General features: G+C 36.4%; 45 protein-coding genes and 1 tRNA gene. 28 read left to right on the plus strand and 18 right to left on the minus strand.

The genetic code is table 11. From position 1 onward, the window contains the following. Positions 1-512: 512 nt before the first annotated feature. From G5B32_RS10665 to G5B32_RS10685, 5 genes are all read left to right on the plus strand, one after another. Positions 513-1,208 carry a DUF4198 domain-containing protein gene (locus G5B32_RS10665; protein WP_165291528.1) on the plus strand — a complete coding sequence of 232 codons (696 nt, stop codon included), beginning with the start codon at positions 513-515 and terminating at the stop codon, positions 1,206-1,208. A 20-nt stretch (positions 1,209-1,228) separates the two neighbouring features. Beyond that, complete coding sequence (locus G5B32_RS10670) at positions 1,229-3,634, plus strand: TonB-dependent siderophore receptor (protein ID WP_165291529.1); 2,406 nt, start codon at positions 1,229-1,231, stop codon at positions 3,632-3,634. Between the two features lie 339 nt (positions 3,635-3,973). Continuing rightward, entirely contained in the window at positions 3,974-4,252 is a 279-nt protein-coding gene (locus G5B32_RS10675) for a hypothetical protein (protein WP_165291530.1), read from the plus strand. A 13-nt stretch (positions 4,253-4,265) separates the two neighbouring features. Further along, a complete protein-coding gene (locus G5B32_RS10680) occupies positions 4,266-5,903 on the plus strand; it encodes a PepSY-associated TM helix domain-containing protein (protein WP_165291531.1) in 1,638 nt (545 codons plus the stop codon). A 109-nt stretch (positions 5,904-6,012) separates the two neighbouring features. Continuing rightward, the gene (locus G5B32_RS10685; RefSeq protein ID WP_165291532.1) at positions 6,013-6,255 is read left to right on the plus strand and encodes a hypothetical protein; all 243 of its coding nucleotides are present in this window, start codon (positions 6,013-6,015) and stop codon (positions 6,253-6,255) included. Positions 6,256-6,383: 128 nt separating this feature from the next. Here the strand turns inward: G5B32_RS10685 and G5B32_RS10690 are convergent, their stop codons facing one another. The 4 genes from G5B32_RS10690 to truA all read right to left on the minus strand — a co-directional run bounded on the left by G5B32_RS10690 (position 6,384) and on the right by truA (position 10,486). Beyond that, on the minus strand, positions 6,384-6,827 hold the full coding sequence (locus G5B32_RS10690; protein ID WP_165291533.1) for a hypothetical protein: 444 nt from the start codon (positions 6,825-6,827) through the stop codon (positions 6,384-6,386). Positions 6,828-6,833: 6 nt separating this feature from the next. Next, positions 6,834-7,877: an endonuclease/exonuclease/phosphatase family protein gene (locus tag G5B32_RS10695; protein WP_165291534.1), complete on the minus strand. Its 1,044-nt coding sequence runs from the start codon at positions 7,875-7,877 to the stop codon at positions 6,834-6,836. Positions 7,878-7,954: 77 nt separating this feature from the next. Further along, positions 7,955-9,652 (minus strand): ABC transporter ATP-binding protein, encoded by a 1,698-nt coding sequence (locus tag G5B32_RS10700; protein WP_394354878.1) that lies wholly within the window; start codon positions 9,650-9,652, stop codon positions 7,955-7,957. Positions 9,653-9,721: 69 nt separating this feature from the next. After that, positions 9,722-10,486, minus strand: a complete 765-nt coding sequence (gene truA, locus G5B32_RS10705) for a tRNA pseudouridine(38-40) synthase TruA (RefSeq protein WP_165291536.1) — start codon at positions 10,484-10,486, stop codon at positions 9,722-9,724. A 104-nt stretch (positions 10,487-10,590) separates the two neighbouring features. Here truA and G5B32_RS10710 point away from each other — a divergent pair, with 104 nt between their 5' ends. Both G5B32_RS10710 and G5B32_RS10715 read left to right on the plus strand, forming a co-directional pair. Further along, positions 10,591-11,064 (plus strand): DUF4293 domain-containing protein, encoded by a 474-nt coding sequence (locus tag G5B32_RS10710; RefSeq protein ID WP_165291537.1) that lies wholly within the window; start codon positions 10,591-10,593, stop codon positions 11,062-11,064. A gap of 6 nt (positions 11,065-11,070) precedes the next feature. Continuing rightward, positions 11,071-11,532 carry a hypothetical protein gene (locus G5B32_RS10715; RefSeq protein ID WP_165291538.1) on the plus strand — a complete coding sequence of 154 codons (462 nt, stop codon included), beginning with the start codon at positions 11,071-11,073 and terminating at the stop codon, positions 11,530-11,532. Between the two features lie 35 nt (positions 11,533-11,567). Here the strand turns inward: G5B32_RS10715 and G5B32_RS10720 are convergent, their stop codons facing one another. Further along, positions 11,568-12,107, minus strand: coding sequence for a DUF2892 domain-containing protein (locus G5B32_RS10720; RefSeq protein WP_165291539.1), 540 nt, complete (start codon positions 12,105-12,107; stop codon positions 11,568-11,570). A 100-nt stretch (positions 12,108-12,207) separates the two neighbouring features. On the opposite strand from G5B32_RS10720, the gene ung reads away from it, so the two are divergent. Continuing rightward, the gene (ung, locus tag G5B32_RS10725; protein ID WP_165291540.1) at positions 12,208-12,879 is read left to right on the plus strand and encodes a uracil-DNA glycosylase; all 672 of its coding nucleotides are present in this window, start codon (positions 12,208-12,210) and stop codon (positions 12,877-12,879) included. A gap of 101 nt (positions 12,880-12,980) precedes the next feature. On the opposite strand, the gene G5B32_RS10730 is transcribed toward ung, so the two are convergent. Both G5B32_RS10730 and G5B32_RS10735 read right to left on the minus strand, forming a co-directional pair. Continuing rightward, positions 12,981-14,054, minus strand: coding sequence for a DUF6695 family protein (locus G5B32_RS10730; RefSeq protein WP_165291541.1), 1,074 nt, complete (start codon positions 14,052-14,054; stop codon positions 12,981-12,983). Next, a complete protein-coding gene (locus G5B32_RS10735) occupies positions 14,055-14,525 on the minus strand; it encodes an Lrp/AsnC family transcriptional regulator (protein ID WP_132777368.1) in 471 nt (156 codons plus the stop codon). Between the two features lie 434 nt (positions 14,526-14,959). Between G5B32_RS10735 and sufB the strand changes: the two genes are divergently transcribed. The 3 genes from sufB (at position 14,960) to sufD (ending at position 18,618) form a co-directional block, all read left to right on the plus strand. Beyond that, entirely contained in the window at positions 14,960-16,411 is a 1,452-nt protein-coding gene (sufB, locus tag G5B32_RS10740) for a Fe-S cluster assembly protein SufB (protein ID WP_165291542.1), read from the plus strand. 85 nt (positions 16,412-16,496) lie between these two features. Then, complete coding sequence (gene sufC, locus G5B32_RS10745; protein ID WP_165291543.1) at positions 16,497-17,255, plus strand: Fe-S cluster assembly ATPase SufC; 759 nt, start codon at positions 16,497-16,499, stop codon at positions 17,253-17,255. 55 nt (positions 17,256-17,310) lie between these two features. Continuing rightward, entirely contained in the window at positions 17,311-18,618 is a 1,308-nt protein-coding gene (sufD, locus tag G5B32_RS10750; RefSeq protein WP_165291544.1) for a Fe-S cluster assembly protein SufD, read from the plus strand. 67 nt (positions 18,619-18,685) lie between these two features. Here sufD and G5B32_RS10755 read toward each other — a convergent pair whose 3' ends face one another. Further along, on the minus strand, positions 18,686-19,654 hold the full coding sequence (locus G5B32_RS10755; RefSeq protein ID WP_165291545.1) for an energy transducer TonB: 969 nt from the start codon (positions 19,652-19,654) through the stop codon (positions 18,686-18,688). Between the two features lie 160 nt (positions 19,655-19,814). Here G5B32_RS10755 and G5B32_RS10760 point away from each other — a divergent pair, with 160 nt between their 5' ends. Beyond that, positions 19,815-21,068 carry an MFS transporter gene (locus tag G5B32_RS10760; protein WP_165291546.1) on the plus strand — a complete coding sequence of 418 codons (1,254 nt, stop codon included), beginning with the start codon at positions 19,815-19,817 and terminating at the stop codon, positions 21,066-21,068. A 32-nt stretch (positions 21,069-21,100) separates the two neighbouring features. Here G5B32_RS10760 and G5B32_RS10765 read toward each other — a convergent pair. Both G5B32_RS10765 and G5B32_RS10770 read right to left on the minus strand, forming a co-directional pair. After that, positions 21,101-21,173 (minus strand) — tRNA-Gly (locus G5B32_RS10765). Positions 21,174-21,272: 99 nt separating this feature from the next. After that, entirely contained in the window at positions 21,273-22,814 is a 1,542-nt protein-coding gene (locus G5B32_RS10770) for an NAD(P)/FAD-dependent oxidoreductase (RefSeq protein ID WP_165291547.1), read from the minus strand. 163 nt (positions 22,815-22,977) lie between these two features. Here G5B32_RS10770 and G5B32_RS10775 point away from each other — a divergent pair, with 163 nt between their 5' ends. The 4 genes from G5B32_RS10775 to G5B32_RS10790 all read left to right on the plus strand — a co-directional run bounded on the left by G5B32_RS10775 (position 22,978) and on the right by G5B32_RS10790 (position 26,153). Next, positions 22,978-23,556 (plus strand): LemA family protein, encoded by a 579-nt coding sequence (locus G5B32_RS10775; RefSeq protein WP_165291548.1) that lies wholly within the window; start codon positions 22,978-22,980, stop codon positions 23,554-23,556. Between the two features lie 89 nt (positions 23,557-23,645). Continuing rightward, complete coding sequence (locus G5B32_RS10780) at positions 23,646-24,080, plus strand: TPM domain-containing protein (RefSeq protein WP_165291549.1); 435 nt, start codon at positions 23,646-23,648, stop codon at positions 24,078-24,080. Between the two features lie 9 nt (positions 24,081-24,089). Then, entirely contained in the window at positions 24,090-24,923 is an 834-nt protein-coding gene (locus G5B32_RS10785; RefSeq protein WP_165291550.1) for a TPM domain-containing protein, read from the plus strand. 108 nt (positions 24,924-25,031) lie between these two features. After that, a complete protein-coding gene (locus G5B32_RS10790; protein WP_165291551.1) occupies positions 25,032-26,153 on the plus strand; it encodes a TlpA disulfide reductase family protein in 1,122 nt (373 codons plus the stop codon). 61 nt (positions 26,154-26,214) lie between these two features. Here G5B32_RS10790 and G5B32_RS10795 read toward each other — a convergent pair whose 3' ends face one another. Next, a complete protein-coding gene (locus tag G5B32_RS10795) occupies positions 26,215-27,399 on the minus strand; it encodes a trans-sulfuration enzyme family protein (RefSeq protein ID WP_165291552.1) in 1,185 nt (394 codons plus the stop codon). Positions 27,400-27,522: 123 nt separating this feature from the next. Here G5B32_RS10795 and G5B32_RS10800 point away from each other — a divergent pair, with 123 nt between their 5' ends. Further along, the gene (locus G5B32_RS10800; RefSeq protein ID WP_165291553.1) at positions 27,523-30,021 is read left to right on the plus strand and encodes a M14 metallopeptidase family protein; all 2,499 of its coding nucleotides are present in this window, start codon (positions 27,523-27,525) and stop codon (positions 30,019-30,021) included. 195 nt (positions 30,022-30,216) lie between these two features. On the opposite strand, the gene mfd is transcribed toward G5B32_RS10800, so the two are convergent. The 3 genes from mfd to G5B32_RS10815 form a co-directional block, all read right to left on the minus strand. Then, positions 30,217-33,552, minus strand: coding sequence for a transcription-repair coupling factor (mfd, locus tag G5B32_RS10805; protein ID WP_165291554.1), 3,336 nt, complete (start codon positions 33,550-33,552; stop codon positions 30,217-30,219). A gap of 496 nt (positions 33,553-34,048) precedes the next feature. Continuing rightward, complete coding sequence (locus G5B32_RS10810) at positions 34,049-34,474, minus strand: nuclear transport factor 2 family protein (RefSeq protein WP_165291555.1); 426 nt, start codon at positions 34,472-34,474, stop codon at positions 34,049-34,051. Between the two features lie 161 nt (positions 34,475-34,635). Next, positions 34,636-35,187: a hypothetical protein gene (locus G5B32_RS10815; protein ID WP_165291556.1), complete on the minus strand. Its 552-nt coding sequence runs from the start codon at positions 35,185-35,187 to the stop codon at positions 34,636-34,638. Between the two features lie 109 nt (positions 35,188-35,296). On the opposite strand from G5B32_RS10815, the gene G5B32_RS10820 reads away from it, so the two are divergent. The 3 genes from G5B32_RS10820 (at position 35,297) to G5B32_RS10830 (ending at position 38,575) form a co-directional block, all read left to right on the plus strand. After that, a complete protein-coding gene (locus G5B32_RS10820; RefSeq protein ID WP_223815353.1) occupies positions 35,297-36,181 on the plus strand; it encodes a helix-turn-helix domain-containing protein in 885 nt (294 codons plus the stop codon). Positions 36,182-36,200: 19 nt separating this feature from the next. Beyond that, complete coding sequence (locus G5B32_RS10825) at positions 36,201-36,614, plus strand: DUF983 domain-containing protein (RefSeq protein WP_165291557.1); 414 nt, start codon at positions 36,201-36,203, stop codon at positions 36,612-36,614. Between the two features lie 98 nt (positions 36,615-36,712). Then, positions 36,713-38,575 carry a M1 family metallopeptidase gene (locus G5B32_RS10830; RefSeq protein ID WP_165291558.1) on the plus strand — a complete coding sequence of 621 codons (1,863 nt, stop codon included), beginning with the start codon at positions 36,713-36,715 and terminating at the stop codon, positions 38,573-38,575. Positions 38,576-38,620: 45 nt separating this feature from the next. Here G5B32_RS10830 and G5B32_RS10835 read toward each other — a convergent pair whose 3' ends face one another. Then, a complete protein-coding gene (locus tag G5B32_RS10835) occupies positions 38,621-38,770 on the minus strand; it encodes a hypothetical protein (RefSeq protein ID WP_165291559.1) in 150 nt (49 codons plus the stop codon). A gap of 796 nt (positions 38,771-39,566) precedes the next feature. Here G5B32_RS10835 and G5B32_RS10840 point away from each other — a divergent pair. The 5 genes from G5B32_RS10840 (at position 39,567) to G5B32_RS10860 (ending at position 45,310) form a co-directional block, all read left to right on the plus strand. After that, positions 39,567-40,547 (plus strand): hypothetical protein, encoded by a 981-nt coding sequence (locus tag G5B32_RS10840; RefSeq protein WP_165291560.1) that lies wholly within the window; start codon positions 39,567-39,569, stop codon positions 40,545-40,547. A 148-nt stretch (positions 40,548-40,695) separates the two neighbouring features. Beyond that, positions 40,696-41,259 (plus strand): AraC family transcriptional regulator, encoded by a 564-nt coding sequence (locus G5B32_RS10845; RefSeq protein WP_165291561.1) that lies wholly within the window; start codon positions 40,696-40,698, stop codon positions 41,257-41,259. A 90-nt stretch (positions 41,260-41,349) separates the two neighbouring features. Next, positions 41,350-43,569, plus strand: coding sequence for a heavy metal translocating P-type ATPase (locus G5B32_RS10850; RefSeq protein WP_165291562.1), 2,220 nt, complete (start codon positions 41,350-41,352; stop codon positions 43,567-43,569). Positions 43,570-43,604: 35 nt separating this feature from the next. Next, the gene (locus G5B32_RS10855) at positions 43,605-43,820 is read left to right on the plus strand and encodes a heavy-metal-associated domain-containing protein (RefSeq protein ID WP_165291563.1); all 216 of its coding nucleotides are present in this window, start codon (positions 43,605-43,607) and stop codon (positions 43,818-43,820) included. Between the two features lie 197 nt (positions 43,821-44,017). Beyond that, complete coding sequence (locus tag G5B32_RS10860) at positions 44,018-45,310, plus strand: DUF389 domain-containing protein (RefSeq protein WP_165291564.1); 1,293 nt, start codon at positions 44,018-44,020, stop codon at positions 45,308-45,310. 43 nt (positions 45,311-45,353) lie between these two features. Here G5B32_RS10860 and nhaA read toward each other — a convergent pair whose 3' ends face one another. The 3 genes from nhaA to G5B32_RS17715 form a co-directional block, all read right to left on the minus strand. Next, positions 45,354-46,514 (minus strand): Na+/H+ antiporter NhaA, encoded by a 1,161-nt coding sequence (nhaA, locus tag G5B32_RS10865; RefSeq protein ID WP_165291565.1) that lies wholly within the window; start codon positions 46,512-46,514, stop codon positions 45,354-45,356. A 328-nt stretch (positions 46,515-46,842) separates the two neighbouring features. After that, complete coding sequence (locus G5B32_RS10870; protein WP_165291566.1) at positions 46,843-47,568, minus strand: peroxiredoxin family protein; 726 nt, start codon at positions 47,566-47,568, stop codon at positions 46,843-46,845. Positions 47,569-47,720: 152 nt separating this feature from the next. Next, entirely contained in the window at positions 47,721-47,879 is a 159-nt protein-coding gene (locus G5B32_RS17715) for a DUF4369 domain-containing protein (RefSeq protein ID WP_165291570.1), read from the minus strand. A gap of 447 nt (positions 47,880-48,326) precedes the next feature. On the opposite strand from G5B32_RS17715, the gene G5B32_RS10880 reads away from it, so the two are divergent. The 3 genes from G5B32_RS10880 to G5B32_RS10890 all read left to right on the plus strand — a co-directional run. After that, positions 48,327-49,337 (plus strand): type IV toxin-antitoxin system AbiEi family antitoxin, encoded by a 1,011-nt coding sequence (locus G5B32_RS10880; protein WP_165291567.1) that lies wholly within the window; start codon positions 48,327-48,329, stop codon positions 49,335-49,337. Position 49,338: 1 nt separating this feature from the next. After that, the gene (locus G5B32_RS10885; protein WP_165291568.1) at positions 49,339-49,521 is read left to right on the plus strand and encodes a hypothetical protein; all 183 of its coding nucleotides are present in this window, start codon (positions 49,339-49,341) and stop codon (positions 49,519-49,521) included. Between the two features lie 90 nt (positions 49,522-49,611). After that, positions 49,612-49,828, plus strand: a 217-nt coding sequence (locus tag G5B32_RS10890) for a hypothetical protein (RefSeq protein WP_206366876.1), incomplete at its 3' end; no start/stop codon positions are given.

The raw sequence follows: 49,828 nt of genomic DNA on the forward strand, positions 1-49,828 counted from the left end.
CGAATAAGCCCTTTTTTTATATGTTAACAAATTTAAATCCTAAAAAATCTTGCAGGATAAAAAATTCCATCTATATTTGTCTTGTTTTTAACCAGTCTAAATAAAGATAAATTAAAAATGAGCGTCATGCATCGGACGGCAATCCGTGCATGACGCAAAATCTAATATCAGCGGCAACTGATATTAGTTGATCTAAAAAGATCACCTCCCGATACAGTGATATGGAAGGGTAGTGCAATTTAGGAAAAAATTGCATTATCAGTTTAATCTGATTGATTATTCCCTCCCTTCCATAATCTGTTGATGGTATTGTTTTAAAATATCTAATCAACATATTATGAAAAAGTATACGTACTTGATTTTTTTCTTTAGCCTTTCGAGGGCTATGAATGGCATTCATCACGATCCGATGTTGGATGTATACCCTTTTTTACTTGTTGATTATAGTTTTTAAGTGATCGATATTTCGATTACGCGTAGAATGCATTACTAAAATTTAAATTATATCAACAATGAAAAGTCTATTTACTTTATTACTTACGTTACTTTCTGTTCAGTTCGCTTCGGCACATGCACTGTGGATTGAAACGAACTCTACAGGCGTTAAGAATGTCAAACAAGAGGTTAAGATCTTTTATGGCGAATATGCGTCTCAAGAAATTGAACCGATTGACAAATGGTATTCCGATGTTAAAGATTTTAAACTAATCCTTACTACACCATCCCACAAGCAGATTGAAGTACAAAAAATGCTTACAGGAGATCATTTTACCGCTGAATTTACGCCGATAGAGAACGGAATTTATGTTTTATCTATCTACCATGCAGGTAAAGATTTAAGCAAAACAAATCTGTATGCCTTCTCTTCATTGGCTTTTATACAAGTGTCTGGAAATACTTTGCCAACTATTATTAATAATTTCTATGTAAAAGTAAATCCCAAGACATATGATGTGGGAAATACAGTAGAAGCGATTGTTATCAAAGCTGGAAAACCTCTAGCGGATGCCGAAGTATTGGTGATGAGTCAAGAAGGCTGGTCTAAATCTTTTAAAACAGACCCACAAGGAAAAATAAGTTTCACAACGTTGTGGAAAGGCAACTACGTCATTGAAGCATCTTTTGGGGAAAATAAAGAAGGAGAATGGAACGGGAAACCATTTACATACGCCTGGGAAGGCACAACAACATTTTTAATTGTCAACTAATTACATTCTAAGATATATTTATGAAAACCCTTAAAATAAGCATAACTGTATTTTGTTTATTCCTAATTTCTCTAGCAAAAGGCCAACAGCAAGAATACATTCTTCAAGGTATCGTTAAAACAGCTGAGGGAGAAAAAGTATCCAACGCGACCATAATTGTTGGTGACACTAAATCTGTTTCGGATCGAGATGGAAATTACCTGATTAAGCTTAAATCTAGTGATAACAATTTGGAGATTAGAGCAATTGGTTTTAAAACTTTTAATCAAAAAATTACTTTAACGAGCCCCCAAACTCATAAAGATTTAACGTTAGAATACCAAAATAATAGTATTGATGAAGTGGCTGTATTTGGTCGATATTATCAAAACTATAAGTTAGACAGCATTTCTGGCTCATTGCGATTGACAACTCCAATATTGGAATTGCCGCAAAATATTCAGGTGATATCATCGGATTTGATGGCTGATCAACAAGTTTTTGATATTGTTGATGGTGTAACTCGAAATATCAGTGGTGCTACACGTCAAGGGCATTGGGACAATCAATATGCGAATTTGCGTATGCGTGGTTCTAAAATTCCTGCTTTTAGAAATGGAATGAACATAGAGGCCTCTTGGGGACCAACAGCTGAAGACGCTTCTGTCATTGAACGTATAGAGTTTGTCAAAGGTCCAGCAGGTTTTATGCTGGCAAACGGTGAGCCTGGAGGATTTTATAATGTAGTCACTAAGAAACCTTCTGGTCATGATAAAGGTTCTGTAACCTTCAATATGGGAAGTTTTAACACGTACCGTGGGGCGGTAGATTTGGACGGTAAATTGTCATCCAATGGAAAAGTTCTGTATAGATTTAATGCTGCTGCACAGCAGAAAGATTTTCATACCAAATATAATTACAGCAAAAGAGTTTCTATAGCACCTGTAATCACATATGCTATCGATTCTGCTACAAATCTGACATTTGAATATACTTATCAAGGATCAACTTATCTTTCCAATGGTAATTATGTTTTTTCACCAAAAGGATATGCTGATCCCGATATTTCCAATGATTTCTTCTATGGGGATCCATCTTTTGAGCCAAGTCATATCAAAGATCATAGTGCTTATGTGTATCTGGATCACAAACTATCCGATAGATGGAAATTACATGGACAATTAGCTTATTTCAATTTTGAAATGATTGCAAATAGTACTTGGCTTAATTATATGAAAGCAAATGGCGATATGCCAAGATATTATAGTATTGCCGATGAAGCTGGAGAGAATAGATTTGGCCAGTTCTCCCTTACAGGAGAAGAATTTACAGGTAATGTAAGACATAGACTTTTAATAGGTGGAGATTTTGGCAATAAGAAGTTTTGGGGAGATTTCCGAACCTTATTAGATTCTATTCCAACACCGTTTCTGAATGTTTATGATCCAAAATATGGTATTGCAGGAGCTGTATTTCCTACAATTGATCGTTCTAAGAGTTTGAGAACAAGAGCAGGAGGTTCTAATTACGTAAGTTCTGTTCAGTATATGTCGTTTTATGCCCATGACGAGCTAGGTTTTTGGGATGACAAGTTTCGCTTATCTCTAGGTTTAAGATTTACGCAGGCTTCGACTACAGGTCGAACGCAAGGGGCGGATATTTCGGACAAAGTTTGGAGTCCAAGAGTCGGAATCAGCTATTCTATATTAAAATCATTTACCGCTTACTCTTTATTTGACCAATCATTTGTGCCTGTTTCTGGAACAGATTGGGAAGGCAATGCTTTTAAACCTATCCGAGGAAATAACTTAGAAGTAGGACTGAAAAAAGAATGGGCAAATGGAAAATGGGTTTCTTCAATTAGTGCTTATAATATTACAAGAGAAAACTCATTAGTAACTGACCCTGATCCAAACCATGTTGTCAACGGTCAAACTTTTCAAGCGCAATTAGGAGAAACAACATCCAAAGGTATTGAAGTCGATATTACGGGAGAGATTGCTAAAGGTTTGAACATTAATGCAAATTATGCTTTGACAGATTCTAAAATTTCAAAGGCATCGGATGCCTCTACTATTGGTAATATTACTCCGAATACAGCCAAGCATACCGCAAATACATGGGTGACATATAGACTTAGTGAAGGATTCTTTAAAGGTGCTGGAGTAATTGCTAGTGTTCAAACCATGTTTGACCGAGCGGTGGGAAGCACAAAAGAAGCTAATTTCAAGAATTATGTGCGTACGGATGGTGGGATTAGTTATCAACGCGGAAAATATAATCTTTCATTGGTTGTCAATAATTTATTAGACAATAGAAAACTACTTACTGCGGGGTCATTTAGTGCGGCGAGTGCAGCTATCAAAGCAAAAGGAGGAGTTGATTACTATTCCTACATCGTCGAAGCAAGAAGAAATATGCGAATTGGTATTATTTACAAGTTTTAATAAGATGTACAGCATATTATTTTCTATACAAATTTTGGCATGTTTTACTTTCTATGCATCTAGCAAGAAAGTGAAGCATGTCTCGAAGAACACTTGCTTAGAAAAAGTTAAAAATCACTCAAAAACAGCTAGGATTATAAGTTGTTTACTTTTGCTAATTACAGGTGTATTATTATTGAGTGATTTAGGATTAGGGTCATCTTTCTTCGCATTTTTCGCATTTCTCATGATAGCCTTTAGTTTACTGATACTCTTGTATCCCTTTGGTATTGTACAGTGGAAATATATACTCGTGGTTTTTGTGATTAGTTTAAGTGTAGAGTTATTTTTTAATTGATTATGCCCGCAAATAAGAAATATTTAAGTTCTCCTTTTCAACGTTTTCTGAAAATTACAGCTGGATTTATTGGAGGATATGTTGTTATGCTGTCTTTTCATGTATTCTTGACAACTTTTTTTAAAAAGGAATATATTATCATTACGGCAGCATTCTCCGGTTATATCTTGTGGGCGATATTATTGCTTTTGGCATTCCTTTGCAAAAGTGGATGGAAGATATGGGGGATCTATTTGCTATTAGCCCTTTTATTCGCTATTCCCTATTTACTAAATCGTTAAAAACCGATCTCCTATGAATATCAGAAATTATAATATATACTTTAACACACATACGATTAGCGGAATAATAATTTGTGTGTTGTTGTATGTAATCTTTTTTGCGGGTTCTTTTTCCTTCTTTAGGGATGAGATTTCGGCTTGGCAAAAGGGCACATCTTACACGGCTTACAAAATCGATGGTAAAAGTTATGATAAATTGCTTGATTCATTATCTCGTGAAATAAATCTTCAAGGAAGAGATATCGCCTTCTATTTATATCAAGGAGGAGCTCGTTCTTATGTGAATGTGAGTGCATCGGTGGATTCTGTGGTGAATAAGCAAAGCTTAGCAAAATCAAAGTCTGCAGAAAATAAAAAGGCAAAAGGTAGAAGAGGAGGAGGCGATACCAAATATTTCAACTATGACTTTGTGACTAAAGAGACTGGTGAGTACTCAAAAAGTTATGATTTAGCAGAATTTTTGTATCGTTTACACTTCTTAGCACAATTGAACGAAGTGCCTATTAGGGTAGGAATAGCTCCATTTGGATATCTTATTTCAGGAATTACAGCTTTCATCTTCTTGTTTGCTTTGATTACAGGGCTGCTATTGCATTGGGATAAGATTGTTTCTAATTTTTTTATTTTCCGACCTTTCAGCAAATGGAAAACTGTATGGACGGATATGCACACGGCATTAGGCGTGATTGGCTTTCCATTTCAATTTCTGTATGCGGTCACTGGAATTTTTCTAATTATCAATGCTGTATTGGCTCTTCCTTTTGGTAAGTTGTTGTACAATGGCGATACAGACAAAATGTACGAAGATCTCGGCTATTCACGAACACTTAAATATGAGTATACGTATTCACCTTTGCAGCATATACAACCTATAAGTGAATATATCGCTATGGCGAATCAAAAATGGCCTGATGCACATATTCATCGTTTGTTTATCAAAAATTATGGCGATGAAAATATGCATATACTAATGGAATTAGACCCTCGCTTTACGAAAAATTTTTCTGGATCGGGTATATTGAATGTGCGCGCAGTGGATGGGGTGGTTGTGCTCTCCAAATCGCCTGATAGTGACCAAACTTATATTGATACAATTAAAAGTCTAATCTATAGGCTGCATTATGGTGATTATGGAGGTTATCCACTTAAAATAGTTTATTTTCTCCTGGGAATAATGGGCTGTTTAGTGATTGCATCTGGTATTTTGATTTGGTTGGTGGCGCGTGACAAGAATAATGTGCTCCCGCGGAAGCGGAAATTTAATAGTTGGATGGCAAATTTCTTTATGGCAATTTGCTTGTCGATGTTTCCCGTGACAGCCTTTACATTCATCGTGGTCAAATGGTCTGGTCAAGCGGATCAAACATTTATATATCATGTTTTTTTCTGGAGTTGGCTTGGGTTAAGCTGGTTCTATACCTTACGTAAAAGTATTAAACGGACTAATCTTGAAACTCTGTTAATTGGTAGTATTTTGTCCCTTACTTTACCTGTTGTGAATGGCTTTGTTAGTAACAATTGGATTTGGAATACGGTCAATAGTCAATATATCGATATTATGATGGTTGATGCTCTCTGGATTTTGATTGGTGTAGTAGGTCTAATAGCTTATACGCGTAGTCGCGTGTTCTTTAGTCAAAAACCGATGTAAATAATTTTTTCTCTCATCTTTTAATTAAAATATTATGTGTCAATCTGTAAATCTTACAACCAAAGGAAACACCGCGATAAGTTACTGTAGTAAGTGCAAATTTCATTATGTGTGGCAGAAATCTTATGTGTTGACTTTTTCAGCAGTACAGTTTCAATTTTTCTTAGAAGAAATTAGAGCAAAAGTTGGAAATGAGGAGTTTTTGTCTTTTCCAGATGATGAAGAACGTATGTTTTTACCTACTCCTGCTCTTGAAATTCTCTTCACGTTTACAAAGGAAGAATGGTATAATTTCACGTCCGCACTAGAAGAAGCAAATTACATGCGTGAGGTATATCAGCTCCTTCATTAAAATATAAAGTCCTAGTCTTCAAGCTGCATTCTCTCTCAAAATTGGGAAGGCTAGGCACAAATTCAAAACTCCTTTTATTATTGTGATAGAGGGAGTTTTTTGGTGTTAAAACCAAGATATGACGGCCTCTATTTTTTCTTCAATTTCTGAATTATTGCGAGTAAAGCTTTGCGGTTTTTGACATCGTGGTAAAATTTGGGTAAACGCTCCAATAATGTAAAACCAGTTCTGTCTTTATGTTCTCTAAGATCCGCTGCAATATATTGTCCCAAATAATTTAAATGATCCGCGTTGAAGGCTATGAACACATCATTTTTAAAAGGATGTTGCAACCAAAGCTGTGCGCCAAAATAACTGTGCGCGGCTATATTCCAATTTCCATTTATTCCAAATACAGTAACCTCTGTTGGAATTTGCTTATTGAATCCACAAATTTCACAAAATAATATTGCCTTTTTCAACTCATAATCAACTTTAGCAATAGCTTTTTTACCACAAGTAGGGCATACGACCAAAACTTCTGTTTGAAAATCCGAAAGTCTTTTGTTTTGATCGTGAAAACGTGTCGACATATCTCACTATTTTATGCTAAATGTAGCTAACAAACCTTTATGATCCGTAGGCCAAACTCCTTTTGGCAACAAAAATTTATCTTCGCTATCTTTCTCTTGTTTCTGCGCGTATCGTACAGTGGATTCTGGACCTACTATTTTGATGTCTTCAAGTTTTAATTTTTTATTAGTTGATTTGAAGTAAATATAGTCGATACGGTCGCGGTCGTCGGCTTCTGGTGCCCATGCCAACTTACTAGTGGGTACATCTGGATTAAAGCTAGGATAGGTAAATCCAGGATGCGAGAGAGGATTCGGATATTGGATACGGAATGCGTCTTTATACCCTGCGGCATACAACATCACCGAACAATCCCATGGCACTACAGCGCCACGACGATCGTATAAATTCTTATTCGCTTCGATCCAATCCAAATGTGAAGGTTCATTAAAATCTCCTCCAATAATGATGCTGTGTTTTGTTGATTCTTTGGCTGCATCAGCGATTAAATCAGCTATAGCTTCATCGCGTTTGCTTTTTCGGTTAGCTGTTAAAATTTCTTGTGCACCGGTGATGGGATTATCCATCTTTTTCCAAGTTACCCCATCGTAGCCACGTGGAAGGTAACACGCATAGTTTGTATAATCCAAATGCACCGAGTAAAAAATGGCAGGGTGATTGTGAATATTGATTTTGGTTTTTAGAACCTGACCTTGTCGATTTTCTTTGTCGTAAAGGGTGTTTTGTTCAAGGATGGGATACTTAGAAATCGTGGCTACGTCAACCGTTGGTTCGTTCGATATGCCATTGTAAGTATGACCCTTTTCTTTTAAATCTTTTAGAAGCGTGCTGACAAAATCCACACCGCCCTTGTTGTTTACTTCACTTAGCAACACAACATCTGCGTCCTTGTCAATTATTTCGTTCACAATTGCATCATAGCCTTTTGGTACGGAGGTACCTTCGTGCCATATATTAAGCTGAAAAACCTTAAAAGATTTTTGCTGTGCAAAGCAGGTGAAATGTACAGCCCATAGAGTGAAAGTTAAAAGCAAGATTCTTGAAAACATATGACCCAAATAAGTTTTAATCCTTAATCGTAGATTAAAAATAGGAAACTTATTTAGGAATTAAGCGCAGAAATAAACTAAATTCCTGCAGAGTCGAACTGCAAATCGTACAGCTTTTTATAGTGGCCATCCATTGCCAACAATTCTTGGTGAGAACCGATTTCTTTAATTTCTCCTTTTTCCAGCACAATGATTTTATCAGCCTTTTGAATAGTAGAAAGTCTATGTGCAATAACAATAGCCGTTCTCCCTTCCATCAAATTGTCTATAGCAGATTGAATCATTAATTCAGTTTCTGTATCTATTGACGAAGTCGCCTCATCTAAAATCAAAATACGTGGATCGTGCACTAGTGCGCGTATAAAAGAAACCAATTGTGCTTGCCCAGCAGAAAGCGTTGCTCCGCGTTCTTGTACTTTGTAATCTAATCCTCCTGGCAAACGCATAATAAAATCATAAGCGCCTACACGTTTTGCTGCGTCTATAATTTCTTCATCGGTAATGTTTGGGTTTTGAAGCGTGATATTATTTTTAACTGTATCAGAGAACAAGAATACATCTTGCAAAACGGTAGAAATATTCTTGCGCAAGAATGTCAACTCATAATCGCGAATATCTACACCGTCCAATAATATTTGGCCTTTTTGGATTTCGTAAAAACGACTTAGAATATTAATGGTAGAAGATTTTCCTGCTCCTGTAGCTCCAACCAAAGCTAATGTTTCGCCGGGTTGTACTTTGAAGCTAACATCTTTCAATACCCATTTTTCCTCATTATAGGCGAACCAAACATTTTTGAATTCGATCTCGCCACGAATAAGCTCAGGTTTATATGTTCCTGTATTCGGTGTAAATTCATCGGTATCCAACACATCAAAAATACGTTCGGCTGACACCATACCCATTTGCAAAGTATTGAATTTGTCAATAAGCTCACGAATAGGTCGGAAAATCATATTGATATACATCAAAAAAGCCACTACCACCCCTGGGGAAATCACATCGGCTAAGACTTGTTTTGAACCATACCACACCAACAGACCAGTCGCGATGGCAATGATAATCTCCAATACAGGAAAGAAGATAGAAAAATACCAATTGGCACGAACATGGGCATTACGATGCTCTTTGTTGATCGCGTCAAATTTTTGCATTTCCTGTTCTTCACGTGCAAAATATTGAATTATGGCCATTCCCGAAATATGTTCCTGCAGAAAGGTATTCAGGTTAGATACCCAAAGGCGAACATCCTGAAAAGCTGATTTCATGGCTTCCTTAAAGATATACGTTGCCCATAACATTAAAGGCATTGGAACAAGAATAATCAATGTTAGTCGCCAATCGGTGTAAAACATGACACCTAAAATCACGACAAGTTGCAGAAGATCTCCGATAATCTGAATTAAACCCTCGGAGAAAATATTGGCTATAGTCTCTAAATCGGATATCGTTCGGGTGATTAAGCGTCCAATAGGAGTGTTGTCAAAATACTTTAGGCGTAAATTGGTAATATGCTCAAAAACTTGAATACGAATGTCACGGATTACAGATTGCCCTAATGTATTGGTCATCAGCGTGTGGAAGTAACGAACGACAGTCTGCGCAATCAGCAAGACCATCATGACGATCAGCATCGTGTTAAGTCCTTCATATTGACCATTCAAGATATAATTATCAAGAGTATATTCAATCAGCATGGGTAATGCTGGCGCGACTGCAGCCAGTAAGATGGTCAGCACCACAGAAATCCAAAAAATGGTTCTGTAAGGGCGCATATACTTGGCTAGACGACCCAATAATTTGCTGTCGTAGGCTTTACCTGATATTTTATCTTGTTTCAAAATTTACTTTTCTTGAATGTATGGATAAATTACTCGTGTTAAATATAGTCCATGAGCAGGAACTGATACCCCTGCTTTCGAACGATTTTTGCTTTCCAATACTTCCTGAATATACGAAATCGGTTTACCTTTTACGCCAATTTCCAATAAGGTACCCACTATTGCTCGAACCATATTGCGTAAGAACCGATCTGCCGTAATGTGAAAAACAAAGTGATCTCCATTTTGTTCCCAACGCGCTTCCTTGATGGTGCAAATGTTTGTAAACACTTGTGTATTGGATTTGCTAAAACATTCAAAATCTTTTGTTCCTAATAAAAATCTTGCCGCTTCATTCATTTTCTCTATATCTGGAATATCACGTAGCAACCAAGATTTATTGATCAAAAAAGGATTCTTCTTGCTATGAATGTGGTATTCATACGAGCGTTCGCTCGCATCAAAACGTGCATGGGAATCTTCGGCAACTTCAATAATGCGCTTAACGGAGATGTCAAAAGGCAATAATGCATTAATAGCTTGCAGTGCTCGGTAAGGATTATCCACTAAAATTGGATTCGCACTATCAAAATGCACATACAATTGTTTGGAATGTACACCGGTATCAGTACGTCCAGCTCCAATTGTTTCTATTTCTTCGCGCAAAAAAGTGTGTAATGCGTGGTTTAATATTTCTTGTACAGAAATAGCGTTGGGCTGAATTTGCCATCCATGGTAGGCTGTTCCGTCATAGGCAATCTCTAAAAAAAATCTTTTTATGTTATTCACACAACAAAGGTAAAAAAAATAGTACCACTGATGTGATAGAACAAAGTCATATTTCTGTGGTTTATACTATATTTGTAGTATTGTCATAAGATTTAAAAACAGATATGATTCAACGCATTCAAACGATTTGGTTGTTGTTAGCAACAGTAGTGATTTTAGGATTATTTATGTTCCCTTACCTAAACTATACGGATTTAGTGGGATTAGGGAAAAAGTTATTTGTGACTGGCGAATATTCTGCCGTAAATAATGAATCGGTAAAACAAAGTAGTTTTATTTTACAAACAATTGCGACCATAGTAGTTGCTTTAGTGCCATTGATTACTATTTTTCAATTCAAAAATAGAAAGCTTCAGATTAAATTAATCTATGTATCTATTGCTTTAATTGCACTTTTAGGGGTTTGGATGTACTTCTCGTCCGTTGCTACTTTGGATTTAATATCTCAAAGTTTCGGTGCGAATAATATAGGTGTAGGATTTTTCTTGTTGCCCGTTTCGATCATCTTTTTAGCTATGGCTATTGGTGGTATTCGCAAGGATGAAAAATTAATCAAGTCTGCAGATAGATTACGTTAATTTCAGATGAAAAGAGTCTTTTTATCATTTTTATTTGTGGTGCTGGCTTGTGATGTTGTCTTTTCTCAGGAGAAGCCAGAAAGAAATTCTGTAGATATCAACGAAATAGAGGTTTGGACAAAGAATGTACAGCTTTCGACTAAAGGTGATACAGCAACAGTGGAGCTGTATCTTCAATCTTACTTGAAGAACCCTCGTGAATTCAAACTAAATACTTTTTCTACTGGTTTGGTAAATGGAAGTGAGAAGCCTCTTTGGTATCATTCCATGCAAATGGGAAAAGTGCGAGTACATATTGATGATCGTCAGAACTACTTGCATTATCTGCTTACTCGAAATGAACCTGTTGTGCTAACCATAAAAACAGGAGGCTGGAAGAAGCAATGGGGAAAACCGAAGCAATTAAAATTGGCGATTGAAGATTTCGAAGAACAAGGAAAAATTTTAGAATATACAATCGATTTATAACAAAAATGCCTCGAGATTATCGAGGCATTTTTGTTTTATCTTGAATAACGGAATTGCTGTTTGTCCATCAATGCCATTTGATCTTTCATCATTTTGATTTGATCCGCTAGCAATTTGTTTTTGTCCGCACGTTTAGCTTCTTGTAAGTATTTCTCAGCTTCACGTTTATTTCGTTTTGCCATCATTACACCTGCTAAGCTCAATTTGGCTAAAGCTACATTATGATCCATATGAAGTCCTAACGAAAGTGCTTTCTTAAAGAATTTCTCCGATTGCAAAGGTGCCCGTTGAGATTCCAAAAGACCTAATAGCAAATGATAATATCCATGTTGAGCAGGAATAAGTTGTTTCTCGTAATTGGTGATTTTGCCTAACCATTTCTCCGCATTAGCAACATCTTGCTTGCGGAAAAACCATTGTGCAAGAAGCATATATTCGTGAAAGAAAACTGTCACCCATGCTAAAATAGTAACCAAAATACCTAAAATACCCCAGCCCCAAAATCCAAACCAAAATAATACTACTGTACCTACTAGAAGTAAACAGCTAATAATAATACGCACTAAATTTGACATCTCTTCTTGTTGTAGTTTCTAAAACGCAAATATCCATTAATTTAAGTAGTTATCCAAACTTGTTGTTATGTTTAGGTGCGAAAAAATGTACTTTTGTTGTATGGAAAAATTGTACGACGAAAGTTGGGCTCCCATTTTAAAGCCTTTAATGCAACAGGATTATATGAAGAAATTATCTGCCTTTGTACAGCAGGAAAGACAACAATATGAGATTTATCCACCTAAAGATTTGGTCTTTAATGCCTTTCGACTTACACCGTTGCAGGATGTGAAAGTTGTGATTTTAGGTCAAGATCCGTATCATAATGTGGGTCAGGCTCATGGGCTTTCGTTCTCGGTTCCATCAGGAATAGCTTTTCCTCCTTCCTTGAAAAATATTTTTGCAGAACTAACAGCTGATATAGATGGCTTTCAGATTCCAAATTCTGGAGATTTAACCAAGTGGGCTAAGCAAGGTGTATTATTGCTCAATGCTACGCTGACCGTGCGTGCTCACCAAGCTGCTTCTCATCAAAAGCAAGGTTGGGAAACTTTTACAGATCAGGTAATTGAAAAAATTTCTTTCGAATTGGAAAATGTCGTTTTCTTGCTGTGGGGATCGTATGCACAGAAGAAATCGGCTCTTGTCGATAACAAAAAACATTTAATCCTAAAAGCAGTGCATCCTTCACCCTTGTCGGTATATCGTGGTTTCTTTGGTTCAAAACATTTTTCTCAGGCGAATGCTTATTTATCTGCAAATTGTAGGCAACCAATAGATTGGAAATTGTAAGGCAATATACAACGCCAATTCGAGTGAATGAACTATAGTCCTAAAAATCTAGAATTTTAATGCTTGGATTTCTTCCTGTAGGTAGAATTGACGGAAAAGTTTTATGCGTAACGCTCTTTTATATTTTCGAAATCGTATTTATCATTTTCCAATCTTTCGATGTGGTTGATACGGATCTTTCTGCCGTTTTGTTCGATATGCGTTACTAATAGATGGCTGTCGTAAGTAATCTTGTAAGGATATTGTAAGTCTACAATTTCAGTCGCTTCTCCACGAACGACATATTCTAATTTTCCAGCGGAGGTAAAACGCTTTACAATAAATTCGTTTATGATTTCGGTTGGCGTAACCGTAAACCAAGCTCCATCACCGACACCACCCAAATACATAGCATCTTTCGGAAGGGTAATAGGCTTTGATCTATAACTCATTCCGCCAATTATCAAATCATTAGGAAACAAAGCCGATTTCCGATGGGAAATATTGTCTCCTAATTGTTTTACCAAAAACCAAAAGGACTGAAATCTATTCATCTTAAAACTCTTAATGCCTTCATCAGGAGTGTAAGAATAAATGATTCGATCTTCAACTGCGTTTATCAAGTTACTAACGGGGCTACTTTTAATGGTCTCAGGAAGATTTAGATAATGCCAAAAATGATATTTAGGCGAAGATTTCATGAGCATTCGTGTAATAAAACGCGAACAATTGTTATTGTTTTTAGCTACTGCTCCATAAGGATAGGTGCCTTGCAACACACATTCATCACCGTAAGCTTTGGCTTTTTCGAAATTTATGCCTTTTACGATAGAATAAAACAATTTGCCATCACCGTACATTGCTGGTTTTAGCTCTTCGAAATGACAAATTATTTCTTCAATATTAGTGATGTTATTATCTTGAATATGAGCAGTCAATGCAATCTCCAATAATGGGTCCGAAAATTTGGAACGAGCTCTTCCATAGCCTCTAGGAGCAATATAACGACCAAAATCGTAAAATAGCATTTCTCCGTTTTGAGAATTTATAATGACGATACCGGTGTGTCCTACTTTGAAATTTAGATTCTTGACCAAGCCTATCTTTTTGAAAAACATCATCCATTTTTCATCGCCGCGAATGGTAGCATCTGGCCACGTCAAGATAATTGCAAAGTCTCGATAATCAGTATTCATCTAATATTCTAACGGTACTATTGGTTCTTTTTTCGAAGTGGACATAATCATCATCGTTTGGAAAGTCTTTACAAAAGGAATTTTTGAAATCTTCTCCATGATTACTGCCTCATACGCTTTGATATCTTTAACGTATACTTTGAGAATAAAGTCACAATTACCAGTCACATGGTGACACTCTGTTACTTCTGGAATCGCTTTTACAGCCTCCACGAATTCTGGAATCGCGTTATGCGTATGGAAGTCCAATGAAATCTGGATGAAGGATTTTATTCCTAAACCTAATTTTTCCTCATCCACAAAAGCATGGTAACTTTTGATAAAACCTGAGTTTTCTAACTTGCGCACACGCTCCAATGTAGGGGCGGGTGAAAGACCGATGTTTGTAGCAAGCTGCAAATTCGTGATACGTCCATTTTCTTGTAATAGGCGCAATATCTTTAAGTCAAGTTTGTCAAGTTGGTAGGACATGGTATATCTTTCTTCGAAATGTAAATATAAAAAATAAAGTACAATAATATATCTTTTTGGGCAACAATAATAACTGTATAATCCGCTGTTTGAAAAATTTTGTTAGGAAAGAGAAGTTTATCTTTTCTTATAGAGAGGAAGAAACCACAAATCTACAATGCTATTGAAAATAAATCTAAACGCCTTTATTATAGTTAAAATTTATTTATAAATCATTTATGTATAGTTTTTGTTGATAGTTAATCATTTTTTTGTCAAAAAAAAGGGGGAAAATCGTCTTGAACACAGAAAGAAGTGACTTTTGTCATAAAATTGCTCAAATTATGCCTTTAGGATGGCAAAAGATACTATATTATTGGTATTTATATCGTAACTTTGTAGTCCCAAAAAGGTCAGCTATAATGGTTTGACTTGTAAAAAGGGAAGCATTAAATATGAGTACCAAAGACGACGAATTACTGAAAGAGCTGGAGCAAGAAGAATATAAATACGGTTTTACGACTGATATTGAGATGGATATTGCTCCCAAAGGATTGAACGAAGACACAATTCGCCTAATATCTGCTAAAAAAAATGAGCCAGAATGGTTGTTGGAATGGAGATTAAAAGCTTTCCGTCACTTCCTTTCTATGGATATGCCGAAATGGCAAAACTTTGATAATCCTGAAGTGGATTTTCAAGATTTATCATACTATGCTGCACCAAAACCTAAAAAGCAATTGGAAAGCATGGATGAAGTAGATCCAGAATTATTGGCAACATTTGAGAAGTTGGGTATTCCATTAGATGAACAAAAAATCTTAGCTGGAGTAGTAGCGGTGGATGCGGTGTTTGACTCAGTGTCTGTAAAAACTACTTTCCGTGAGAAATTAAAAGAGAAAGGTGTTATTTTCTGTTCATTCGGTGAGGCAGTACAAGAGCATCCTGAATTGGTAAGAGAATATTTAGGTTCTGTGGTTCCGCAAACGGATAATATCTATGCGGCATTGAACTCTGCAGTGTTCTCGGATGGTTCATTCGTATATATTCCAAAAGGCGTACACTGTCCTATGGAATTGTCTACATACTTCCGTATCAATGCACAAAATACAGGTCAGTTTGAACGTACATTGATTATCGCAGACGAAGGTTCTTACGTTTCTTACTTAGAGGGATGTACAGCGCCTATGCGTGATGAAAATCAATTGCATGCTGCGGTTGTAGAATTAGTGGCACAAAAAGATGCTGAAATCAAATATTCTACTGTTCAAAACTGGTATCCTGGAGACAAAGATGGTAAAGGTGGTATCTACAACTTCGTAACGAAACGTGGTATCTGTAAAGGTGATAACTCTAAAATCTCTTGGACACAGGTAGAAACTGGTTCAGCGATTACTTGGAAATATCCTGGTGTGATCTTGAAAGGTGACAACTCTGTTGGGGAGTTCTATTCTGTAGCAATGACGCGTAACAAACAGTTGGCGGATACTGGTACGAAAATGGTGCATCTAGGTAAAAACACAAAATCTAAGATTGTTTCCAAAGGTATTTCTGCTGGAAATAGTCACAATAGTTACAGAGGTTTAGTGAAAATTGGCCCTAATGCGGACAACTCACGTAACTTCACACAATGTGACTCTTTACTAATTGGTGACCGTTGTGGAGCTCACACATTCCCATATATAGAGAACAAAAATAAAACAGCAAAATTAGAGCACGAAGCTACTACGTCGAAAATCGGTGAAGATCAAGTATTTTACTTGAATCAACGTGGTATCGATTCAGAAAAAGCTGTAGGGTTAATCGTTAATGGTTACGCGAAAGAGGTGCTTAACCAATTGCCAATGGAATTCGCTGTTGAAGCTCAAAAATTATTGGCAATCTCGTTAGAAGGATCAGTAGGATAGGAGAATTTGAAAATTAGATAATTTGAAAATGTGAGCAGGATAGAATCTCAATACTCACATCTCAATACTCAATACTAAAAAAGAAATGTTATCAATAAAGAATTTGCAAGCGTCTGTTGAAGACAAACAAATATTAAAAGGATTAAACTTAGAGGTTAAAGCGGGTGAAGTGCACGCGATTATGGGACCTAATGGTGCGGGTAAAAGTACCTTAGGTAACGTGTTAGCAGGTCGTGATTCTTACGAAGTGACTGGTGGTGAAGTGACATTGGATGGTGTAGATTTATTGGATTTATCTCCAGAAGATCGTGCACGTGAAGGTTTGTTTTTAGCTTTCCAATACCCAGTAGAAATTCCAGGTGTGTCAAACATCAATTTCTTGAAAACTGCAGTAGGTGATATCCGTGAATATAAAGGTCTTCCTCCATTAGAAGCAAAAGAATTCTTAGCCATGGTAAAAGAGAAACAAAAATTAGTAGAATTCTCTGCTAATTTGGCTAATCGTTCATTAAACGAAGGTTTCTCCGGTGGTGAGAAAAAACGTAACGAAATCTTCCAATTGGCGATGTTGAATCCGAAGTTAGCTATTTTGGATGAGACTGACTCTGGTTTGGATATCGATGCATTGCGTATCGTAGCAAATGGTGTGAACCAATTGCGTTCGAAAGATAATGCTTTTGTAGTAATCACCCACTACCAACGTTTATTGGATTATATCGTTCCTGACTTCGTACACGTATTGCACAATGGTCGTATTGTAAAAACAGGACCAAAAGAATTGGCGCTTGAGTTAGAAGAAAAAGGATACGATTGGTTGAAAGACTTAGATACGCAAAATGCCTAATCTAATCGGTCTTCGATAAAATAATAAGGTCATGAGCGGATTGATAACAAATAACATGAGTACAACAGTAGTAAACTCTTTATTGGAACAGTTAACTTCTACTTTTCAAGAATTAGAAGCTACGAACGAACCTGCTTCATTAAAAGCTATTCGTCAAGAAGCTTTCGTAAAATTTGAAAAAGAAGGTTTTCCAACTGTTAAGAATGAGGAATGGAAATATACAAACATTCATTCTTTAGTCAACAAAACATATTTGTTGAATGAAGATGTGGATGTGGCTAATTTGGATTTAAGCAAAGCGGATATTCCAGAATTGGATGCACACCGTATCGTATTGATTAACGGTCAATATGTATTGGCTTTTTCTTCTTTAGAAGATGAAGTTGGTGTTACAGTAAAACCAATCGAGGAAGCTGTAGAAGAAGCTAATTTCCAAAAACACTTCGCACAATACGCGGATAAAACTGATAATGCTTTGGTCGCATTGAATACGGGTTTATACACTTCGGGTATTTATTTATCAGTTGGTAAAAATAAAGTAGTTTCTAAACCATTGCATATCATTCACGTAGCGACTGGTGGTGAAGAATTTTTCTCCCAAACAAGAAACTTATTCGTCGTAGAAGCTAACGCGGAAGTTGAAATCGTTGAATCTTTTATCACTTTAGAAAATACAGCGAAAAACTTACACAATAAAGTAACAGAGATTGTAGTAGATGAGAATGCGAAAGTTCAACACTATTATCTTCAAGTAGCGGATTCGGTAAGTAATTACATCAACCATACAGAAGTATATCAAACGAAATACAGCTTGTACAATAATTACAACTGTAATTTCCCTGGTGCTACCTTTATACGTAATAATATCAATGTGCGTTTGGATGCAGAGAATGTAGAATCACATTTGTACGGTATCAATTTGTTAGCAGATAAACAATTGGTAGATAACCATACCATTGTAGACCATTTGAAACCTCACTGTGAATCTTATGAATGGTACAAAAACATTCCTCAAGATGAATCAACTGCAGTATTCAATGGTAAAATTTTCGTTCGTTTGGATGCGCAAAAAACAAATGCTTTCCAACAAAACAACAATATGTTGATTGGCGACAAGTCTACAGTGTACACTAAGCCACAGTTGGAAATCTTTGCGGATGATGTGAAATGTTCTCACGGTTGTACAATGGGACAATTCGATGATGATGCTTTGTTCTACTTAAGAGCAAGAGGTATCGGCGAAGAATCTGCACGTATTTTACTGGTACACGCTTTTGCTTTTGATGTGACTTCACGTTTCTCTAATGAAGCCATAAGAAATTATGTGGAAGATTTAGTAGCAAAAGGACTAGAAAGAAAATAATTAGTAGTGTAGTTTTATATTTTTAAAAACCGTCTAGGAAGCGATTCTTAGACGGTTTTTTTTGCCTTTAACTGCCAGACATATCTAGTCTAATAGGCAATGAGTAGGCTACACGAACTGAAACACCTCTCATATAGCCTGGTGTCCATTTTTTAGCTTTTTTCAACACTTTAATGGCGGCTTCTCCTGTACCAAATCCCAAATCCTCGTCCACCTTCATTTCTACCATATTTCCAACGGTATCCACCACAAATGAAACTCTTACTGTTCCTTTTACTTTATTTTGTATTGCTTCTCGCGGGTAACTATAATTGGATGCTATAAATTTTCTTATCGCAATTATATCCCCAGGGTAGGCTGGCTGAATCATAAAGTTTTTTTGATCATAAGCGTATTCTTTATTTGTAGAATCTTTAGTAATTCCAGAAATAAGTTTTCCGTTGTCGTAGCTTTCTTCAAAGGTATATTTTCCATCCATGAATGAGCCTGTCCAATTTCCGATACGCTGGTGCTCTTTGTAATTTCCTTTTTCAACTGTCGAATTTCGATATTCTATTTCGGCATACCCATTACCATTAAATAGATGTCTATTTCCTAATGAATCATGGTACACTAAAATTAAGGTGTCTGTTACTTTAGTCGAGTTTTTCTCAATGGTATAAGGATATTTATAGGCAATCTTAAGTTTTCCGTTTGGGTGGTAATAATAAGCCGTATCAATTAAGACCCCATCATTGCTATAAAGCTCTTTATATTTTATTTTACCATTTTCATAAGCCTCAAGCTTTTCTCCTATAAATTTCTTCTCCTTAAAGCTGGGGAATGTGCCTAGAAGTTTAGTTTTATTAGGTTGAATATACTTCTCTATGACGCGTACTTGCGTGTTTTCCAATAATGAAAGCTCTCTATAATAGGAGGCTTCTTCTATATTTTTAGTCTCTTTACCCTCTTTAGTATATAAGGTAGTAAATGATAATTGTCCATATGAAAGATAATTTAACATTAGAATTAGTGTAGTAAGAAATATTCTTTTCATACTAAGAGTTATTTTTTAGTTCATTTTATGTAAATATAATGTTTTGAAGTTAAATTTTACGTTTTCTAATTTCTTATCTCAGGCAAGAAAAGACTAATTATTCAACGGCTAATGATCTATTAAACTCTTCTGTATTATATTTGGAAAAATATAATCTATTATGCCTAAAGAATCTTGGTTCAAAACATATATATACATCTGGATAGGGCAATTTGTCTCCTTATTAACGAGCTCGGCAGTAAATTTTGCAGTAATCATATATTTGAGTTTACATTATAAATCGGCGGAAGTATTGGCGTTTGCTGGTATTGCTGGCTTATTACCACAAGCAATTATAGGACCATTCGCGGGAGTATATATTGATCGTTGGGATCGAAAAAAGGTTATGATTTACGCAGATGCTTTTATTGCATTGTGTACTTTCATGATGTCATTTGCCTTTGTAGAAGGGGAGGCGAATTTAGCTTTTGTATATGCACTGCTTGTTTGTCGTTCGTTAGGGCAAGCTTTTCATACGCCAGCCATGCAGGCAATTGCTCCTTTGATTGTTCCTGAAGAAAAGTTATTAAAAGTTTCGGGCATTAATCAGATGTTGCAATCTGTCAGTATGATAGCTGGTCCTGCTGTAGGTACTTTAGCTATTACGTATATGCCCATTTCTAAAGTGTTGTATTTAGATGTTATAGGTGCCATGCTAGCTATAGTTTCTTTGATGTTTGTGGTTATTCCAAAATTAAATGCGCAACCAACTGCAGAAAATAATATTTCTACTGTATTAATGGATCTTAAATTAGGTTTTGGGGAGATCCATAAGAATAAGGGGCTGTATCTCCTTTTCGTTTATGCTATGCTTACAACATTTTTTGTGATGCCTGTTGCCATTATGTATCCATTATTGACAATTGAACATTTTGCAGGGGGCAAATGGGAGATGAGCATCATCGAAGTAATGTGGGGTGCTGGTATGTTAGTTGGTGGTGGAATATTGAGCGCATGGAAAGGTTCTGTGTCAAAAGTAATCTTGGTCAATGCCATGCATATCTTCTTAGGGGTAACTTTTGTTTTTTCAGGATGGATAAGTGGTGATTTGTTTTGGGTATTTGTGGCTATTACGACACTGGGTGGAATTGGAATGTCTTTCTTTAATGCCTCATTTATGACGATTATTCAAGAAGAAATCAAACCTGAATTTTTAGGTCGTGTTTTCTCCATGTATTTTAGCTTTGCTATTATTCCAAGTGTTATTGGTTTGCTTTTTACAGGTTGGATAGCAGACGAAATCGGTGTGGTCAATGCTTTTATCATTGGTGGTTCAGCCATGTGTTTTGTTGGATTATTATCCTTTGTTACACCTGCGGTAATGAATTTAGGGAAGAACAGAAAAATAGAATTATCATCAGAGGAAGAGAAATAAAAAAAGCTTCTCAAATTTGAGAAGCTTTTTAGAGCGAAAGACGAGATTCGAACTCGCGACCCCAACCTTGGCAAGGTTGTGCTCTACCAACTGAGCTACTTTCGCTTGGTTTTGTGATACAAAAATAAGGCTTTTTTAGGTTTTGTCAAGTCCTAATTTTAAAAATTATATCAAAAAACTCTAATTCACTTAATTTTTAGCGACTTAAATTTTTATAGCATCCACACAATTAATACCGTCAATAGCTGCAGAAACGATACCACCAGCATATCCAGCACCTTCAGCACACGGGTATAAACCTTTGATTTGTGGATGTTGCAAGGAGTCCTTATCACGTGGAATACGAACTGGAGATGATGTGCGTGATTCTACTCCAACTAAAATAGCTTCATTCGTATAATAACCCTTCATTTTCTTTCCAAAAATAGGCAATGCACCACGTAGCGCTTGATGTACAAAGTTTGGCAATACTTCCTTTAAATCTACAGATCTCGTTCCTGGCTTGTAAGAGTTTTCCGGCAAATTTCTAGAAACACGGTTCTCTACAAAATCCACCATACGTTGTGCAGGAGCGACTAAATTGCCACCTCCAAGCTGAAATGCTTGCTGTTCAATTTTACGTTGGAATTCTAATAAGGCAAAAGGATCCGTTGCGGCATTGGGTACATCTTCCAGATTGATCTGAATTACGGTTCCAGAATTGGCGTGCGGGTTATTTCTCTTGGAAGGAGACCAACCATTTACTACGATTTCATCATGATCTGTGGCACATGGAGCAATAATACCTCCAGGACACATACAGAAAGAGAATACACCCCGATCATTTACTTGCTCTACCAGGCTATAATAAGCTGGCGGTAAGTTTTCATGACGTGTACTGCAGTGATATTGAGCTTGGTCGATAATTTCCTGTGGATGTTCGATACGTACACCTAATGCAAATGGTTTGGCTTCTAATAACCAATTTTTATGACGGAATAATTCAAAGATGTCTCTTGCGGAGTGTCCTGTTGCTAGGATTACATGATCAGCCTCGAAGGATTTACCATCAGCAGTCATTACGGATTTCACTTGACCAAATTGTTCGATAATATCGATTACTTTGGTGCCGAAATGGACCTCACCACCCATTTCCAAGATACGATTACGCATTCCTTCGATTATGTGCGGTAATTTGTTTGTGCCGATATGCGGTCTTGCATCGATGAGAATATCTTCATCCGCTCCATTCTCTACAAAAATGGATAAGACTTTTTGTACATCTCCACGTTTATTGGAACGAGTATATAGTTTTCCATCCGAGTAAGTTCCTGCGCCACCTTCACCATAACAATAGTTCGATTCAGGGTTTACGATACCTTCTCGGTTTATTTTTGCTAAGTCTCGACGACGATCACGCACAGCCTTACCGCGTTCTAAGACGATAGGTTTAAGACCTCGTTCCAGACAGCGATAAGCTGCAAATAATCCTGCTGGTCCAGCGCCAATGATAATAACAGATTTAGCGTCTTTTACGGACTTCAATTCTGAGGTAAAAGTTTCCACTTGTGGCTCTTCGTCGATATAAAATACTACACGTATTCTGTAAACTACCTGTCTGCTACGCGCATCAATAGAGCGTTTTCGGACATAGATTCCTTTGACTTTGTTTCGCGAAATTTTGAGTTTGTGAACGCCTTGTTGGATGATATAGTCCTCATTGTAGATATGGTCAGGACCAATGGCCAATTCGATTTCTTGTTGCATAAATTATTTCATTGGGTATTTATCCCAAAACTGTTGCAAAGTTACAAAATTTTAGGCACAGGCTTTGTTTTTACACGATTTTGGTATTGCCTTTGAAAGGGATATTCATAATATTTAAAAAGTAATTTGTATTTTTAGTGAAACAGATTTGAATTTATTACACATGAAAAGATTATTATTTGTCTTAGTTGGTTTATTTACAGCACTTTCATTTAGCTCTTGTGGTTACAATACTATGGTTTCTAAGGATGAAAATGTAAAAGGTAAATGGGCTCAGGTAGAAAACGCATACCAAAGACGTGCTGATTTAATCCCGAATTTAGTATCTACAGTAAAAGGCGCTGCGCAACATGAACAGGGAACATTGACTGCTGTAGTGGAAGCGCGTGCTAAAGCGACTTCTGTGACGGTAAATCCTGACGACTTGTCAGAAGAAGCAATTGCTAAATTCCAACAATCTCAAGATGCGCTTTCTCAGTCTATCGGACGTTTGTTAGTTAGTGTAGAAGCTTATCCAGATTTGAAAGCAAATTCTAATTTCCAAGAATTACAAGCGCAGTTAGAAGGTACAGAAAACCGTATTTCGGTAGAGCGTAGAGCATACAACGAAGCTGTTCAGGATTATAATACTACAGTTCGTAGCTTCCCGAATAACATTATGGCGGGAATTTTTGGATTCAAAGCTAAAGGAACTTTCCAGGCAGCAGCTGGTTCAGATAAAGCACCTGAAGTTTCTTTCTAGAATATTCTATCCTTAATACATAACACATAAAGATGAATATAGCAGCAGCTTCGGTGACTGTATTCATCTTTTTTAATTTATAAGCTAAGATGGCTATTTTAAATGAAGAAGAGCAAGAGCGTGTAGTGCACGCTGTAAGTGTCGCCGAAAACATGACCTCTGGTGAAATTCGTGTCGTGGTGGAAAATGTAGTAGGGGAAGGTATTGAAGCTTTTGATAAAGCAAAAAAATATTTTGAAGAGCTCGAAATGCACAAGACTAAACTTCGCAATGGCGTATTGCTTTATCTGGCTGTCGCGGATCATCAGTTTGCCATAATCGGTGATGCAGGAATTAACTCAGTTGTGCCGGAAAATTTTTGGGAGACTACTAAAGAGAAGATGCTTGCTTATTTTAGACAGGGAAACTATGCTTCGGGACTAGTCGTTGGGATACATGATGCAGGAGAACAACTTCATCATTATTTCCCCCGTCAAGAAGATGACATTAACGAATTACCTAATGAAATACACTTTGGTAACTAATATTTAGATATGCTTACAATTTCGAAAATAAAGTTCTATTACCATTTAATCCTAGCATTAGTGTTAAGCGTTTGTATTTTGGGAAGTGTACAAGCGCAGGATTTGCCCGAAGTATCACGAACTATTGTTACAGATTATACCAATTCTTTGTCTCCGACAGAAAAGGATGCTTTGGAGCGTAAGTTAGTAGCTTTTAATGATACGACGTCTACGCAAATAGCCGTGGTATTAGTGAATAGCACTGATGGGTATGACGTTGCAGATTATGCTGTTCGATTAGCTCAAAAATGGGGCGTGGGACAAGCGAAATATAATAACGGCGTAATGTTACTGGCTGCTATTGGCGATCGTGCCGTAACCATTCAGACAGGATATGGTGTAGAAGGAGCTTTGCCTGATGCTATTGCGTATCGTATTATCGAAAACGACATTAAACCAGCCTTCCGCTCAGGAAATTATTTTAAAGGATTGGATAATGCGACGAATTCTATTATTTCTTATACCAAAGGAGAATACAAAGAGAAAACAAGAAAGGATTCTGCATCTAATGAAGGTGGAGGAATTAGCGGTATAATGGTTATCATTATTATCGTTATCATTTTTGCTTTAATATCCAAAGGAGGTGGCGGTAATAATCGTGGAGGCAAGATGATTGATGGAAAGGGTTCTAATGATTTATTCTGGTGGATGCTACTAAATGGTATGGGCGGTGGCTCTAAAAGAAGTAGTGGTGGTGGATTTGGTGGCTTCGGCGGAGGTTTTGGCGGCGGAAGCTCGGGCGGTGGCTTTGGTGGTTTCGGAGGAGGAGGCTTTGGCGGTGGTGGCGCTAGCGGTCGGTGGTAGTGTAAAAGTTAACAGTTGTTAAAATTGTTGATACACTAATTTAATCTTTATTTTAAAAGTATATATTTGGTTATTAAACAGATTTTTAGAACGTATTCTAATTAAAAAATGAAAAATATTTTATTCGCATTTCTTGCTGGTATTCCAGCATTCGCATTTGCTCAGGAAGATTATACCCTAAAAGGAAAGATAGGAACACATAATGCACCTGCTAAAGTTTATCTACAATATGTAGATGGTTCTGCTAGAAAATTAGATTCTGCAGAAGTAAAAAATGGACAATTCACGCTTAATGGGTCTGTAGCTTCTCCCGTAGAAGCTTACGTAATTCTTTCTCCTGAAGGAAAGAGTCTTAGAGAATTAAGATCTCCGGATTATGGAACCGTTTACCTTTCGAAAGGTGTTATTAATCTTGAAGGTGAGACTATCAAAACTGCAAAGTTATCGGGAAATTCTGTTAATGAGGAATATGTAAAATTTAAAGCCTTAAAGCAAGAAACTGAAAAAGCAATTGCAGCGGTTAATAAAGAATTCGAACAAGCGACTGAAGAGCAGAAAAAAGACGAAAACTTTGTAAATGGTTTGCGTGATAAAATAATGCCTTTATATGACAAAATGGAAGAGATTGAAAAGGATTATGTAAAAAGCTCTAAAAGTTATATCGCTCTAAACATAATTGATCAAGGTTTAAGTGCTGAAAATGTTATAGAATATGAGGGGTACTTAAAAGGTTTTCCAGCTGATTTGCAAAATAGTCCGAAAGGTAAAGCAATTGCAGAGAAAATTAACAACCTTCGTAGTGTAGCAATTGGTGCAGTAGCTCCTGATTTTACCTTGCCAAATCCAGATGGTAAAGAGATTGCTTTATCGTCGTTGAGAGGTCAATATGTTTTGTTAGATTTTTGGGCTTCATGGTGTGGTCCTTGTCGTCAGGAAAATCCACATGTTGTAGCTGCTTACAACAAATTCAAAGATAAAGGTTTTACTATTCTAGGTGTATCATTAGACAATCCTGGTAAAAAAGAGGCTTGGGTTAAAGCTATTGAAGATGACCAATTAGGGCAATGGGCACACGTCTCGGATTTAAAAGGATGGCAGTCAGATGTAGTAAAATTATATTCTGTGCGCGGTATTCCTCAAAACTTCTTATTGGATAAAGATGGTAAAATTGTAGCCTCTAATTTGAGAGGACAAGCCTTAGAAGATAAATTAGCTGAGATTTTAAATTAGTTTTCAGAAAATAATACTAGACAAACAAAGCCTTTAGAAAAATCTAAAGGCTTTGTTGCTTTTATATCTTAGCTATAGCTTGTTCCCAATCGGCTATAATGTCATCAATATGTTCAATACCTACCGAAATACGTAACATGCCTCGTGTAATTCCCGAAACCTTCTTTTGCGTCGAAGAATGATGCGAACCCCACATGCTTGCAGGATGCACAACTAATGATTCTACTCCTCCCAAGCTGGCTGCATTAGCAAAGAGTTGTAAATGACTCAAGATGGTCTGCGCATTTTTATATTCGTCAGCTTCGTCTTTCCCAGCAACCTCAATACACAGCATTCCTGTGTGGCCTTTTAGTTGTTTCTTCGCCAATTCGTGTTGGGGGTGCGAAGGCAAGCCTGTGTAGGAAACCTTTTTTATTGCAGGATTTTCTTCAAGCCATTGGGCCAAAGCCAAAGCATTAGAATTTATCTGATTGACGCGAAGTGACAAGGTTTTCAAACCTCTCAATAATAGCCAGGAATCAAAAGGACTCAAACTTGCGCCTAAAGTGATGGAGCGTCTCCATACTTTTTGAATGTATTCTTTGCTTCCGCAAATAACTCCCGCTGTCAAATCCGAATGTCCACCCAAATATTTAGTCGCACTGTGCAGTATTACGTCTATGCCAAACTCTGCTGGCACTTGATTGATGGGAGAGGCAAAGGTATTATCTACCATCGTTAAGATTCCCTTTTCTTTACCCAACTGACCAACAAATTCTAAATCTGTAATATCTAAGTTTGGATTAGAAGGTGTCTCAATATAAATAAGCTTGGTGTTCGGCTGGATAGCCTCCGCAAAAGCTTGATTGTTTGTTTGATCCACATGTGTTACCGTTATACCATATTCCGAAAGAAACTCTTTTAAGAAAAGCGTTGCTCCAGAGTAGTGTGCATTTTGTGCTAGAATATGATCCCCCGCTTTTACAACCGCTAAAATAGCTGTACTAATGGCTGCCATGCCTGTAGCAAGCACAAGTGCATCTTCTGTTTTTTCGAGTTTGGCAATAATCGCAGCTACCTGACTGTTTGTTGGATTACCGTGTCTATGATAAAATTCTGGATGTTTTGGTTCTGTGGCTGCGGCTATATACTCATCTAAATTTTCGTCAGCAAAATAAGTGGATGTTTGATATATTGGAGTGACTACAGCTTTGGTTTTATTAAATTCTTCGCCCGTATGTATTAAGTTAGTTTCTGTTTGTCTCATTTCGTATAGGTCTTTCCCCAAAGCTAATAAAATATCTATGAATTTGATAGAGTATTTTCACCTATAGCAGCATTAAAAATTATAAAATAATTATTTATATATTGCACATATCTTAATTCTGATATGAAAAATATACTAACCTTAGCCTTAGCAATTTGTCTTTTTACTACATCTTGGGCGCAAATTAAATCGCCAGAAGAATATCTTGGAAGAAAAATTGGAACGAAGATTACCCCACACTGGAAAGTCCTAGAATATTATAAATATGTTGCAGAGCAAGTTCCCCAACAAGTAAAATATCAACAATATGGGGAATCAGTAGAAGGCAGACCTATGTATGTGTTTTTTGTATCATCTTCCAAAAACATAGTTAGACTGGAAGCGATTCGTAAAAATAACTTACAGCTTGCTGGAGAAGAAACAGGCAATGCAGAACTTGTGGATATGCCTGCAATTGTTTGGATGAGTAATAATGTACATGGGAATGAGACATCTTCCATGGAGTCTTCGATGATGACATTATATCAATTAGTGAATCCCAATAATACTGCGACTAAGGCACAGTTAGAAAATACTCTGATAATAATTGATCCTTGCTTGAATCCTGACGGAACAGAGCGTTATAACAATTGGCAGAACGGAATCATAGGAGTGACATATAATCCCGATTTGTATGCTAGAGAACACAGTGAGCCGTGGCCAGGAGGTCGTGTAAATCATTATTATTTTGACTTGAATCGTGATTGGGCATGGCAGACGCAAAGTGAAAGTCAGCAAAGAATTAAGATTTATAATGAGTGGTTACCGCATATTCATATTGATTTTCATGAAATGGGTATTAATGCCCCATATTATTTTCCGCCAGCGGCAGAGCCTTTACATGAGGTCATTACACCATGGCAACGTGAATTTCAAGGAACAATTGGTAAGCACAATGCAAAATACTTTGACCAACAAGGTTGGTTGTACTTTACCAAAGAACGTTTCGATTTATTTTATCCATCGTATGGTGATACCTATCCTATTTATTCGGGTTCTATCGGAATGACGTATGAAAAGGCTGGAAATAGTTCGGCGGGTCTAGGAGTATACACTGACCAAAAGGATACCCTTACGCTAGTGGATAGAGCAATTCAGCATCATGCTTCGGGAATGAATTTAGTGGAAGTCGTATCGCAAAATGCGTCAAAAGTAGTTGAAGAGTTTAAGAAATTCTATAAACAAGCCAATGACGGAACCTTAGCTTCTTATCAGAGTTATGTCATCAAGCACGAGCCCGCGAATGAGGCAAAGATTCGTTCGTTAATGGAGCTTTTGGATAAAAATAAGATTCGTTATTATACTGCACAGGGGGCATTTAAGGGTATAGAATACGCTACTAAAAAGAGCACAACTTATAACGCAAAAGATAAAGACTTGGTCGTGCCGGGAAACCAGCCTAAGGCGGCATTAGTTCGTGTACTATTTGAGCCCGAAGCTAAATTGGTGGATTCATTGACTTATGATATCACAGGTTGGTCCCTACCTTATGTCTACGGATTACCGGCGATAGCGAGCTCTACAAAAGTTGGTGCTACTATCCCTTATAAGTTGGATAAAGTGAGCAATACTATTGGGGATAGCTTTGGTTACGCCATAAAATGGGATGGTTTTGCTTCAGCAAAGACACTTGCAGCGCTTCTTCAAAAGAAAATTACCGTTAAACGTTCAGAGCATGCTTTCAAATTGAATGGAGAAGACTTTCCTAGTGGTTCTTTGCTTATTATGTCTTCGAATAATAAATCTGTTAATATCAAGAAATCGTTAAAAGAAATAGCGGATCAACATGCGGTCAAAGTGCATACTATTAGTTCTGGAATAATTGAGGGGGCAAAAGATTTTGGAAGTGCTGATGTGAAAACGATAAAAGCTCCTAAAGTTTTGATGTTAGCGGGAGAAGGCATGCGTGCCTTAAATGTAGGAGAAGTGTGGCATTATTTTGATAAAGATCTTCAATATCCAATAGTCTTAGTCAACCCGAAAGAAATGGAACGCATTGATTGGTCTGAAATAGATGCGTTTATTATGCCGAGTAGTACCTATACTTTCTTGCGTGATAAGACGCAAGCGGAAAGTTTTGCGAATTGGATTCGTAAGGGTGGAAAAGTTATAGCCTTGGAAAGTTCAGTTTCGCAATTGTCGGCTCAACCTTGGATAAAATTGAAACCGATGAAGCAAGACACGACGCTAAGAGCCAAAGAAAATCCATTGAAACCTTATGCGGAACGTGAGCGTGAATCGTTGAAAGAATATACTGCGGGAGCTATCTATAAAGTAGATTTTGATGCTACTCATCCGTTAATGTATGGGGCAAAAGAATATTATACACTTCGTACTAATGGTACGTTATACCAATATTTTAAAGATGGGGCAGGTTGGAATGTTGGTTATATCAAGGAAAATGCCTTAATGAGTGGCTTTGTGGGACAGAACCTGAGTAAGCAAATTAAGAATGGTTTAGTCTTTGGGACGGAGTCTCTGGGGGCTGGTTCTATAGTATATTTAGCAGACAATGTTTTGTTCCGTAATTTTTGGGATTCAGGAAAGCTAATAATGGCGAATGCTTTGTTTCAAGTGGATTAAAAAGAATATTATTAATAATTAACTATAAAAATATTAAGGACAGTAAAAAGTATTTGTTGGGAGCATTAGGTGGTGTAATAATTTATATTCTCGTAACTCGTGTATATGAATATTTTTATCTTTAAAATTTGTCAGGCAGGTTACTGTGAAATTTAGTTTAAAATATAACAGGAGCTTTTAAGCTCCTGTTATATTTTAAATCATCTGCTTCAACAGATGTAAAGCATAATCTATTGTTGTGATATTGCTTAAAGCTAAGCGGAGTTGTCCTTTTACTTCTTTTAGATTGCTAATGGAAGGATTTGCTCCTACGAAAGCCAATACTTTACCAAACTGTTCAGATTCGTAATAGCTAGATTTAGCGTTATTGACAAAATAACCTTTCAGGGTCTGTTTCTTGTAAGAAATCTTTTCAAAGCCAATTTCTTTACCTAGCCATTGTAGACGAAGCGTATTAAACAATTCAAATACTGGGGCAGGAATAGGACCAAAACGGTCTTCCAATTCTTTCTCAAAAGCCTGAAGCTGGGACTCGTTTTCTAATTTTGCTATCTCGTTGTACAAATTGTAACGTTCGCCAATATTAGTTACGTACTCGTCTGGAATCAATACTTCTAAGTCCGTGTCTATCTGTGTAAACGAAACGTATTTTCTGTTCTGTTCGTCCGCGAACAAATCGCCAAATTCATCATCTTTCAACTCTTGAACCGCTTCATCCAAAATCTTGTTGTACATCTCAAAACCAATCTCTGCAATAAAGCCGGATTGCTCAGCACCCAACAAGTTACCTGAACCGCGGATATCTAAGTCACGCATCGCCACATTGAAACCTGAACCAAGCTCCGAGAACTCCTCTATCGCCGAAAGACGTTTATAAGCCTCTGGTGTCAAAGTTGACATTGGTGGACTCAACAAATAACAAAAAGCCTTCTTGTTAGAACGTCCCACACGGCCACGCATTTGGTGTAAGTCACTCAAGCCAAACATATGGGCATGGTTGATGATAATCGTATTAGCGTTAGGTATATCCAAACCAGCTTCGATAATCGTTGTTGCGACTAAGACATCAAAGTCATGGTTGATGAACTTCAACATTACATCTTCTAGGTCATCGCCTTCCAGCTGTCCATGTGCCACACCTACGCGTGCTCCAGGAACGAGTTTCTGAATCATGCCGCCCAATTGCTTCAAGTCGGCTACACGATTGTGAATAAAGAAGACTTGACCACCTCTATCAATCTCATACGAAACTGCTTCTTGGATTAATTGCTCATTAAATACATGCAATTCCGTTTGTACAGGTTGTCTGTTTGGTGGTGGCGTCGAAATAATACTTAAATCGCGAGCACCCATTAGAGAGAAGTGCAACGTGCGTGGAATAGGTGTTGCGGTCAAGGTCAACGAATCCACATTGGCACGCATTACTTTTAATTTCTCTTTTACCGATACACCGAACTTTTGTTCCTCGTCGATAATCATCAGGCCTAAGTCTTTAAACTTGACGTCCTTGCTGACTAATCGGTGTGTCCCGATGATAATATCTATTTTACCCTCTTCGAGTTTTTTAAGGGTCTCTTTGATTTGTTTGGAAGTCTTGAAACGATTGATATAGTCAATGTTTGCAGGAAGACCTTTCAGACGTTCGGAAAAGGTGCGGTAATGTTGTAAGGCTAAAATGGTAGTCGGTACTAAAACCGCTACTTGCTTGCTGTCCGCTACAGCTTTGAAAGCGGCGCGAACCGCGACTTCTGTTTTACCAAAACCTACATCTCCACAGACCAATCTATCCATCGGATGTGGTGATTCCATGTCACGCTTCACATCGTTGGTTGCTTTTTCTTGGTCTGGAGTATCTTCGTAAATAAACGAAGCTTCTAATTCTTTTTGCAAGTACGTGTCCGGACTAAATGCATTACCCGTTTGTGCTTTACGTAAGGCGTACAGTTTAATCAAGTCACGCGCAATATCTTTGACCTTTTTCTTGGTTGTTTTCTTCAGCTTATCCCACGCATCTGTTCCCAACTTATTCATTTTAGGAATAGTGCCTTCCTTGCCAGAATATTTAGAAATACGATTTAGAGAATTGATGTTAACGTACAACAAATCATTGTCTGCATAAATCAGACGAATCATCTCTTGAGTTTTACCGTTTACATCGACCTTTTCCAATCCTGCATATTTACCTACACCGTGGTCAATATGCGTAATATAATCCCCTGGCTTAAGGTCGCGCAATTCTTTCAAGGTAATAGCTTGAGAACGCTCGTATGCTTTTATACGTTTGTATTTATAGTATCGATCAAAGATTTGATGGTCTGTATAACATGCCAACTGTATAGTGTCATCGCGGAAACCTTCTCGCAATGCTTTGTAAATAGGTGTGAATGTGACAGACTTATCTATATCATCAAGAATAGCATAGATACGCTCTACCTGTTTGGTTGAATCCGAAAAAATCAGATTCTTTATTTTCTTGCTTTCGTTTTCTTTGAAATTGTGAATCAACAAGTTGAAATCCTTATTGAAAGAAGGCTGGGGATGGGTATCAAAGGTAATAACCTCATCTGCATTGAAGAAGAACTGTTTTCCGAATTCTACATTCGGAAAATCAAATATCATTGATCCGAAATTCTTGTCATCCGTAAAGGTAAAACGCGGATCCACTAAATCTGGATTGCTTTTCAAATCGGCTTCAGACAATGCCTTCCACAGTTGAGATGCTTTTTTGTAGCCTTCTTTTATTATATCAAAAGTGAATTGTACGTCCTTGATCCAAATTACTGAATCCCTGTCGATGTATTCCAGCAAAGAAATATGGTTGTTTGCCAAAAATTTAGCTTGAACATTCGGTACAATGGTAACCGTATGTATCTTACTAACCGAAAGCTGACTTTCGATGTCAAACGTACGTATACTCTCGATCTCGTCACCAAAAAACTCTATACGATATGGCAAGTCGTTGGAGAACGAGAAAATATCGACAATACCTCCCCGAATTGCAAATTGCCCAGGCTCATATACAAAATCCACGCGTTCAAAATCATATTCGTACAAGAACTCATTGATAAAATCAATGCTGAGTTTGGTGTTTTGCGTGATGGGTAACGTGTTTTTCTCCAAGTCCTGACGATTGATAACTTTCTCCGCAATAGCTTCAGGATAGGTTACTACAATTTTAGGAAGTTCAGAAGTGTGATTCAGTGAGCTTAATGTTTCGGCACGTTGCAACACATGGGCGCTATCCAGTTGGGTGAAATCAAAGGCTTTACGGTAAGATGCTGGGAAAAACAAAATCTGTTTTTCAAACATGCTTTCCAAATCACTCAAAAAGTAAGAAGCATCTTCGTGTGTCGGCAATATAAAGACATACGGTCGTTCTTGCATATGATACGCCGAAGCAGCGACCATCGCGTCCGATGACCCAATAAGTCCTTTGAGCTGGATTTTAGGATTTTTACTTTGAATTGCTTTTACAAGTGTAGTGACTTGTGTTGTTTTTCCGTATTGTGCTAAGATTTCCTGAATATTCACTTAAGTCCCAATGTTTTCACCAAAGTTAGTAAAAATATGGGAGAGGGGGATTTGTAGATTTCTATAGCTTGAGGTATTTGACGAAATGTTTTACTCGGAGCGTAGAATTCGCAGTTTATTAAAAATAAACATAAATATCCCAAATTTCCAAATCTCACATTTCTGACAGCTTTTCTCAAATTCAAATCAGTTTAGGGCTTTATTTGGGTTTTGTTCGGTAGTTGTTCGGAAAAAATGCCATTTTTCCGAAGCCGATCCGAAGCCGATCCGAAGGTGACCCGAACAAACCTGCTGAAAAGGTAGGTTTGTCTACAATGGACAATCTGTGCCAAATCTTGCCAAATGTGTATCATTTTGAGACAATTTAGGACAATGTTGACCATTTGTGTTTTTGGGCTAGATTTACATTTCTTTTGTAACAAAATTTGGAGAGAATTATACAAACAAAAAGCCTGCACGCTGCAGACTTTCATACTAAACAAAAATTACCCAGTACTTATGGATAAGTCGTTACGACTTTACTGATCTTCCAGCCTTCAGTAGTTTGGGATAAGGTAATGTAGTCTACGCGCGTGAAATTGTCGAAATTCATGATTACTTTTCCTACTGCGGTGTTGCCTACTTGATCCATTATCTCAAAAGATTGTGTCGCATTATATTTTAAGTTCTTAAGCGATTTTAAGTGCTTTACGTATTCTTTTTTGCCGAATTTCTCTTTGTTTGACGTGTTGCTGTACTCAAAATCTTCTGTAAACATTTCTTTGGTGTAGTTTGCGTTTCCTAATAATGAAGCGCCTACATAATTCATTACGACCTCTTTGCTATCTAACTCTTTGTAAGGTTTTATCTCTGCGTTTGCTGTATAAACTGTTGCTACTAAAGCGATAACTGCTACTGCGAATAATTTGATATTTGTTTTCATAACTGTAATATTTTTGATTTTCTGGTGTTTTGTTATGACAAAGGTATAGCGGTTTTGGAGGCAGAAGAATGACCTTTCGACCAACGGAGGTTAGAATTTCGGTGAAAATGGAAGTGTAATCGGTGAAAAAATTGGATTGCTTTTCGCCGTTTCTGCGAAGATTAATGTATTAGTAGATGATGCTTCTCAGCAAACTCCATCACTTTATCATAGGATTCTTTTAGATCAAACTGTAAATCTTCATGGAGTTTGTCGTACTTACTAATGGTGGATTTGAGGCGTGCGGCAGCGTAGCGATGCAATTTATCGGAAGCAGCCACATAGCTTTTTTGGAAAAGGATGGGATAATGTTCGAAAGCTAATTGAAGGATAAGCAATCGGAATTCAGCTTCGCTGAATTTGTCTTTGGTCACTTTCTCATGCTCGTTAATCATACCACTGGCTTGTCTCAGTAATGCAGTCAGCGTGCGGTAATGAGAATACATGGCTGTATTCTTTATTCCCGAACGATTGGGACTCAAAAGATCTTGCAACTTTTCACGTAACGCATTAATGCGGTCTTCCAAATCGTATTCGTTTTCTAACAATTGATAATGCAATTGTTTCATTAGCATTTTGTCCTTGCTTATCAAACGAACAAGTAGTTTGTCTTTCTCTTTGGGTGAAAGATTTAGTACAGCTTCTTTGAGTTCTGGATCTTTGTGTAACGACATGGGTTAAAGTTAGGAAGAAATAAGCAATTCTAATTCCCGCATATGTACTGAATTGTATGGTAATATTTACTTATCCATAAAAAGTACCATTAATTCTAATAATACTACCATGTTTAATAGTATATTCAAAGTACCTTTGTATACGATGGCAAAAGTTCCTGTAATAGAGCAATGTGTGGTTTCTCACGGTCTTAATCAAGAGATTATGATTGAGGGCTTAGCGGACTATTTGGTGCGTAATGTGAATCTTGTATTTCCACATCGCCATAATTTTTACCATTTCGTATTATTTACGGCAGGGAGTGGTAGTCATACCATTGACTTTGAAAAGTTTGAAATCGCACCTTGGCAAATTTACTTTATGTCTCCGGGACAAATCCACACATGGGAATTTGAAGGGGAGATGCAGGGCTATGTGGTGAACTTTCATAAGGATTTGTTTAAGAATTTACTTTTGCGTCCCGACTATCTAAATACTTTATCTTTTTTCTCAGGATTGGTGCGTGATGGTGTTTTTGAAGTAGCAGAGAACGATAGGGAATTGGTGGTCGAATTGCTGGAGCGAATTCGTAACTTTGAGGGAGAAAAGGATTTTGTAACGAGTACGCTGTTGTATCTTTTTAATCTACTGAACCAACAACGTGTACCCTCTCTTTCGGTAGAGTCTAATGCGTACAACCATACGTTATTACGCAATTTTTTGAATCTTATCGAAGCGAATTTCAAGTCCTTACATCTACCGAAAGAATATGCAGCGCTGTTGTATATTACACCAAACCATTTGAATGCTTTGTGCAAAGAATTGTTGGGTCAGTCTGCAGGCGAAATTATTCGAGATCGTGTAATCTTGGAAGCAAAACGATTATTGGTCATCAAAGATTATTCGGTAGCTGAAATAGCTTATGATTTGAATTTTAATGATAATTCTTATTTCACGAAATTTTTTAAAAAAGTAGTTGGTGTGACGCCAGAAGAGTTTCGGAAGAATAAATAACTAGAAATTATACAATATTATGTCTACAAAATATACCATACCTGGGGAATTTAAAAGTGCAGTAGATGGCAAATGTCCAAGATGTCGCACTGGAAATATGTTCAAAGCGCCATTATTGAGTTTCAAATCCAAGAAAATGCATGAACAATGTCCGCATTGTAACTTGAAATATGAAAAAGAACCTGGCTATTTCTATGTAGCGATGTATGTAAGTTATGCCTTTGTGGTAGCTGAGTTGGTTACTGCCTGTGTTGCAACCTATATTTTGACAGGAAACCTAGAATCTCCTTGGTTATATCTTTCAGTAGCGATTGCTGTATCCATTATTTTAGCACCATTCAATTACCGATATTCTCGTGTCGTATTGATGTATTGGCTTACTCCGCAATTCAAATTTCAAGAAAAATACTTTTTAAAGGGAAAAGAAGCGTAATTTCTACAAGCTTAATGTTGTTTTTGTAACAATATAATAGGGATTAATTTCTGAAGAGAGATAAATCCCTAATTTTATTTTTTTCTATTACTTCTAATATGAGATACTTCGCATTTATACTATGTATGGCCTTATCTACGCTAGTTTTTGGACAGCGTAAAGGGTATTGGCAACAGAATGTTCAATACAAAATGGATATTGATGTCAACGAAAAAAACTACCAATACGATGGCAAAATGAGCTTGGTATATGGTAATAATTCTGGACAATCGTTATCCAAAGTTTACTTTCATTTATATTTCAATGCGTTTCAACCTGGAAGTATGATGGATCATAGACTAGTATCTATTTCCGATCCTGATGCGCGTATGGTCAAAAACTTAGGAACCAAAGAAAATCCACAATACCAAAGCCGTATATCGCAATTGACAACAGATCAGATTGGTTATCAAAAAATTTCTTTCGTAAAGGTGAATGGCGTCAAAGCTAATTTCAAAGTGGATGGAACAATTTTGGAGGTCGTATTGCCTAAGGCTATTGTGGATGGCTCGAAAACAACTTTTGAGCTAGAATGGATGGCACAGGTTCCGGAGCAAATCCGTCGCAGTGGTCGTAATTCCAAAGAAGGAGTAGCCTTATCCATGACACAATGGTATCCAAAAATGGCACATTTCGATGAGTTCGGTTGGCATCTAGACGAATATGTTGGACGTGAGTTTATTGCCCCATTTGGGGATTTTGATGTGACTATTCATCTAAATAAAGATTATGTTATAGGTGCTTCAGGGGTGTTGCAAAACCCAACAGAAGTAAAAGGTTATTCGGAAAAAGCAAAAGTAAAAGCTAAAAATAACAAAGCCTCTTGGCGTTTTGTAGCAAAGAATATCCATGATTTTGCATGGGCTGCAGATTCAAAATTTGTGGTAGATTCTACTACCACCAAAGGAGGCGTCAAACTGTACACGGTTTATTTGCCTACGAATTCGGAGGTAATTTCAAATTGGAAACAAGCTTTAGGCTTTGCTTCGGAGTTTTTTGATTTTACGTCCTCACGATTTGGGGCTTATCCATGGCCGACTTATACCATTGTACAAGGTGGTGATGGAGGTATGGAGTATGGAACGGCTACTTTGGTGACTGGCGGTCGTAATTTGAAATCCCTGGTCAATGTGATTTTCCACGAAGCTGCACACTCGTGGTACCAGCATTTATTTGGTATTAATGAAACAGTAGATGAATGGTTTGACGAAGGCTTTACTTCCTATGTAGAAGAATTAGGTATGCACCACATATTTGAGAAAAAGGGTGCCGTAGCTACCAATCCAGTTATCGAGCCTTACCGTGCTTATTATAAATTGGCTTTATCAGGTAAGGAAGAACCAATGAGCTTATTGGCTGATTATTATAATACGAACTATGGGTATTCCAATCAAGCGTATAACAAGGGCGCTGTCATGGCGGAGCAATTGGGTTATATCATTGGACAGGAAAACCTGGAGAAGACATTCTTAAAGTTCTATGAGGTATGGAAATTTAAGCATCCTACGCCAAACGATTTCAAACGCGTAGCGGAAGAAGTTTCAGGAATTAACTTGAAATGGTATTTCAATTTGTTTATTAATACTACTCGTACTATTGACTATGCAATAGATAGCATCTCGGATAAGGAGATTTTGATTCGCAACAAATCAAATTTAGCTATGCCTTTGGATATATTAGTAGAGTATACTGATGGTAGCAAAGAATTGTTTTATATTCCATTACGTGAGATGCGTGGTGAAAAACCAGCAGAAGGATTTGAAATGTATAAAAACGTAAAACGTACGGTGTTGGAAGACTGGTTTTGGACAAAACCAACCTATGCAATTCCGGTGGATAAGAAAGTTTCTAAAGTATATATTGATCCTACGTTACGATTAGCAGATATAGAATCCTCAGATAATAAGAAGGAATTAAACTAGAAAAAATTAGATAAAACAAAAGGAGTCTTTCCAAGAAGGCTCCTTTTATTGTTGATATAAACCAAGGTTGTTTATATTTCCTTCTTCAGTACTTAATGCATTTGGTGTAAACGTACTCTCTTCCAAGAATGTCACTACTGCATACATGAAAATGGAACAAATTAGCATAATTAAACAGAGTAGAAATTGTTTCATATTTTAATTTATTTTAGTAATTGTGGTGATTGTTAAAGGTTTACTTCAAATTTACGTATTGTTTTTCATAAAATATGGTCGTATTTTATAAATAGCTATATATAGTTACATCTCTCTCATAAAAAATAGCATAATATATATTGCTTTCAAGAAATTATTGTGCCAAAAATTTTAGAATTCGGTAGATCCCTGTTGTTATTTTGTTAAATTTTATAAATCTTGCTTAAAAACGATTTAAAATGGGTTTTGCTCCCTAGTTTTAGATAATAAAATTGTTATAATGTTTCCGTTTTGGCGTTTTGTTAATCAGCGTACTACGCTTAAAAAAATTATGTTTACCTAAATTTACTAATTTGATTCTATTAATTTACAAATAGTAGTATTGATAATCATTATGTTAGGGAATAATTTATATCGATTTGTCATCGATATTTCTATCATATAATAGTTTTGCATTTATTTGTTTTTCTGTTTTAATCCTGCATTAAACCTATTAAATGAATGAAATTTTGTTTTTTGGGGTATTAAAATTATTTAAGATGAGGGTGTTTTTTGGTAAGAAATAATTGTTTTTTGATAGCAAAAGATTGTAACAATTATTAAGAATTGATGCGTATTAACTAATGGATTTTTAAAATGTCTGGTAAAGGTGTCGGTTTTTACTTAAAACGTAAAAAGTCGTTTTGTAGCATATTAATGTTATATTACGTTAATAGAAAAACAGTTCAAAATCCTATTAAAGAATTTATATTTTATTTTTAACTTAAACTTGTTTTTAAACTAATCAATATTTTAAATGAAAAAGCTAATTATAGGACTTGGGTTTTTATTTCTTTTCTCGTTATATCTACAGTCAAACAGCGCAAATGCTCAATTTGGTGATTTATTAAATAAAGCTTCCAAAGCCGCCGCTTCTAAAGGAGCAAAGGCATTGGGATTGGATAATATACTAAAACAGCCCGATGCCATTTCTACGAAATTTGCTGATGTCAATAGAACGGGTGAACAATTTCCAGATTTCCATAATGATCAAACTTTTACTCCACTGACTAATTTGCCTAAACATGCTGATGGCGGTTATATTTTAAAAGCAGGGCATTATGAAATCTTTAATAAAAGTTATTGTCTTAAGGCGGGGACATATGCCCCCTCTTCAGGTGATGGCTATATGTATGCTCCTGTGGATGGCAAGAAAAGAGATGTTGTGATTGCGATTTTGAAGAGTGCAGAAAAGCATCCAGAAGTGAAACAGTCGGATATTCAAATGTTGTTGTGGACGATTATTGCGCGAACAAAATTCGCTGATTATTCAGGTTCCGTAAAAGCTACCGCTATCCGATTATTGACTGCAAAGCAATTGCTGCAATTGGAAGGTGGTGCATTAGGAATTTTACCATTTGATGTGGTAAACAAAGCTAAAGATCAACTCCCTGATGAGGTAAAGTTAGTATTTGAGGCGGAGAATAAAATCAGAGGTTTAGTCGCGTCAGGCAACTATTCTTTTGCAGAATTTGAAAGTTTGGCTATTCTAGCTGGCATGGCTGAACCGCGTGCGGATACGCCAAGTGGTATTTGGACACTTCATCCTGATGGATATTATGTTCGTTATTTCCCAAATGGATATAGTAAAACTAAAGTTCAGATTTATGTTCCAGAAGAAACTATTGCGAAGCTAAATGGTAAAGAGTTGGTTTATGATGCTACGGATGATATTGCATGTCCTGCTAATACAGGCTCGCAACGCTTAATACAGACGAATGAGGCTATTAATTTGTAGCATAGATTCATATTTAATTAGGAAAGTATAGATATTCTATGCTTTTTTTTTTAAGGAGGATGGTAAATAGGTTATTACTCATTTTAACATCCTTCTTACAATTCCGAATGCTTTAAAAGTTAACTTTGTTATAAAGCACGAAATCATCATGCCTACATTATATATCAAAAATATGGTTTGTAACCGCTGTATTATGGTGGTTGAAAGCGAATTGAATAAAGCAGGAATCATTGCTTCGTTGGTTAAATTGGGTGAAGTAGTTTTAGAGAAAGAGCCAACCGAGGAAGAGTTGCAGCAATTTACTTCTGCGATTGAATCATTGGGTTTTGAGCGGATTGATGATAAGAAAAGCCGTATTATTGAGCAGATTAAGAATAAGATTATTCATTTGGTGCATTACGAATACAATGCTTCTAAAATTAATCTTTCTGAAGTGTTGAGTAGCCATTTGAATCACGATTATAATTATTTGTCTAATCTGTTTTCTGAGGTAGAAGGAACAACAATTGAAAAGTATTATATCGCTCAAAAGATAGAAAAAGTCAAAGAGCTATTGGTATATGATGAATTATCGCTTAGTGAAATTGCGGATCGTCTAAATTACTCAAGCGTGGCTTATTTGAGCAATCAATTCAAGAAAGTAACCGGGCTTTCTCCAAGTCATTTCAAACAAATAGGTTTGGAAAAAAGAAAACCTTTAGACCAGATATAAGTAAATCTTACAAATTCTTTGCATAATTACATAACACTAAAACTGCTTTGTTTTGTCATCTTTGTAGGGTAGAATCGGAGATAAATAAAAATGGCAAAGCAAGATAAAAATATTATAAAAGAAAGCTATCCTGTGCTTGGCATGTCTTGTGCAGCCTGCGCTAGTAGTGCTGAAAATATTATTAAGCAGCAAGAAGGTGTGGTAGATGCTTCTGTCAATTTTGCTACTGGAAATCTTTCTGTAGCGTATCAATCAAGTCTTACTTCCTCCGAAAAGTTGCAACAAGCACTGCAGTCTGGCGGTTATGACTTGTTGTTGGAAGAGGAAAGCAAACAGCAAGAAACGTTGGAAGCATTACATGTCGCTAAATACCAACAGCTGAAATCGAAAACCATTTGGGCAATCCTTTTATCCTTGCCTGTTGTGCTGATAGGTATGTTCTTTATGAATATCCCATATGCCAATGAAATCATGTTTGCTTTCGCAACACCTGTGGTCATTTGGCTAGGAAGAGATTTTTTTGTGGGAGCGTGGAAGCAAGCCAAACACCATACCTCCAATATGGATACGCTCGTAGCTTTAAGTACGGGTATTGCCTATTTGTTCAGTGTTTTCAATATGATTTTTGAGGATTTCTGGATGAGAAGGGGATTGCATGCACATGTTTATTTTGAAGCTGCAGCCGTCATTATCACTTTTATTTTATTGGGAAAACTCTTAGAAGAAAAAGCCAAGGGTAGTACTTCTACGGCTATTAAAAAGCTGATGGGGTTGCAACCTAAAACAGTGACATTAGTCCAAGAGGATAAAGGAGAAGTGGTGATACCGATAGAGCAAGTTCAAATTGGAAATCGTTTGTTAGTGAAGCCTGGTGAGAAAATTGCCGTGGACGGCATAGTCGTATTCGGAAATTCCTATGTCGATGAAAGTATGCTAAGTGGTGAACCGGTTCCTGTTGCCAAATCGCATGGGGAGAAGGTTTTTGCGGGTACAATCAATCAAAAGGGAAGTTTTCAATTTGAGGCTACAAAAGTTGGAAAGGAAACACTATTGGCTCAAATTATTAAAATGGTACAGGAGGCACAAGGCAGTAAAGCTCCAGTGCAGAAGCTTGTGGACAAAATAGCAAGTATTTTTGTGCCTGTAGTTATTAGTATAGCAATTCTGACTTTCATACTGTGGACTGTGTTTGGTGGAGAACATGCGATAGTTCAGGCTTTATTGGCTGCTGTGACGGTATTGGTTATTGCTTGTCCCTGCGCCTTGGGGTTGGCTACGCCAACGGCAATCATGGTCGGCGTGGGCAAAGGAGCAGAGCAAGGAATATTGATTAAGGATGCTGAAAGTCTGGAATTAGCAAAAAACATTGATGCGATTATTCTAGACAAAACCGGCACAATTACGGCTGGCCGACCTGAAGTAAATGACATTGTTTGGGCTCAATATAATTCATCCCAAGAGGCTATTCTATTCAGTATAGAGAAACAGTCAGAACATCCATTGGCGGAAGCTGTGGTTAATTATTTGAATCAAGCCCATGTCGTTGAATTGAGCCAATTTGAAAGTATAACGGGTAAAGGTGCGCAAGCTAATTATAATGGGTTAAGCTATTTCGTTGGAAACAAGAAGTTGTTGGAAGAGCGGGAAGTAGAAATTTCGACCGCATTAGAAACAAAAGCTAAAGAATGGTTGTCACAAAGTAAAACCGTGATATGGTTTGCAAGTGAACGGACTGCATTAGCTGTGCTGGCGATTTCAGATCAAATCAAACCAACTTCCGTACAAGCGATCGATGAGCTACAAAAGATGGGCGTGGAATTATATATGCTGACTGGAGATAATGAAGCAACAGCCCAAGCTATAGCACATCAAACAGGTATTAGACATTATAAAGCAGAAGTATTGCCACAAGATAAGGCAACTTTTGTCAAAGACTTACAGCAACAAGGTAAAGTCGTAGCTATGGTAGGTGATGGGATTAATGACAGCACGGCATTGGCTACAGCGGATGTCAGTATTGCGATGGGCAAAGGCTCCGATATTGCGATGGATGTCGCGAAAATGACCATAATATCTTCGGACTTAATTAAAATTCCTCAAGCTATTCGACTGTCCAAACAAACGGTAGCTACGATAAAACAAAATTTGTTCTGGGCCTTTATCTACAATTTAATTGGCATTCCAATTGCCGCAGGGATATTGTATCCTATCAATGGATTTTTGCTCAATCCTATGTTGGCTGGGGCTGCAATGGCGTTAAGTAGCGTGTCAGTAGTAACCAACAGTCTGAGACTAAAATGGAAGAAGTAACACGTAAATATCATTAAAAATTAAAACAAGTAACCATGGAAAATAAAGAATTAAAATTTAAAACGAATATCAACTGCGGAGGTTGTGTGGCAAAAGTTAAACCTGCTTTAGACAGTGCCGAAGGCGTAAATAATTGGGGTGTAGACACGGATAATGCAGACAAAATCTTGACTGTATCAACAGAAGGAATTTCAGAAGAAAAAGTAATAGAAATTGTAAAAGCTAAAGGCTTTAATATAGAAAGAGTTTAATCTCTTACAGGAAAACTTTAAACAAGAGGCTTGGTGGATATTGCTAAGCCTTTTCTAATGGATCAGTGGTCTTTAGCATTCTTCTTCTAAGGAAAAATTGATAATTCTTGTAGAATTATTGCTTCGCGGAACATATTTTTCATTTCCCAATAGGATTATATTGTTATCTTAAACAATTAAACCAATAAATCATATTCATGCTTCGAAGTATTTACAAATTCTTCAATCTTCATGATGGTGAAGAAACTAAAGACAAAGTATTAGAAAATGTGGTGTCCAATATTTCCTTTCGGGGAGCTAACTTATGGATCTTAGCTTGTGCCATTGCTGTTGCTTCTATAGGATTAAATGTTAATTCTACGGCAGTCATTATAGGAGCTATGTTGATTAGCCCATTAATGGGACCTATAGTAGGTGCTGGTTTCGCTTTAGGAATTTATGATTTTGATTTATTAAAAAAATCAGGGAAAAATTTATTGATTGCCACGTTAGTCAGCCTATTAGTTTCGTTTCTTTATTTTCTTTTAAGTCCATTTAAGGAAGCTCAATCTGAATTGTTAGCGCGCACATCACCAAATATTTATGATGTTCTGATTGCATTTTTCGGTGGACTCGTTGGTGTGATTGCTATTACTCGTGTGGAAAAGGGAAATCCTATTCCAGGAGTGGCTATTGCAACAGCTTTAATGCCTCCATTGTGTACCGCTGGCTACGGTTTAGCCATAGGAAATATATCCTATTTTTTTGGTGCATTATATCTGTATACCATCAACTGCTTTTTTATATGTATCTCAACCTTTCTAATTGTCAAGTTTTTAAGGTATCCTAAAATTAAATTTGTGGATCCTAAACGAGAGTCACGTATTACAAGGACTATTACTTTTCTTATTCTCGTCATGCTTATTCCAAGCTCTTATTTGGCGTATGCGCTATTGCAGGAGAGAAAATTTAGTCAGAATGTGAATACTTTCATTGAAAATGAACTTACTAGAAAAGGATATACGTTAATCTATGAACGTACGCAATTTAATGCGAGACCCAAGAAAATAGAGTTAGCCTTTTTGGATAAGAAGTTTTCTCGAGATGAGTTGAAAGAACTTAATGATAAGATGGAGGTGTATAAATTGCGGAACACACAATTGGTTATCCGGCAAGATAGTACTGATTTAAAAGCAGATATTTTAGCCGAACTTAGCAAAAATAGCGCTCATGTGGACGAAAGAGATGTGATGATTCAAAATTTAAGAAAGGAATTATCGACTTATAAACTGGATAATGATGGATTATTGAAAGAAATCGATTTGTTATTTCCAGAGTTAAAGCCATATTCGTTAGGTAAGCAAAGTGTCTATGTGAGTAAGGATAGCTCAAGATTTGATTACTATCTTATTTATTCATCGACATTGGAAGATAACCGTAAAAGATCGTTGGAAAATTGGTTAAAGGAGAAATTAAATACCCGATCGATTAGGTTTCTGAAAAGCGAATAATACTAAAAGAGCTAGATGATATCATCTAGCTCTTTTAGTATTATTATTTTTTGATTCTTAAAACAAGATATCCTATTACACCCGCGGCTAATGAAGTCAATAGAATGCTCAATTTTGCTTCTGCAATATGCATGGGATCTGCAAAGGATAAGATGGCTATAAATATAGACATCGTAAAGCCAATACCCGCAAGTAATCCTACCCCTAATATATGAAACCAATTTGCGCCTTCTGGAAGTGTACTTAATTTTATACTTTTGCAAATAAATGAGGTCAAAAGGATGCCCACCGGCTTCCCTAATAACAAGCCTAAAGTAATACCTAAACCCAAATTAGAAGTTAAGCCTGCAATCATTTCGCTCTCTAACGTGATATTGGTATTCGCAAAAGCAAACAGCGGAATGATGATAAAATTTACAGGTTTTACTAATGCATGTTCGAGACGTTCCAATGGAGATTCAATATTCGTATCGTTTGTAGGAATCGTCATCGCCACCAAAACTCCTGCTATTGTAGCATGTATCCCCGAATGATGAACAAAATACCATATAAATACTCCTGGAATCAGGTATAAATAAGGATTTAGTACATTCATTCTATTCATGACAATTAATACTAACATTAATACTCCTGCATAACCTAAATAACTCAATTCAATGCCAGAAGAATAGAATAATGCAATTACTAGTATGGCTATTAAATCATCAACAATCGCTAATGCTGCTAAGAAAATTTTTAAGCTAGCCGGTATTTTATTGCCTAATAAATTAATGACAGCTAATGCAAAAGCAATATCAGTTGCCATAGGAATACCCCATCCCGAACTTGTTTCTTGACCTGCGTTCAGACTCAAATATATAATTGCTGGTATAACGGCCCCTCCGATAGCACATAAAATTGGCAAGGAAGCTTTTTTAGGAGAGGACAATTCCCCTTCTACTATTTCGCGTTTTATTTCTAACCCTACTAAAAGGAAAAATATAGCCATCAGTCCATCATTAATCCATAAGAGAATGGAATAATTGAGATGTATACTTTCATTTTCAAATCCAAATTTGGTGTCTAGAATTTGCTGTAAGGTGGGAGCGGCTGGAGTATTCGCAATAATCATAGAAATAATTACGCAAATAAACAACAGTATACCTCCCGCATTACTGGATTTGAAAAAGTCTTTGAATACATTTAAATTAATCAAGTTTGCCATGTTTTAGTTTGTTAGTTCCAGTATTTATTAACTGGTATCTGGTTATATATTATTCAATAGATACATGCTTCAGTATAACATTAAAAGAAGCCAATGCTTACTAAAATATAGTTTTAAGTAATAGGGCTTATGGATTATTGCATAGATTTTATCTATAGTATATGGCTTGGGTTATGGAGGATTAATAGTTTAGTAAGTATTTTTAGTATTGTATGAAAAGGTTTCTTAAAAGTGTATTCTTTAAGAAACAACAGCATTTGTCTTTTTTTAAGAGTAACAAATAGGAAACGTTAATTTCCAATTGTGAAGATTTGATTATAAATGCAGGCTAATTTTGTAATAGCATTAGCTTATCTTCCAAATCCTTTCCTTTTAGATTGTGACCTACGATAACACCATTAGCATCAAGTAAATAGCTGTGCGGCAAACCTCCAATTTCATACAATTTATATATTGGAGATTGATATCCTTTCAAATCAGACAAGTGTACCCATTCTTGAGTTTTGTCATCTCGAATGGCTTTCAACCATTCTGCTTTCTCATTGTCTTTATTAAATGATATTGCTAGAATTTCAAAGTTTTTACCTTTATATTTTTTATAGATATCCAAATAAATAGGATTTTCCTTACGACACGGAATGCACCATGATGCCCAAAACTCAAGTAAAATAATCTTGCCTCTAAATTGTTCTAAAGAAACTTCCCTTCCCAAAGTATCAAGCAGTGTGAAATTGGGAGCTATAGCTCCATAGGCTAATTTCTCAAATCGACTGATTTTGGATTTAATCCTTGAATCTTGATCTGTATCAATAGAATTATCTGGAATAATCTCGTAAAGCTTTTTAAACTTAATAACATTGTATTGATTTAAATATCTATCTATTAAATCAACAGAAAACTGCGTTAAATCATTATTCTCCAAAAAGTTTATATCAAAAGCTTCATGCTTTTTTATGAAATTCTGAAATTGTTCTTGATGTTCAAGTGCTTCATCATCCGTCAAAATGCCTTTCACCATTTTGTCAAAATATTCCTTATCCCTTTGAGCTGCCAACGTTCTTAAACTATCCGATTCAAACCAATATTTAGAGTAAATAGAATTTAGTTTATCTGCTTCTATGATAGCATTATTTAAAGTTCCTCCCTTTATTGAAATTCTTGATGTAGATAAATATAATTGTCGGAAACTAAGTAATCTTGGAGGTGCTAATGAATTATTAATAGTCGTATCAAAAAACCTAAAGTAACAAGAGTAGGTCGATCTACCGTTCCAACGAACTTGAATTTACCGTCTTCCACGGTAGTGGAATCATTAATGTTAGGAGAGATTAAATATACTTTATGATGACTTTTAAGCTCTTCGATGTCTCATTGAATAGAAATTTTTATTTGCGCACCACAAAAATACGGCAGTATAGCCATGAAAAACACAATAACCCTCATAATAAATAGTTTAACATTAATTGAATATAATAAAATGCGAAGAAATAGAAATATTAAATCTCAACATTTACCTTTGCGTAGTAACAAATTGAGCGGGGCACCCAGAATGTTCAATTAGTATAAAAATCAAATAGTTACGATTTTAAAGAAACAAATAGAAACACAGTATTTCCTTTGTTTTTTGACAATCCGAATATATGAAGTTAGAAATACCCAGATAATAGAATCATTATCTGTTATTATCCACGAACTAAACTCTTATATATTTAATTCATGTTTTAAACACATAATATTTCTTTGATTATTAAATAATGTTCATTAAATTTGATTGTTCACGTTACATGAACAATCAAATTTAATGAACAACCAATGACTCAACAGGAAATCAAGACGGTAAATAAAGCATTGAACAATCTCCAAAATGTAGCGGGTATACATGGAGAGTGGGAATTCTTAGAACATACTAAAAATACAGGAATAGATGGAATATTGACTATTTCTTTAGGCGAAAATAGAATTAGATTTAAAACGGACATAAAGAAAGAAATCCGCCACACACATGTAGAACTAATTAAAGCTCGTTCTAACGTAAATGATATGTTCTTACTCTTAGCACAAAACATTTTTCCTAAAGCTAAGGAAATGCTAAGAAATGAAAATATAGCATATTTAGATATAGCTGGAAATTTTTATTTCCGGAACGAGAGCTACTATATTTTTATTGAGGGAAACAGAATACCAACAGTGGAAAAAGAAAAACCTAACAGAGCATTTACTCCTACCGGACTTAAAATAGTCTTTTTATTGCTTACTGAAAAGAACGCTTTAAATATGTCTTATAGGGAAATTGCTCATCGAGCAAATGTAGCACTAGGCAACGTTCCTTTAGTTATAAATAATTTACAAGAAGCCGGTTATCTAATCGCTAAAAATAGAAATAAATATATAATAACTCGTAAACGAGAGCTACTAGACCGCTGGATTACAGGCTATGGCGAGACCTTGAAACCAAAACTAATGGTAGGGCGCTATCGGTTTTTAAAAAATAATAAATATTGGAAAGAGCAACAACTTGTACCTGGTGATGTATGGGGAGGAGAAGCTGGTGCGAACATAATGTCAAATTATATTGAACCCGAAATAAAAACGCTTTACACCAAATTATCGAAGATGGAGCTTATGACAAAAATGATGCTTGTACCCGACTCTAAAGGTGATATTGAAATCATACAGCATTTTTGGCAAGAAGCGTATAATTTAGAGAAATACTGTGCGCCAGCAATATTAATTTATGCTGATTTAATCATTAGTCAAGATCCAAGAAATATAGAGGTTGCAGAATCGATTTTTGACAGTTATTTAAAAGCAGATTTTTCCTAATATGAGACACGGAGAACTTAAACATATATTTGATATATTGGAGCGCAGCTTTAATCAATTAAATATAGACTTTTACTTAATAGGCGCATTAGCTAGACAAGTATGGTACGAAAAAGGTAACATAAGTTTTAGAACAACAAAAGATGTTGATTATGCTGTATTGGTGAGTAATCAAGATGAGTAACAGCGGATCAGAGCGTATCTTATAGATACAGAAAAATTTACACCATATAGAGGTAATGCATTTGTTCTAATTGCTCCAGATGGTACTCAAGTGGACATATTACCATTTGGTGAAATTGAAGATGATGGAAGTGTCACTGTTAATGGACAAGGAATGACCAGTATTCGTGTAGATGGATTAATAGATGTTTATAATAATGGGATAGAAGATGTAGAATTTGAGACTGGACATTCATTCAAAGTAGCAACATTACCTGCAATAGCCTTACTCAAGTTTATTGCTTACGATGATAGACCAGAACATCGTC

It is taken from the genome of Sphingobacterium sp. SGL-16, assembly GCF_011043515.1.
Classification (GTDB): Bacteria; Bacteroidota; Bacteroidia; order Sphingobacteriales; family Sphingobacteriaceae; genus Sphingobacterium; species Sphingobacterium litopenaei.

Bases quoted from the DNA above. Each gene is read 5' to 3' on its own strand.
- G5B32_RS10830 (WP_165291558.1), top strand. From the start codon at position 36,713: ATGAGATACTTCGCATTTATACTATGTATGGCCTTATCTACGCTAGTT.
- G5B32_RS10720 (WP_165291539.1), bottom strand. From the start codon at position 12,107: ATGTCAAATTTAGTGCGTATTATTATTAGCTGTTTACTTCTAGTAGGT.
- G5B32_RS10785 (WP_165291550.1), top strand. From the start codon at position 24,090: ATGCTTACAATTTCGAAAATAAAGTTCTATTACCATTTAATCCTAGCA.
- G5B32_RS10885 (WP_165291568.1), top strand. From the start codon at position 49,339: ATGAGACACGGAGAACTTAAACATATATTTGATATATTGGAGCGCAGC.
- G5B32_RS10855 (WP_165291563.1), top strand. From the start codon at position 43,605: ATGGAAAATAAAGAATTAAAATTTAAAACGAATATCAACTGCGGAGGT.
- sufD (WP_165291544.1), top strand. From the start codon at position 17,311: ATGAGTACAACAGTAGTAAACTCTTTATTGGAACAGTTAACTTCTACT.
- G5B32_RS10840 (WP_165291560.1), top strand. From the start codon at position 39,567: ATGAAAAAGCTAATTATAGGACTTGGGTTTTTATTTCTTTTCTCGTTA.
- G5B32_RS10780 (WP_165291549.1), top strand. From the start codon at position 23,646: ATGGCTATTTTAAATGAAGAAGAGCAAGAGCGTGTAGTGCACGCTGTA.
- sufB (WP_165291542.1), top strand. From the start codon at position 14,960: ATGAGTACCAAAGACGACGAATTACTGAAAGAGCTGGAGCAAGAAGAA.
- G5B32_RS10850 (WP_165291562.1), top strand. From the start codon at position 41,350: ATGGCAAAGCAAGATAAAAATATTATAAAAGAAAGCTATCCTGTGCTT.
- G5B32_RS10760 (WP_165291546.1), top strand. From the start codon at position 19,815: ATGCCTAAAGAATCTTGGTTCAAAACATATATATACATCTGGATAGGG.
- G5B32_RS10880 (WP_165291567.1), top strand. From the start codon at position 48,327: ATGACTCAACAGGAAATCAAGACGGTAAATAAAGCATTGAACAATCTC.
- G5B32_RS10670 (WP_165291529.1), top strand. From the start codon at position 1,229: ATGAAAACCCTTAAAATAAGCATAACTGTATTTTGTTTATTCCTAATT.
- G5B32_RS10730 (WP_165291541.1), bottom strand. From the start codon at position 14,054: ATGAATACTGATTATCGAGACTTTGCAATTATCTTGACGTGGCCAGAT.
- G5B32_RS10815 (WP_165291556.1), bottom strand. From the start codon at position 35,187: ATGTCGTTACACAAAGATCCAGAACTCAAAGAAGCTGTACTAAATCTT.
- G5B32_RS10770 (WP_165291547.1), bottom strand. From the start codon at position 22,814: ATGCAACAAGAAATCGAATTGGCCATTGGTCCTGACCATATCTACAAT.
- G5B32_RS10715 (WP_165291538.1), top strand. From the start codon at position 11,071: ATGAAAAGAGTCTTTTTATCATTTTTATTTGTGGTGCTGGCTTGTGAT.
- G5B32_RS10695 (WP_165291534.1), bottom strand. From the start codon at position 7,877: ATGTTTTCAAGAATCTTGCTTTTAACTTTCACTCTATGGGCTGTACAT.
- G5B32_RS10790 (WP_165291551.1), top strand. From the start codon at position 25,032: ATGAAAAATATTTTATTCGCATTTCTTGCTGGTATTCCAGCATTCGCA.
- sufC (WP_165291543.1), top strand. From the start codon at position 16,497: ATGTTATCAATAAAGAATTTGCAAGCGTCTGTTGAAGACAAACAAATA.
- G5B32_RS10675 (WP_165291530.1), top strand. From the start codon at position 3,974: ATGCCCGCAAATAAGAAATATTTAAGTTCTCCTTTTCAACGTTTTCTG.
- G5B32_RS10710 (WP_165291537.1), top strand. From the start codon at position 10,591: ATGATTCAACGCATTCAAACGATTTGGTTGTTGTTAGCAACAGTAGTG.
- G5B32_RS10845 (WP_165291561.1), top strand. From the start codon at position 40,696: ATGCCTACATTATATATCAAAAATATGGTTTGTAACCGCTGTATTATG.
- G5B32_RS10795 (WP_165291552.1), bottom strand. From the start codon at position 27,399: ATGAGACAAACAGAAACTAACTTAATACATACGGGCGAAGAATTTAAT.
- G5B32_RS10800 (WP_165291553.1), top strand. From the start codon at position 27,523: ATGAAAAATATACTAACCTTAGCCTTAGCAATTTGTCTTTTTACTACA.
- G5B32_RS10825 (WP_165291557.1), top strand. From the start codon at position 36,201: ATGTCTACAAAATATACCATACCTGGGGAATTTAAAAGTGCAGTAGAT.
- G5B32_RS10700 (WP_394354878.1), bottom strand. From the start codon at position 9,652: ATGCGCCCTTACAGAACCATTTTTTGGATTTCTGTGGTGCTGACCATC.
- nhaA (WP_165291565.1), bottom strand. From the start codon at position 46,514: ATGGCAAACTTGATTAATTTAAATGTATTCAAAGACTTTTTCAAATCC.
- G5B32_RS10820 (WP_223815353.1), top strand. From the start codon at position 35,297: ATGTTTAATAGTATATTCAAAGTACCTTTGTATACGATGGCAAAAGTT.
- G5B32_RS10690 (WP_165291533.1), bottom strand. From the start codon at position 6,827: ATGTCGACACGTTTTCACGATCAAAACAAAAGACTTTCGGATTTTCAA.
- G5B32_RS10860 (WP_165291564.1), top strand. From the start codon at position 44,018: ATGCTTCGAAGTATTTACAAATTCTTCAATCTTCATGATGGTGAAGAA.
- ung (WP_165291540.1), top strand. From the start codon at position 12,208: ATGGAAAAATTGTACGACGAAAGTTGGGCTCCCATTTTAAAGCCTTTA.
- G5B32_RS10680 (WP_165291531.1), top strand. From the start codon at position 4,266: ATGAATATCAGAAATTATAATATATACTTTAACACACATACGATTAGC.
- G5B32_RS10775 (WP_165291548.1), top strand. From the start codon at position 22,978: ATGAAAAGATTATTATTTGTCTTAGTTGGTTTATTTACAGCACTTTCA.
- G5B32_RS10665 (WP_165291528.1), top strand. From the start codon at position 513: ATGAAAAGTCTATTTACTTTATTACTTACGTTACTTTCTGTTCAGTTC.
- G5B32_RS10735 (WP_132777368.1), bottom strand. From the start codon at position 14,525: ATGTCCTACCAACTTGACAAACTTGACTTAAAGATATTGCGCCTATTA.
- G5B32_RS10810 (WP_165291555.1), bottom strand. From the start codon at position 34,474: ATGAAAACAAATATCAAATTATTCGCAGTAGCAGTTATCGCTTTAGTA.
- G5B32_RS10755 (WP_165291545.1), bottom strand. From the start codon at position 19,654: ATGAAAAGAATATTTCTTACTACACTAATTCTAATGTTAAATTATCTT.
- G5B32_RS10835 (WP_165291559.1), bottom strand. From the start codon at position 38,770: ATGAAACAATTTCTACTCTGTTTAATTATGCTAATTTGTTCCATTTTC.